The organism is Cupriavidus necator (genome assembly GCF_013141915.1).
GTDB lineage: Bacteria > Pseudomonadota > Gammaproteobacteria > Burkholderiales > Burkholderiaceae > Cupriavidus > Cupriavidus necator_B.
This window is the reverse complement of sequence record NZ_SROX01000009.1, coordinates 56,238-111,535: the sequence shown is the minus strand read 5'-3', so window position 1 is coordinate 111,535 and position 55,298 is coordinate 56,238. Positions and strand designations below refer to the sequence as shown.

54 protein-coding genes and 1 tRNA gene (2 of these 55 cut by a window edge) are annotated in these 55,298 nt (G+C 68.2%); 28 read left to right on the top strand and 27 right to left on the bottom strand.

Features of this window, described 5'->3' with window-relative positions:
- The 3 genes from rpsU to dnaG form a co-directional block, all read left to right on the top strand.
- On the top strand, positions 1-61 hold the 3' portion of the coding sequence (gene rpsU, locus E5S69_RS17990) for a 30S ribosomal protein S21 (protein ID WP_171516120.1). Its footprint begins 152 nt before the window's first position; only the last 61 of its 213 coding nucleotides appear in the window; its start codon lies beyond the left edge, outside the window; the stop codon is at positions 59-61.
- Positions 62-187: 126 nt separating this feature from the next.
- The gene (locus E5S69_RS17985; RefSeq protein ID WP_171516002.1) at positions 188-637 is read left to right on the top strand and encodes a GatB/YqeY domain-containing protein; all 450 of its coding nucleotides are present in this window, start codon (positions 188-190) and stop codon (positions 635-637) included.
- A gap of 200 nt (positions 638-837) precedes the next feature.
- A complete protein-coding gene (gene dnaG / locus E5S69_RS17980; RefSeq protein ID WP_171516001.1) occupies positions 838-2,649 on the top strand; it encodes a DNA primase in 1,812 nt (603 codons plus the stop codon).
- A 106-nt stretch (positions 2,650-2,755) separates the two neighbouring features.
- Here the strand turns inward: dnaG and E5S69_RS32435 are convergent, their stop codons facing one another.
- On the bottom strand, positions 2,756-3,163 hold the full coding sequence (locus E5S69_RS32435; protein WP_227313972.1) for a hypothetical protein: 408 nt from the start codon (positions 3,161-3,163) through the stop codon (positions 2,756-2,758).
- Between E5S69_RS32435 and rpoD the strand changes: the two genes are divergently transcribed.
- Positions 3,153-5,429 carry an RNA polymerase sigma factor RpoD gene (gene rpoD / locus E5S69_RS17970; protein ID WP_171516000.1) on the top strand — a complete coding sequence of 759 codons (2,277 nt, stop codon included), beginning with the start codon at positions 3,153-3,155 and terminating at the stop codon, positions 5,427-5,429. The two genes, E5S69_RS32435 and rpoD, sit on opposite strands and share 11 nt — an antisense overlap.
- Positions 5,430-5,439: 10 nt before the next feature.
- Positions 5,440-5,518 (top strand) — tRNA-Ile (locus E5S69_RS17965).
- Between the two features lie 119 nt (positions 5,519-5,637).
- Here E5S69_RS17965 and E5S69_RS17960 read toward each other — a convergent pair.
- The 6 genes from E5S69_RS17960 to E5S69_RS17935 all read right to left on the bottom strand — a co-directional run bounded on the left by E5S69_RS17960 (position 5,638) and on the right by E5S69_RS17935 (position 11,445).
- Positions 5,638-6,348 carry an endonuclease/exonuclease/phosphatase family protein gene (locus E5S69_RS17960; protein WP_171515999.1) on the bottom strand — a complete coding sequence of 237 codons (711 nt, stop codon included), beginning with the start codon at positions 6,346-6,348 and terminating at the stop codon, positions 5,638-5,640.
- Between the two features lie 117 nt (positions 6,349-6,465).
- Entirely contained in the window at positions 6,466-7,005 is a 540-nt protein-coding gene (locus E5S69_RS17955; protein WP_171516119.1) for a glycoside hydrolase family 19 protein, read from the bottom strand.
- 69 nt (positions 7,006-7,074) lie between these two features.
- Positions 7,075-7,869, bottom strand: coding sequence for a DUF4239 domain-containing protein (locus tag E5S69_RS17950; RefSeq protein WP_171515998.1), 795 nt, complete (start codon positions 7,867-7,869; stop codon positions 7,075-7,077).
- Between the two features lie 5 nt (positions 7,870-7,874).
- Positions 7,875-8,633 carry a hypothetical protein gene (locus tag E5S69_RS17945; protein WP_236901375.1) on the bottom strand — a complete coding sequence of 253 codons (759 nt, stop codon included), beginning with the start codon at positions 8,631-8,633 and terminating at the stop codon, positions 7,875-7,877.
- Positions 8,634-8,878: 245 nt separating this feature from the next.
- A complete protein-coding gene (locus E5S69_RS17940) occupies positions 8,879-10,564 on the bottom strand; it encodes a S8 family serine peptidase (RefSeq protein WP_171515996.1) in 1,686 nt (561 codons plus the stop codon).
- Positions 10,565-10,689: 125 nt separating this feature from the next.
- Positions 10,690-11,445, bottom strand: a complete 756-nt coding sequence (locus E5S69_RS17935) for a hypothetical protein (protein WP_171515995.1) — start codon at positions 11,443-11,445, stop codon at positions 10,690-10,692.
- Between the two features lie 82 nt (positions 11,446-11,527).
- On the opposite strand from E5S69_RS17935, the gene E5S69_RS17930 reads away from it, so the two are divergent.
- From E5S69_RS17930 to E5S69_RS17910, 5 genes are all read left to right on the top strand, one after another.
- On the top strand, positions 11,528-11,851 hold the full coding sequence (locus E5S69_RS17930; protein WP_171515994.1) for a hypothetical protein: 324 nt from the start codon (positions 11,528-11,530) through the stop codon (positions 11,849-11,851).
- A gap of 100 nt (positions 11,852-11,951) precedes the next feature.
- Positions 11,952-12,227, top strand: coding sequence for a response regulator transcription factor (locus tag E5S69_RS17925; RefSeq protein ID WP_171515993.1), 276 nt, complete (start codon positions 11,952-11,954; stop codon positions 12,225-12,227).
- Positions 12,203-12,403, top strand: a complete 201-nt coding sequence (locus tag E5S69_RS32965) for a LuxR C-terminal-related transcriptional regulator (RefSeq protein ID WP_171516118.1) — start codon at positions 12,203-12,205, stop codon at positions 12,401-12,403. Before E5S69_RS17925 ends, E5S69_RS32965 begins: the two co-directional genes overlap by 25 nt.
- A 158-nt stretch (positions 12,404-12,561) precedes the next feature.
- The gene (locus tag E5S69_RS17915; RefSeq protein ID WP_171515992.1) at positions 12,562-13,623 is read left to right on the top strand and encodes a poly(3-hydroxybutyrate) depolymerase; all 1,062 of its coding nucleotides are present in this window, start codon (positions 12,562-12,564) and stop codon (positions 13,621-13,623) included.
- A 56-nt stretch (positions 13,624-13,679) separates the two neighbouring features.
- Positions 13,680-14,258 carry a hypothetical protein gene (locus E5S69_RS17910; protein WP_171515991.1) on the top strand — a complete coding sequence of 193 codons (579 nt, stop codon included), beginning with the start codon at positions 13,680-13,682 and terminating at the stop codon, positions 14,256-14,258.
- Positions 14,259-14,268: 10 nt separating this feature from the next.
- Here the strand turns inward: E5S69_RS17910 and E5S69_RS17905 are convergent, their stop codons facing one another.
- A complete protein-coding gene (locus E5S69_RS17905; protein ID WP_171515990.1) occupies positions 14,269-16,515 on the bottom strand; it encodes a phosphocholine-specific phospholipase C in 2,247 nt (748 codons plus the stop codon).
- Positions 16,516-16,552: 37 nt separating this feature from the next.
- The gene (locus E5S69_RS17900; protein ID WP_171515989.1) at positions 16,553-16,759 is read right to left on the bottom strand and encodes a hypothetical protein; all 207 of its coding nucleotides are present in this window, start codon (positions 16,757-16,759) and stop codon (positions 16,553-16,555) included.
- Positions 16,760-16,941: 182 nt separating this feature from the next.
- Here E5S69_RS17900 and E5S69_RS17895 point away from each other — a divergent pair, with 182 nt between their 5' ends.
- On the top strand, positions 16,942-17,295 hold the full coding sequence (locus E5S69_RS17895; protein WP_171515988.1) for a DUF1428 domain-containing protein: 354 nt from the start codon (positions 16,942-16,944) through the stop codon (positions 17,293-17,295).
- A gap of 529 nt (positions 17,296-17,824) precedes the next feature.
- On the opposite strand, the gene E5S69_RS17890 is transcribed toward E5S69_RS17895, so the two are convergent.
- On the bottom strand, positions 17,825-18,601 hold the full coding sequence (locus E5S69_RS17890; protein WP_171515987.1) for an IclR family transcriptional regulator domain-containing protein: 777 nt from the start codon (positions 18,599-18,601) through the stop codon (positions 17,825-17,827).
- A gap of 188 nt (positions 18,602-18,789) precedes the next feature.
- Here E5S69_RS17890 and E5S69_RS17885 point away from each other — a divergent pair, with 188 nt between their 5' ends.
- Together E5S69_RS17885 and E5S69_RS17880 are read left to right on the top strand one after the other, a co-directional pair.
- A complete protein-coding gene (locus E5S69_RS17885) occupies positions 18,790-20,418 on the top strand; it encodes an acyl CoA:acetate/3-ketoacid CoA transferase (protein ID WP_171515986.1) in 1,629 nt (542 codons plus the stop codon).
- A gap of 173 nt (positions 20,419-20,591) precedes the next feature.
- Entirely contained in the window at positions 20,592-21,590 is a 999-nt protein-coding gene (locus E5S69_RS17880) for a Bug family tripartite tricarboxylate transporter substrate binding protein (protein WP_171515985.1), read from the top strand.
- Positions 21,591-21,626: 36 nt separating this feature from the next.
- On the opposite strand, the gene E5S69_RS17875 is transcribed toward E5S69_RS17880, so the two are convergent.
- Entirely contained in the window at positions 21,627-21,782 is a 156-nt protein-coding gene (locus tag E5S69_RS17875; protein ID WP_171515984.1) for a hypothetical protein, read from the bottom strand.
- A 311-nt stretch (positions 21,783-22,093) separates the two neighbouring features.
- Between E5S69_RS17875 and E5S69_RS17870 the strand changes: the two genes are divergently transcribed.
- A complete protein-coding gene (locus E5S69_RS17870) occupies positions 22,094-23,596 on the top strand; it encodes a DEAD/DEAH box helicase (protein ID WP_171515983.1) in 1,503 nt (500 codons plus the stop codon).
- Between the two features lie 63 nt (positions 23,597-23,659).
- Here the strand turns inward: E5S69_RS17870 and gluQRS are convergent, their stop codons facing one another.
- Complete coding sequence (gluQRS, locus tag E5S69_RS17865; protein ID WP_171515982.1) at positions 23,660-24,601, bottom strand: tRNA glutamyl-Q(34) synthetase GluQRS; 942 nt, start codon at positions 24,599-24,601, stop codon at positions 23,660-23,662.
- Positions 24,602-24,611: 10 nt separating this feature from the next.
- Positions 24,612-25,532 (bottom strand): LysR family transcriptional regulator, encoded by a 921-nt coding sequence (locus tag E5S69_RS17860; RefSeq protein ID WP_092307103.1) that lies wholly within the window; start codon positions 25,530-25,532, stop codon positions 24,612-24,614.
- A 152-nt stretch (positions 25,533-25,684) separates the two neighbouring features.
- On the opposite strand from E5S69_RS17860, the gene E5S69_RS17855 reads away from it, so the two are divergent.
- Together E5S69_RS17855 and E5S69_RS17850 are read left to right on the top strand one after the other, a co-directional pair.
- Positions 25,685-26,383: a pirin family protein gene (locus E5S69_RS17855; RefSeq protein WP_171515981.1), complete on the top strand. Its 699-nt coding sequence runs from the start codon at positions 25,685-25,687 to the stop codon at positions 26,381-26,383.
- A 180-nt stretch (positions 26,384-26,563) separates the two neighbouring features.
- The gene (locus E5S69_RS17850) at positions 26,564-27,568 is read left to right on the top strand and encodes a CobD/CbiB family protein (RefSeq protein ID WP_171515980.1); all 1,005 of its coding nucleotides are present in this window, start codon (positions 26,564-26,566) and stop codon (positions 27,566-27,568) included.
- A 52-nt stretch (positions 27,569-27,620) separates the two neighbouring features.
- Here E5S69_RS17850 and E5S69_RS17845 read toward each other — a convergent pair whose 3' ends face one another.
- Genes E5S69_RS17845 through E5S69_RS17835 form a run of 3 tightly spaced genes read right to left on the bottom strand, consistent with a single transcriptional unit; the run spans position 27,621 to position 30,185 of the window.
- Positions 27,621-27,926 (bottom strand): putative signal transducing protein, encoded by a 306-nt coding sequence (locus tag E5S69_RS17845; protein ID WP_018005364.1) that lies wholly within the window; start codon positions 27,924-27,926, stop codon positions 27,621-27,623.
- Positions 27,927-27,969: 43 nt separating this feature from the next.
- A complete protein-coding gene (gene rsgA, locus E5S69_RS17840; protein ID WP_171515979.1) occupies positions 27,970-28,941 on the bottom strand; it encodes a ribosome small subunit-dependent GTPase A in 972 nt (323 codons plus the stop codon).
- The gene (locus E5S69_RS17835) at positions 28,938-30,185 is read right to left on the bottom strand and encodes a M48 family metallopeptidase (RefSeq protein ID WP_171515978.1); all 1,248 of its coding nucleotides are present in this window, start codon (positions 30,183-30,185) and stop codon (positions 28,938-28,940) included. The genes rsgA and E5S69_RS17835 overlap by 4 nt, the downstream gene beginning before the upstream one ends.
- Positions 30,186-30,405: 220 nt before the next feature.
- Between E5S69_RS17835 and orn the strand changes: the two genes are divergently transcribed.
- Together orn and E5S69_RS17825 are read left to right on the top strand one after the other, a co-directional pair.
- On the top strand, positions 30,406-31,032 hold the full coding sequence (orn, locus tag E5S69_RS17830) for an oligoribonuclease (RefSeq protein ID WP_171515977.1): 627 nt from the start codon (positions 30,406-30,408) through the stop codon (positions 31,030-31,032).
- Between the two features lie 83 nt (positions 31,033-31,115).
- Positions 31,116-31,997: an AEC family transporter gene (locus E5S69_RS17825; RefSeq protein WP_171515976.1), complete on the top strand. Its 882-nt coding sequence runs from the start codon at positions 31,116-31,118 to the stop codon at positions 31,995-31,997.
- Between the two features lie 44 nt (positions 31,998-32,041).
- Here E5S69_RS17825 and mog read toward each other — a convergent pair whose 3' ends face one another.
- On the bottom strand, positions 32,042-32,680 hold the full coding sequence (gene mog / locus E5S69_RS17820) for a molybdopterin adenylyltransferase (RefSeq protein WP_171515975.1): 639 nt from the start codon (positions 32,678-32,680) through the stop codon (positions 32,042-32,044).
- Positions 32,677-33,297, bottom strand: coding sequence for a ribosome biogenesis factor YjgA (gene yjgA / locus E5S69_RS17815; protein ID WP_171515974.1), 621 nt, complete (start codon positions 33,295-33,297; stop codon positions 32,677-32,679). Before yjgA ends, mog begins: the two co-directional genes overlap by 4 nt.
- A gap of 50 nt (positions 33,298-33,347) precedes the next feature.
- On the opposite strand from yjgA, the gene pmbA reads away from it, so the two are divergent.
- A complete protein-coding gene (gene pmbA, locus E5S69_RS17810; RefSeq protein WP_171515973.1) occupies positions 33,348-34,715 on the top strand; it encodes a metalloprotease PmbA in 1,368 nt (455 codons plus the stop codon).
- A gap of 57 nt (positions 34,716-34,772) precedes the next feature.
- Here pmbA and E5S69_RS17805 read toward each other — a convergent pair whose 3' ends face one another.
- The 3 genes from E5S69_RS17805 to E5S69_RS17795 form a co-directional block, all read right to left on the bottom strand.
- A complete protein-coding gene (locus E5S69_RS17805; protein WP_171515972.1) occupies positions 34,773-35,273 on the bottom strand; it encodes a dihydrofolate reductase in 501 nt (166 codons plus the stop codon).
- Positions 35,270-36,064, bottom strand: a complete 795-nt coding sequence (locus tag E5S69_RS17800; protein ID WP_171515971.1) for a thymidylate synthase — start codon at positions 36,062-36,064, stop codon at positions 35,270-35,272. Before E5S69_RS17800 ends, E5S69_RS17805 begins: the two co-directional genes overlap by 4 nt.
- Positions 36,065-36,204: 140 nt before the next feature.
- Positions 36,205-36,912, bottom strand: a complete 708-nt coding sequence (locus E5S69_RS17795; RefSeq protein WP_171515970.1) for a TerC family protein — start codon at positions 36,910-36,912, stop codon at positions 36,205-36,207.
- Positions 36,913-37,434: 522 nt separating this feature from the next.
- Here E5S69_RS17795 and egtD point away from each other — a divergent pair.
- Complete coding sequence (egtD, locus tag E5S69_RS17790; RefSeq protein ID WP_171515969.1) at positions 37,435-38,529, top strand: L-histidine N(alpha)-methyltransferase; 1,095 nt, start codon at positions 37,435-37,437, stop codon at positions 38,527-38,529.
- A gap of 167 nt (positions 38,530-38,696) precedes the next feature.
- On the top strand, positions 38,697-39,953 hold the full coding sequence (locus tag E5S69_RS17785) for an SUMF1/EgtB/PvdO family nonheme iron enzyme (protein ID WP_171515968.1): 1,257 nt from the start codon (positions 38,697-38,699) through the stop codon (positions 39,951-39,953).
- 81 nt (positions 39,954-40,034) lie between these two features.
- Here E5S69_RS17785 and E5S69_RS17780 read toward each other — a convergent pair whose 3' ends face one another.
- The 5 genes from E5S69_RS17780 to E5S69_RS17760 form a co-directional block, all read right to left on the bottom strand.
- On the bottom strand, positions 40,035-41,951 hold the full coding sequence (locus tag E5S69_RS17780) for a DEAD/DEAH box helicase (protein WP_171515967.1): 1,917 nt from the start codon (positions 41,949-41,951) through the stop codon (positions 40,035-40,037).
- A gap of 811 nt (positions 41,952-42,762) precedes the next feature.
- Complete coding sequence (locus E5S69_RS17775) at positions 42,763-43,005, bottom strand: hypothetical protein (protein WP_171515966.1); 243 nt, start codon at positions 43,003-43,005, stop codon at positions 42,763-42,765.
- A gap of 103 nt (positions 43,006-43,108) precedes the next feature.
- On the bottom strand, positions 43,109-43,381 hold the full coding sequence (locus E5S69_RS17770) for a hypothetical protein (RefSeq protein ID WP_171515965.1): 273 nt from the start codon (positions 43,379-43,381) through the stop codon (positions 43,109-43,111).
- 90 nt (positions 43,382-43,471) lie between these two features.
- Positions 43,472-43,741, bottom strand: a complete 270-nt coding sequence (locus E5S69_RS17765; protein WP_171515964.1) for a hypothetical protein — start codon at positions 43,739-43,741, stop codon at positions 43,472-43,474.
- Positions 43,742-43,796: 55 nt separating this feature from the next.
- Positions 43,797-44,066, bottom strand: a complete 270-nt coding sequence (locus tag E5S69_RS17760; protein WP_171516117.1) for a hypothetical protein — start codon at positions 44,064-44,066, stop codon at positions 43,797-43,799.
- Positions 44,067-44,473: 407 nt separating this feature from the next.
- On the opposite strand from E5S69_RS17760, the gene E5S69_RS17755 reads away from it, so the two are divergent.
- Positions 44,474-46,570 carry a serine/threonine protein kinase gene (locus tag E5S69_RS17755; protein ID WP_171515963.1) on the top strand — a complete coding sequence of 699 codons (2,097 nt, stop codon included), beginning with the start codon at positions 44,474-44,476 and terminating at the stop codon, positions 46,568-46,570.
- A 44-nt stretch (positions 46,571-46,614) separates the two neighbouring features.
- Here E5S69_RS17755 and E5S69_RS17750 read toward each other — a convergent pair whose 3' ends face one another.
- The gene (locus E5S69_RS17750) at positions 46,615-47,808 is read right to left on the bottom strand and encodes a formylglycine-generating enzyme family protein (protein WP_423766650.1); all 1,194 of its coding nucleotides are present in this window, start codon (positions 47,806-47,808) and stop codon (positions 46,615-46,617) included.
- A 327-nt stretch (positions 47,809-48,135) separates the two neighbouring features.
- On the opposite strand from E5S69_RS17750, the gene E5S69_RS17745 reads away from it, so the two are divergent.
- The 6 genes from E5S69_RS17745 to E5S69_RS17720 form a co-directional block, all read left to right on the top strand.
- On the top strand, positions 48,136-48,561 hold the full coding sequence (locus tag E5S69_RS17745; RefSeq protein ID WP_171515961.1) for a DUF4399 domain-containing protein: 426 nt from the start codon (positions 48,136-48,138) through the stop codon (positions 48,559-48,561).
- A 66-nt stretch (positions 48,562-48,627) separates the two neighbouring features.
- Positions 48,628-49,056 (top strand): DUF4399 domain-containing protein, encoded by a 429-nt coding sequence (locus tag E5S69_RS17740; RefSeq protein ID WP_171515960.1) that lies wholly within the window; start codon positions 48,628-48,630, stop codon positions 49,054-49,056.
- 303 nt (positions 49,057-49,359) lie between these two features.
- Entirely contained in the window at positions 49,360-49,629 is a 270-nt protein-coding gene (locus tag E5S69_RS17735; RefSeq protein WP_171515959.1) for a hypothetical protein, read from the top strand.
- 182 nt (positions 49,630-49,811) lie between these two features.
- Positions 49,812-51,275 carry an efflux transporter outer membrane subunit gene (locus tag E5S69_RS17730; protein WP_171515958.1) on the top strand — a complete coding sequence of 488 codons (1,464 nt, stop codon included), beginning with the start codon at positions 49,812-49,814 and terminating at the stop codon, positions 51,273-51,275.
- A gap of 206 nt (positions 51,276-51,481) precedes the next feature.
- Positions 51,482-54,100 (top strand): FHA domain-containing protein, encoded by a 2,619-nt coding sequence (locus E5S69_RS17725; protein ID WP_171515957.1) that lies wholly within the window; start codon positions 51,482-51,484, stop codon positions 54,098-54,100.
- A protein-coding gene (locus tag E5S69_RS17720; RefSeq protein ID WP_171515956.1) for an HlyD family efflux transporter periplasmic adaptor subunit crosses the window boundary here: on the top strand, positions 54,097-55,298 show its 5' portion. Its footprint extends 181 nt past the window's final position; only the first 1,202 of its 1,383 coding nucleotides appear in the window; the start codon lies at positions 54,097-54,099; the stop codon falls past the right edge of the window. The genes E5S69_RS17725 and E5S69_RS17720 overlap by 4 nt, the downstream gene beginning before the upstream one ends.

Genomic DNA, 55,298 nt, shown 5'->3' with positions numbered 1-55,298 from the left:
CGCAGAGAAGCGCCATTACAAGCGCATCCGCAGCCAGATGCTGCCGAAGAAGCTGTACTGACGCTGGCTTCGCGCTTGTTCCTCACCCGCTGTGGCGTCGGCTCGGCGGGTTTTTGCGTTGTGGGCCTTGCAGAGCGCGGTATCCGTCGCCATGTGTAAGCGCCCGCCCACTTTCTGGAAGATCACGATGCCCCTCAAAGCCCGTATCAGCGAAGACATGAAGACCGCCATGCGCGCCCGCGAAACGGAGCGCCTTGGCACCATCCGCTTGCTGCTGGCAGCGATCAAGCAGCGCGAAGTCGATGAGCGCGTGGAACTGGACGACACCGCTGTGCTGGCCGTGGTAGAAAAGCTGATCAAGCAGCGCAAGGACTCGATCGCGCAGTTCCAGCAGGCAGGCCGCAACGACCTGGCCGATAAGGAGCTGGCCGAGGTCGAGGTGCTGAAGGTTTATATGCCCGCGGCGCTGTCCGATGCGGAAGTGGCCGCCGAGGTGGAGCAGGCGGTCGCCGCCACTGGCGCCGCGGGCCCGCAGGACATGGGCAAGGTGATGGGCGTGCTCAAGGGCAAGCTGGCTGGCCGGGCCGACATGACCGCCGTGTCGGCTCTGGTCAAGGCTGCGCTTGCACCAAAGTAAATACTGATTTAATCGGTTGTAAGCATAATGTGGGCAAAATTCTGAGTGATGGCGGGACTTGCGTGCAGATGTGAAGACATCCGGGCGGCCGTACCGCGCTGCACTACAATAATCCGATAGCAGCCGGGCGCCGCACCGGTCACGCATTCCAAAAAAGGCCGCCCGCCGTGGGACGGCCAAGCCTCAGGACGGTCAGTCGGGTGATTCCGCAATCCTTTATTCAGGACCTGCTCAACCGTGTCGACATTGTCGATGTGGTGGGCAAGTATGTGCAGCTGAAGAAGGGCGGCGCCAATTTCATGGGCCTGTGCCCGTTCCATAACGAAAAGTCCCCGTCGTTCACGGTGTCGCCGACCAAGCAGTTCTATCACTGCTTCGGCTGCGGCGCCCATGGCTCGGCCATCGGCTTCCTGATGGAGTTTTCGGGCCAGTCCTATCCGGAGGCGGTGCGGGAGCTGGCCCAGTCGGTCGGCATGACCGTGCCGGAAGAGCGCGACCGCCTGCCGCCCGGCCAGCGTGCCGAGCAGCAGGCGCGCTCGGTGGCACTATCCGACGCCATGACCCGCGCCACCGATTTCTATCGCCGCCAGCTGCGCGGCGCCCCGCAGGCTATCCAGTACCTGAAGGGGCGGGGGCTGACCGGCGAGATTGCCGGTCAGTTCGGCCTGGGCTATGCGCCGGATGACTGGCAGGGGCTGGAAGCGGTGTTCGGCAGTTACCGCGACGACAATGTGGCGGCGCCACTGGTCGAGGCGGGCCTGCTGATCGAAAGTGACAAGCGCGACGCGGACGGCAAGCCGCGGCGCTACGACCGCTTCCGCGACCGCATCATGTTCCCGATCCGCAACACCAAGGGCGCGGTGATCGGCTTTGGGGGTCGCGTCATGGGGCAGGGTGAGCCCAAGTACCTGAACTCGCCCGAGACCCCGTTGTTCAGCAAGGGCACGGAACTGTACGGGTTGTTCGAGGCCCGTCATGCAATCCGGGAAACTGGCTATGTCCTGGTGGTCGAAGGATATATGGACGTCGTGGCGCTGGCCCAGCTCGGTTTTGCCAATGCCGTCGCCACCCTGGGCACGGCGTGCACGCCCGTGCACGTGCAGAAGCTGCTGCGCCAGACCGATGCGGTGGTGTTCTCGTTCGACGGTGACTCGGCCGGCCGACGCGCCGCTAGGCGGGCGCTGGAAGCCTGCCTGCCGCACGTGGCCGACAATAAGACCATCCGTTTCCTGTTCCTGCCAGCCGAGCACGACCCCGACAGCTATGTGCGCGAAGAGGGCACCGAAGCCTTTGCCGCGCAGGTGCGCAACGCGATGCCGCTGTCACGCTTCCTGCTGCAATCGGTCACCGAGGAACTTGACCTGCGCCAGCCCGAGGGCCGTGCGCGCGCCCAGTACGAGGCCAAGCCGTTGCTGCAGGCCATGCCCGCGGGTGGGCTGCGGCTACAGATTGTGCGCGAACTTGCCGATGCCACGGGGACGACCCCGGCGGAGATCGAGGCGATCTGCGGCCTGCGCAGCGATCCGGCGCGGGTCGGCCGCTTCGCCCAGCCGCGTCCGCGCGCGCGCCGCCAGGCCCCGACTGGCTTGGAGCAGCGGGTGATCCAGCTGCTGATGTGCTATCCCGCGCTGTCGGCGCGGCTCGATGAAGATGCGCGCGCGCTGCTGCTGGAAGGGGAGGGCGCGGACAGCGAAGTGCTTGCCCACCTGGTCAGCGCGTGCGACGGCGTCGAGGGCGAGGTGAATTTTGCGGCCTTCAGCGAGCACCTGGCGCAGTCGCCATATGCCGAGGTATATGCCGCGGCGCGCACGGCGGTGCTGCGAGAAGAGATTGAAGAGGCGCCCGCCATACAGGATTTCGACGCGGCCATTACCAAGTTACTGGCAGAGCCGCTGCGGCGCGAACTCGACAGCCTGCAGGCCGAAGTGGTGGCCGGCACGGCCGATGAAGCGGCCAAGCAGCGCATGCGCTGGCTGGTGGGTGAAATCCACCGGCGGCGCCAACTTGGCTGAGGCGCCGGCGGGCGCCCTGACCTTCAACCGGGAGGCGGCAGCAAGCGTTGGATTAGCATTGGATCAGGGACCGGGCCCGGCTGTGCCGAGCTTAAGCCTTGATTTTTCAGGTGAAAACCTCACCTGACAGGGAGCCGGCTATGCGTGGCGTGCTACAATAGCCGGTTTGGATTGCGAAATCTTTCTCTCCAGTTCTGGTGAAAGTGAGCGTGCCAATGGCAAAGGCCAAAGCAACCGAAAGGGTTACCTCTAAAGCTCCCCAATCAGGGAGCGGCAAGGCGTCTGTGAAAACCACGGCGGCGAAGACATCGACCGCGACCGTCAAGACGCCAGCCCGGTCTGCGCCATCAAAGTCCGTGCGCCGCGCGCAAGCGCCCGCCGTGACGACTCCCACCAGAACCCGCACATCCGAAAAGACAAAGGCCTCGACTTCGGCACGCGAGAGCGGCAAGAGCGCCAGTACGAGCGGCAAGGTTGCCGCGTCTGCATCAGCATCTGCACCAGTGAAAGGCAAGAGTATCACCGTGGCGAAACAGCAGAATACCGAAGTCGAGAGCAAGCGAGCGGCAGCCGCCGGCGCCAAGAGCGGAGGCGCCAAGCAAGGCGCGGCCACTACGGCAACCAAGGCGCGTGCCGCGACCCCTGCATCCGTTGCATCCGAGCGTCCCGCTGCGCCGGCAATCAAGCCGGAGCCGAAAAAGCGTGGCCGCAAGCCCAAGGCCGAGATGCAGCACGACGACAGCACAACAGACGACGTGACTGAAGAGTTTTACGAGAACGATACGCGCCCGGCGGCAACACCGGCCGTGGCGCCGAAGACCGAAAAGCAGAAAGCCAAGGACCGCAAGGCCAAGGAAAAGGCCCTGCTCAAGGAGTTCGCCTCGACCCAGCAAGGCACCGAGGAAGAACTCGAGCTGCGTCGCCAGAAGCTCAAGGCGCTGATCAAGCTGGGCAAGTCGCGCGGCTACCTGACCTACGCGGAAATCAACGATCACCTGCCGGACGACATGGTCGATTCGGAAACGATCGACACGCTGGTCGCCACGCTGAACGACATCGGCATCGCCGTCTATGAACAGGCGCCCGATGCCGAGACGCTGCTGCTCAACGACAACGCCCCGTCTGCCACCAGCGAGGAAGAAGCCGAGGAAGAGGCCGAAGCGGCCCTGTCGACGGTCGATTCCGAGTTTGGCCGCACCACCGACCCGGTGCGCATGTACATGCGCGAGATGGGCACGGTCGAGCTGCTGACGCGCGAAGGCGAAATCGAGATTGCCAAGCGCATCGAGGCCGGCCTGAAGGACATGGTGATGGCGATTTCGGCTTGCCCGGTCACCATCTCCGAAATCCTGGCCCATGCCGAGCGCGTCGCCAACGACGAGATCAAGATCGACGAATTCGTTGACGGCCTGATCGACCCGAACGCCGAGGAAGTGGCCGAGTCCCCGGCCGCGGCCGCGGCGCCCGCCGCCGACGAAGAGCTCGATTCCGACGACGAAGAAGACGCCGACGAAGAAGACGACGAGGAAGGCGGTGCTGGCGCCGGTGCCTCAGCGCGCCAGCTGGAAGAACTGAAGCAGAACGCGCTGGAGAAATTCCGCGTGATCGCCGAGCAGTTCGACAAGATGCGCCGTGCGTTCGAGAAGGAAGGCTACAACTCCAAGCCCTACGTCAAGGCCCAGGAAGCGATCCAGGCCGAGTTGATGGGCATCCGCTTCACTGCCCGCAACGTCGAGCGCCTGTGCGACACGCTGCGCGGCCAGGTGGACGAAGTGCGCAAGCTCGAGCGCGCCATCCTGAATACCATCGTGGACAAGTGCGGCATGCCGCGCGCCGATTTCGTCGCCCGCTTCCCGGGCAACGAGACCAATCTCGAGTGGATCCACACCGTGGTTGCCGATGGCAAGCCGTACAGCACCATCGTCGAGCGCAACGTGCCGGCCGTGCACGAGCTGCAGCAGAAGCTGATCGACCTGCAGGCCCGCGTGGTGCTGCCGCTGAAGGAACTGAAGGGGGTCAACCGCAAGATGGCCGAAGGCGAGCGGCGTGCCCGCGAAGCCAAGCGCGAGATGACCGAGGCCAACCTGCGCCTGGTGATCTCGATCGCCAAGAAGTACACCAACCGCGGCCTGCAGTTCCTCGACCTGATCCAGGAAGGCAACATCGGCCTGATGAAGGCGGTGGACAAGTTCGAATACCGCCGCGGCTACAAGTTCTCGACCTACGCCACGTGGTGGATCCGCCAGGCCATCACGCGCTCGATCGCCGACCAGGCGCGCACCATCCGCATCCCGGTGCACATGATCGAGACCATCAACAAGATGAACCGCATCTCGCGTCAGATCCTGCAGGAAACCGGCAACGAGCCGGATCCGGCAACGCTGGCCGAGAAGATGGAGATGCCGGAAGACAAGATCCGCAAGATCATGAAGATCGCCAAGGAGCCGATCTCCATGGAAACGCCGATCGGTGACGACGACGACTCCCATCTGGGCGACTTCATCGAGGACACCAACACGCTGGCCCCGGCCGAGGCGGCGCTGCACGGCTCCATGCGCGACGTCGTCAAGGACGTGCTGGACTCGCTCACGCCGCGCGAAGCCAAGGTGCTGCGCATGCGCTTCGGCATCGAAATGAGCACCGACCATACGCTGGAAGAGGTCGGCAAGCAGTTCGACGTCACGCGTGAACGGATCCGCCAGATCGAGGCCAAGGCCCTGCGCAAGCTGCGCCACCCGAGCCGCTCGGACAAGCTGAAGAGTTTCCTGGAAGGCAACTAAACGCTTCCAAGGGCCTCTAGCTCATGCCTGGTTAGAGCAGCGGACTCATAATCCGTTGGTGCCGTGTTCGACTCACGGGAGGCCCACCAATGCAGTCAGAAAGGGGTTACGGTGAATGCCGTAGCCCCTTTTTTCATGGCGGCGCCCGCAGCCAGCATCCAGCGCTGGTCATGGCTGTGGAGAACGGCAAGTCATTGCGCCACCGCGGTCAATACTCCAGCACCATCCTGACCGCGTCGTGATCGCTCGGCATCGGTTCGATCAGTTCGACTGTCGCCGACACCTGCTGCTTCGCCAGCACGACGAAGAAGTCGAGCTCTCGTGTCTGGCGCCCGCGGTGGGTGGCCTTGCCGCAGTGGAAGACCTGGCGGTATGCATACCTCAGCCTGGCCTGGGTACGATCGTTCTCGCGCCCGAGCATCGCGCTGATGTCTTCCGGGCTGGCGTTGAAGTCGCCACCGATGACGATGAGGTCGTACTTCTCATAGCAACTGGCCTTGTCGAAAGCGCGCAGCAGCGCACGCGTGTCGCCGTTCTGCGGCGCCGCGATCGAATGCCATGAAATGAACAGCACCTTGTCGATGGCGACGCCGCTGGCGGTGCGGCCGGCGACGCCACCTGCAAGCACCACGCCGTCCCGCTCGTCGACAATGTCGACCTGCGTGGCGCGAACCTGCGCCGCGAAGGTTGTCTCCAGCAACACGTATGGAATGCAGCGCTCATCGAATGCCCCGACCGTGCATCCATCAAACACCTTCCAGTTGGCGGCAGCACCGCTGCTCACCAGCTTCTCGCTGCCGCCTTCCTGCAGCATGATGATGGTGGGGCCGGTCGCGGCCATGCGGTCGATGGCGCGCTGCTTGTCTGCGCGCGTGTGGTTGCCCTGGCTGTTCCACGAATAGACGATGATCTTCGACATGGTGTTCCCCTTGCTCGTCAGGCCTTGCCGCGGACTCCCGCTGAAACGGGCTGGCGCAGGCGCGGCGTCGGCGGATGATGGGTCATTGCGCCAGATGCGGGAGATGCGGTGACAGCGTCAGCACAGCGCGGCGGTGGCAACCTTCCAGCGACGCAGGCGGTCCTCCAGGCCGTTGGTGCCGCCGTTGATGCGCCGCGTCAGCGCGATGAAATCGCCGCTGTCGGCAAGCGCATTGCAGCCGTGCGCGCGCCACCACCATGCCGCCGAGCGCGCGGCCCAGGCGTCCTGTTCAAGCAGCTCGGGTGTGGCGGTCAGGTCGACGCCAAGCGCCGCGGCGCACGCCGCGTAGTTGGCGCGGCCGGTGATCTGGATCAGCCCCCGGCCGCGGAAGCGCTTGCCGTCGCCTGGCCGCACGTTGCCGAGCGCCATGGCCTTGCGCGAAGGCGGCTCGTACAGCGCCTGCGCCGGCGTCGGTCCCCACAGCTCATGGGTGAACTGGAAGCCGAGCGACTCGTGGCCGGTCTGTGCCAGAAACGCCGCGATGCGTGCCGCGCCCGCGATGTCGTAAGCCTGCATGGCGTCGCTCAAGCGGGGCAACCAGCGCGCGCACTGCGGCTCGCTCAGGCCGGTGGCGGCGCGGAACTGTTCTGGTGTCATCTGCATCGGCTGGTCTCCTTGTTGTGATGGCTGCGGTGGTAGTGGCGGCTCATGTCGGTGCGGGCACGGCTACTGCGCCGGCCAGGTGCCGTTGGCCACCAGGGTGTCGATGGTGTGCTGCAGCGGGTCGGCGCTGACGCTGAATTCGCCGGCGAACGGGCGATCGACCGCGAGCAGGAAGAAGAACGCCAGGCCGATGGTGACGGCCCAGGCGGTGATCAGCGCCAGGTTGAAGGGCGTGGCCGGCAGCACGTACAGCAGCGCGAACGACAGCGCGCTGACGATGACGATCACGCCCCACAAGGTGTTGGGCATCGCGGCGTGCAGCGTCAGGATCCGCTGCTGGCGGTACTTGACCATCTCGTTGACGCGCGTCAGCACCTCCGCCAGCAGCACGGTCTGGCGGCTGTCCAGCGGTCGGATCCGGTTGGCCAGGTCGAACATCGCGTCAAAGCGCTGTTCGGTGTGCGCATCGGGCTTGCCGTGGCGCTGCATCTGCGGCCATTCCTGGTGCACCACCATGACCAGGTACGTGCGCAAGGCCTGGCCGGCGGCATCGGCGGCGCTGCTGTCGAACGCGGCCAGGTCGCGCGCCAGTTCGCCCGCCGCGGCGGCTTCGGCGGCAACGGTGCGGTCGGCGGAGTTGTAGGTGTCCCAGACGTTGATGGCGGCAAAGGCCACCAGCAGCGAGTTGATGGTGGTGATGATCGAGACCATCGACACTGCCATCGCGCGCTGCTCGGCATCGAGTTCGATCAGCGTGAAGCGGCGCGCGATCGCATAGCCGGCCAGCACCAGCACAACGATGCCCGACACCACCAGCGCGGCCATGCCGGTGCTGGGCAGGCTGTAGAGGAACAGCATGGCGCTCACTCCTTGCGCGGTTCGCGCGGCGCATTGCCGCGCACCGCGGTTTCGACGATCTCGACGATGCGCTGCAGCAGCCGATGCACGGCGGTCGCTGAGAAGCCGCCCAGCATCGACAGCGCCGGCTTGCCGAAGCTGCGCATGCCGGCCGAGTCGAACAACTGCGGCGGCAGCATCTCTACCAGGATCAGGCCGGACATGACGCCAAGGATCAGTTGCGCGGCGTAGGCGGCGTCGTACTTGGGGTCATAGGTGCCCTTGGCGATATAGCCGTGGACCTGGAACAGCGAGGCGAACGAGGCCCCCAGCCCGGCGCAGAACAGCAGGAACAGCATGTTGAACAGCAGCGTGCGGCCCGACGAGGCCAGGATGCCCGCGCGCATGTTCTCCATCGACACCTCGGCGGGCAGGCCGGTCAGCACCACCGCCAGCAGGCAGCACACCGCGGTGCCGGTCAGGGTGCGCACCAGCGGCACCGGTCCGAGGCAGGCGAGCGGATGCGCGCGGCGGCGCTCGTCGTCGAGCAGCGCAATGCATTGCGGCGTGGCCGGCGCGAGGGCGCGGGCAAGGGCCTGGTGAAGCTGCGCGAGCTGCCGCATGGAAGCGGCCGGCACGTCTTGCGGTAGCGACGAAGGCGCTGGCGCCGCGGCGCCTGCCGGCAGCGACGTATCGCTGGCCGTGGCCGCCTCGCGCTCTTGCCCGAGCAGTACGATCCAGTCCGCAGGCATCGGGATGCCCAGCCGCAAGGCATGACTCGCCATGGCTTCGCATTCATGCCGGAGTTGCCCGTCAAGGGGCAGCAGGCTGGCGGGCGCATACGGAAGTCCGCGCGGCGCTGCCGGTGTCGGCGTTGCCGTCGCCGGGCTGGCTGCCCCTGCATTTGCCGCGGCGGCAGCGGCGCGCCGCAACGGCGCCGAGGTGAAGTCGAGAGTGCGCATGATGTCGGAAGACGGAAGCGGCGGCCCGGCATGCCGGGCCGCAATGCCCGCGAAGCGGGAGGTGCGTGCTACTGCGGGCGGCCCAGCAGGCGCTGCAGGTTGTGCAGCTGCGGCAGGCCGACGCCAAAGCGGTTCTCGGGGTCGTGCGCCACGATCGGCGAGCTGATGGCGCGGATCAGCTGGAACAGCGCCGCGACGCGGCGCGGTCCGCGCGGCCCCATCCACGCGGCCAGTTGCGGATCGGACAGCAGCAGCGCCGCCAGTCCCGCGATATGCGGCGCGGCCATCGAGGTGCCGGAATCGGGCATGAAGGCGGCGCCGGGCACGGTCGAGATGATCCCCACGCCAGGCCCGCACACGGCGATCTGCGGGCCGAAGCACGAGAACGTCGGCGCAAACAGCCCGGCGCGCGTGGCAGCGTGCTGTACCACCTGCGTACGCTCCCAGACGTCATGCGGCAACTCGCTCTGCAGGCCCAGCGCCGATACCGCCAGCACCGACGGCGACGCCGCCGGGTACTGCACCGGCCCGCCCGAGTTGCCCGCGGCGACGATACAGGCCACGCCGCTGTGCACGGCCTCGATCAGCTTCTGTTCCACCGCCTGCGACGGTTGGGGCGCGCCAAGGCTCAGGTTGACCACGTCGATGTCGTGGTCGACGCAGTAGTCGAGTGCCTGCAGCAGCGTGCTGAACTGCCCGCCCGGAAAGATCTTGAGCGCATGCATTTCTGCCTCGGGCGCGAAACCCAGCATCGTGGCCTGGGCCTCGGCAGCCGCGCGGCCCGGTTCGGCCGGCTGCGGCCGCGCGCCGATCACGCCGGCGCAGTGCGAGCCATGGCCGATGGTGTCGAGGCGCCAGGTGTCGTCGGTGCCGGTGCCGGTCAGGTCCCTGCCATGGCGGATATGCGCCAGCAGCGGGTGCGCGGCATCGGCGCCGGAATCGACCACCGCGATGCGCACGCCGCGCCCGCCGAAGCTGCGCGTGAGCCGGTCCAGCCCCATCAGCCGCTGGCCCCAGCCGAAGCGCGCCTGCGGCGGCACATCGGGATTCGGTTGCGACAACGGCGTCACGCGCACCACGTTGGGCTGGCCGGACACCACCTGGGGCGACAGCAGATACTTGTTCCAGTAGCCGCTGAGCGGCCGCACGAACAGCGAGCGCGCCGGCCCGGCTTGCTGCTGCACCAGCGCCAGCGTGGCTTCGCCGCTGGCGTCGGTGGTGGCGGTCGCGGGAAAGCCATCGCCCGCGAGCGTGATGGCCACGCCCGCCAGCGGCGCGTCGCCGGTGCCCAGCACGCGCACCAGCACCTGGCGCGACACCGGGCCGTCGAAGGCCGATTGCGGATGCAGCCGGTCGGAGGTCTCGATTTCGGACTTGCGGCCGTAGCCGAGCGGATGGTCCTCCTCGACGATCATGTGCGGCGGCGCCGTGGCCTGCAGCATCTGCGCGTGCGCGGCGTCGAGCTTGACCACATAGGTCTTGGCGGCCTCGTCGGGGCGCACCGAATGCAGGTGCGTGTTCTTGTGGCCTTCGACCACGTCCACGATTTCCACACCGGGCAGCTGCGTGACCGTGCTGTGCAGCTCGCCAGCCGACATCGGCGTCACGCCCGCCTGCTGCGCCAGCGCGTGGCGCCGCGGCGCGATCAGGTATTGCTTGCGGCCGGCGTCCAGCGCCACGGCCTCGCGGCCGGCGGAGCCGCCATGGCTAGCTGCGCCGGCGCGCGCGGCGTCAGCCTTCTTGTCTCGTTCCATTTGCTTTCTCCACCGCGGCGCCAGCAGGCGCGCGTATCGATGCGGGCGGGCCGGCGCGGTAGCGCGGGCCCGCGGCGAGGCGCCGTCGGGCGCCTGGGGTCATGCGCAGGGCATCCTGTGCGCGGTCATGCGTAGACCATTTGCGGCTGGGCCGAGAATGGCAGCAGCCCGCCGAGATGCCCGGCCACGGTGCCGATCTGCTGGCCTACGCCGGCATTGCCGAGCAGGCCGCCCACGGCATGGCCGAGGGTCGGCGCCACCGCGCCGATCAGCGAACCGAACACGCCCTGCGGGGCCAGCGCAACCTGCGGCTGGGCCGAGAACGGCAGCAGCCCGCCGAGATGCCCGGCCACGGTGCCGATCTGCTGGCCCACGCCGGCATTGCCCAGCAGGCCACCCACGGCATGGCCAAGGGTCGGCGCCACCGCGCCGATCAGTGAACCGAACACGCCCTGCGGTGCCAGCGTGACGGTGGGCAAGGCAGAGAACGGCAGGTAGCGTGCGCCTTCGCGGACGATGTTGGCGCCGTGAATGGCCACCGTGGGGTAGCCGGCGGCAGTGCCGGCCGCCTGGATGAACCCCGGCGCGTGGGTCGAGATGACGGTGCCGATCGGGCCGGTATGGCCGGGCTCGGGGAACGGAATATGCTGGGCCAGCGCGCCGGCCGCGGCGCCGGCGACATGGCCGATCACCGGGTTCACGTAGTGCGTGACCACGGTCTGCACGCCGTCACGCACGGCCGGGGCCACCGCGTCGTTCATCGCGCTCTGCGGCACCAGCATCGGCTGCGCGGAGAACGGCAGCAGGCTGCCGATGCCGCTGACAAGATTGCCGAGAACACCCTGCGGCGCCAGTACGGCAGTGTGGATGGGGTAGGTCATGACGACTCCTTTGAGCAACTGCATGGATTAAGTGAGTTGAGGTGGCGCCGCGCATAGCGGCGCCGATGCCGCGCCTGTCGCCTTGCAGCGCATTTGCGCGGCACTGGGGCAGGTGGACTCATTTTTGGTTTTTGGCCCGGGCCATCGCCATTGGGCAAATGCGGTATTGGCAGTGGATAATGCCGGGCAACAATCAGAATTAAAAATCGCGCAGCATGAATTGGCTTTTAAATACAAAAGCCAGCACCTAGAATTCGCCACTGCTGCCCGCATCCGGATATTCCGGATCGCACTGTCGGGAAGTGCGAACCACCATGCCGGCGCAACACCGCAAGACATCGAAAAAAAAGCAGTGATCTGGAGCCCGGCCGGGCCGCCCCCGGTTCCGCTCGTAGGTCCGAACTAGCCTTGCACTAAGGGTCCTGTGAATGCACTGACGCACAGTTAGACGCGCGGCTGCCGCTCCTGCGACGGAACCATTCGTTCCAACGCATGGAGTCCTCCGCATGAACCTCACCACTCGGGAAGAGACGGTGCTCGCCTGCATTGCCCGCGGCATGAGCGATCGCGAGATCGCCGCACGTCTTGCCTTCTCGGTATCGACGGCGCGCAAGCACCGCGAGCATCTGCTCGCGAAAATGCAATTGCGCAAATCCTCGCAATTGACGATGTACTATCTCGCGCGCCAGCGCGAGCTGTTTAAAAAAGCGGGCCCGCTCCCGCGGATAATCCATTCTCGCAACGCGAGCGCGAATATCTGGAATGGCTGGGGCGCGGCCTGAGCGACAAGGAAATCGCACGCGCGCTGGGCATCAGCGACCAGACCGCGCGCACCCATCGCGCGCGGCTGCTGCAGAAGACGGGCGCAGGCAATGTCTGCGCCCTGTTGTTTTTGTGCGTGCGCAGGGGGTGGCTGGCGCTGCCGCGCGACCAGACCTGCGGCGCCGCGCCGGCATAGCGCCGCCACGCACTGTTGCGCGGTACCGCATTTGCCCAATGGCCCGGCACAGTGGTGGCTTCCGACAATGGACCATGCAGCCGCCGCATGGCGACTGGCGTGCTGCGCGCCTGGACCTGTCCGGCCTTTCGATCCCAGTCGCCGTGCAAGGAACCATCATGATCCGATGCAAGCCAACCGCCCGCTACCGGGCCCTTGCCGCGGCCTGCGCGCTCGGCGCCAGCGCCGGCGCCGCGGCGCAGACGCTGCCCGCGCTGGGTGCGGACGTGGCGCAGACCTCGGTGTCCGGGCTGTCGTCAGGCGCGTTCATGGCCACGCAGTTCCACGTGGCCTATTCCGCCACCATGGTCGGCGCCGGCGTGGTCGCGGGCGGGCCGTTCTACTGCGCCGGCCTGTTCGCGCCCACGCCGCCCGCCACCGCGGCGGCGACCCAATGCATGCAGCCGGTCGGCGATACCGGTCCGGATGGGCAGGCGGCGCTGGACGCGGCGCGCACCTTCGCGCGCGACGGCCGCATCGACGCCGTGCAGAACCTGGCGCGCCAGCGCGTCTACGTGTTTGCCGGCACCCAGGACAAGACCGTGCTGCCGCGCGTGGTGGCGCAGGTGGGGCGCTTCTACACGCTCGCTGGCGTGCCGGCATCGCACCTGCAGTACGTCGCCGATGTCGCGGCCGGTCATGCCTTTATCACCAGCCAGGCCGGCGATGCCGCCTGCGCGGTGAGCGCGTCGCCATACCTCAACAATTGCGGGCTCGAGCAGGCACGGCAGATCCTGCAGTGGATCTATGGCGAGCTGAAGCCGGCGGCGCGGCCGGCGGGCGAACTGATGCGCTTTGACCAGCGCGCTTTCGATCCCGGCGGCAAGGCGCTGCTCGCCGACAGCGGCTATGTCTACGTGCCGGGCCAGTGCGGCGCGGGCGCTGCCGATGGCGGCGCGGGTTGCCGCGTCCACGTGGCCTTCCATGGCTGCCTGCAAGGCGCGCCCGCCATCGGCGAACGCTTTGTGCGGGGCGCGGGCTACCTGGAGAGTGCCGACGCCAACCGCATCGTGGTGCTGTTCCCGCAGGTCGGCGCATCGCGGCACAACCCGCTCGGCTGCTGGGATTTCTGGGGCTATACCAGCGCCGACCCGGCCCAGCCGGACTTCTTCTCGCGCGACGCGCCGCAGATGGCCGCGGTCATGCGCATGGTCCGCCAACTCGGCGCGGCGCGCCAGTGAGCACCGCCGCCACCGACCCGTCCGATCCATTGCTTCATCCCGCAAGGAGAACTGCCATGCTGTCGATCCTGCAAGCCCAATGGGAAAGCGCAAGCCGTACCGCGCTGGAGCTGGCTCAGTGCCATATGCAAGCCGCCGCCGCGCTCGCGCAGGCGCCGTTCAGTGCCGCCGACCCCAGGCTGGCGCGGACGCTGGCGCGCCAGACGCTGGCCGCGCTGAACCGGTATGGCGAGGAACGCACCGCGCACCAGTCGCAATGGTGGCGCGCGGAGCGCGACCGCCTCGACCTGCCCGCCGTCGCGCATGCCTGGCGCGGCCTGGATGCGATGGAGGCGGACCTCGCCGCGCGCGCGTCGCAGGCCAGGGCCGGCTACAACGACGCCGTGCGCGAAGCGATCGCGCGCTACCTGGAAGATGTCGGCGATGCGCGCGACGGCAACGACCTCGGCCTGGCCATGCTGCGCGCGCTGGGGGACTGGCAGGAGGCCGCCAAGGCCTGCGCGGCACAATCCGCCGCGCTCGGCGCCGCCCTGGTGCCGGCCTGGACCCGATGGCTGCAGTCGGCGCTGGCGGAGCCGGTGGCGCGCGCTGCGGTAGCCGACGTGGCGGGGCAGGGCGCAGCGGGAGACGCCTGAGCCGAGTGGCTCAGGCCGGTGCGGCCGGCGATCCCATCGCCGGATCGCTGACCGTATGCCGGCCGGTTTCCACCCGCCCGGCAAAGCGGCGATAGAAGGCTGGGTCGCTGTCGCACGTCACGGCGAAGTCGTACCACTGTCCGCTCTGCTCGAGCGACCAGTGCACCGCCTTGTCGCCGTTGGCGCCGACGGTGACCGGCCACGGGCCATCGCCGCGGTACGCCAGCGCCTGCACGTTGAAGCGGCATGCCCGGCGGCCGGCGTTGATCAGGTCGACGTAGACATCGCCATTGGCAATGTCGTAGCAAACGCGGATCTCGGGGGCGATGCCGGTGTCGCCGATGCGCCTGGTATCGCCGCGGAAATGCCGGTGAAAGCCGTTGGGCCCGAGCACCCACAGGTCGTATTGCCCGGCATTGTCCTGGAACGCGTTCCAGGTATCGCTCAGCGACTTGCCGGCTTCGACGACATAGCGGCGCGGAATGCGTCCCAGCTGGTGGCGGTCGTAGACGTGGAACACCGCGGCCTGGGTGCCGGTGTTGGCAAACACCAGCTCGACCTGGCCCACGGCGCTGCAGCGCGCGCTGGTGTGCAACTCATACGGCAGCGCGCGCGACGGGCGAGTGCCGGCGGCCTGCTGCGGCATCTGCATGTCGGCCGGCAGCGGCACCGCTGGCAGGGCCTGCTGCGCGCGGCGCAACTGGTCGGCGTCGCTGCGCGTGATGCGCCCGCCGAGCGTGGGCAGCGCCTCGGTGTTGGGCGTCTTGAAGTTGAAGGCGCTGGTCAGGTCGCCGCACACGGCACGGCGGAATGGGCTGATATGGGGTTCGGCCACGCCGAAGCGCGCTTCCAGGAAGCGCAGCACGGAAGTGTGGTCGAACACCTGCGAGTTGACCCAGCCGCCGCGGCTCCACGGCGAGATCACGTACAGTGGCACGCGCGGTCCCGGGCCGTAGACGCGGCCGTCCGGCGCGGGCTGGGTCCGGCTGCCCGGCGGCGCCGGCTGGTTGAAGTACTCGGCCTGCATCTCGGCGTCGCTCAGCGTCGACTTTCCGGCGAGCGTCTGGTCGGGATTCACTGACGGCGCCGAGGGCGAGGGGACGTGATCGAAATAGCCGTCGTTCTCGTCGAAGTTGACCAGCAGCACGGTCTTGCTCCAGACCTCGGGCACCGCGCTCAGGGCATCCAGTACCTCCTGCAGGAACCAGGCGCCCTGCACCGGGCTGGAGGGACCAGGATGTTCGCAATAGATCGATGGCGCGTTGATCCACGATACCTGCGGCAGCCTGCCTGCGCGGATATCGCGGCGGAAGGCATCGAGATACTCGTCGGGCCGGCTGCCGGGCAGGGTGTTGGCCACGCCCTTGTACAGCGGGTTGCCGGGGTTGTCGGTGGCGGCATCGTAGGCGTGGTAGGGCAGCGGCTGGCCGGTGTTGGCATAGGGCGCGCCCGGCCCGCCGCCGCTGGACACCGGATAGCCCGACGCGAGGTTGGCCTGGCGGAACTGCTGGAATGCGCCCAGCATGTTGTCGCCCCATTCGTCCGGCATGTTTTGGTAGCAGATCCAGCTGATGCCGGCGGCTTCCAGGCGCTCGGCGTAGGTCTTCCAGGTGTAGCCGGTGTTGGCCGAGGCCGGCAGGCCGTCGATCGCGTCCCACTCATTGTTGACGAAGGCAACGTTGGCGGCGGTCGGGCCATTGGTACCCGTCAGGTGGAAGGCACGGTTCGCGTCGGTGCCGGTATGCATCGCGCAGTGGTACGCGTCGCACAGGGTAAAGGCGTTGGCCAGTGCGAACTGGAACGGGATCTCCTGTTCCTTGAAGTAACCCATCGACGTGCTGGTCTTGTACGTGGGCCAGTTGGCCATGCGTCCGTGGTCCCAGGCCTGCTGGCTGTCCAGCCACGCATGCGGCGTGCCGGCGGCGCGCTGCGCGTTGTTGCTGGTGCCATCGAGGTGGTACGGCGTCAGCACAGCACCATTGGCGCGCTGCTGCTGCCATACGTTGCGCCCGCCGGGTAGCGGGATGGCAAGGCGGTCGCCGAAGCCGCGCACGCCGCGCAGGGTGCCGAAGTAGTGGTCGAAGGATCGGTTCTCCTGCATCAGGATCACCACGTGCTCGACATCGTTGATGGTGCCGGTGGCATTGTTGGCCGGGATGGCCAGGGCCTTGCGGATGCTGGGCGGGAACGCGGCCAGCGCGGCGGCGGCAAAGCCGGTGCCGGCTGCGGCCTGCAGGAAATTACGGCGAGAGACCATGGTTTTGTCGGATGGGCTTGCGAGCTTGCGGAGGGGTTCAGGGAGCGCAGCGGATGACCGGTTCTGGCCGCTGGTCCGGCTTGTTGCCGGGCTGTCCCGGCTTGCCCGGCAGGGCCGGGGTGAGCGCCGCCGCCGGCGACAGGGTGGCGCCGTCGCCGTCGCCGTCGCCGCCGCCGCAAGCGCAGAGCAATGTCGCCGCGATCAGCATCGCGGCCAGGGGAGTGGGCAGTCTGCGGGAGAGCATGGATTCACCTGAAGTTGTCGTGGCGGCCGCTGGAAGCCGGGGCCAGGCGAGTGTAGGTAGGGGCGGTGACGCGCCGATGACATGGCATCGTGCGCTGACGCCGCGGCAATGGACTATGGTAGTCAGACGCGTTTGCGTTCTAGCTAACGCAAGCCGATTCAACCTCACCAGGAGTGAAGTCCATGTCCTATATCGACGGATACGTGCTTGCCGTTCCCCAGGCCAATCGCGACCGATATCGCGAGGTGGCGCAAAAGGCCGCCGCGGTGATCAAGGAACACGGCGCGCTGAAAGTGGTGGAATGCTGGGGGGACGATGTGCCGGAAGGCAAGGTCACGTCCTTTACGATGGCGGTGCAGCGCAAGGACGATGAAGCGGTGGTGTTCTCGTGGATCCTGTGGCCGTCGCGCGAGCAGCGCGACACCGGCATGAAGGCGGCGATGGCGGACCCGCGCCTGAAGGAGGGCATGGACCCGATGCCATTCGACGGGCAGCGGATGATCTTTGGCGGCTTCGAGGTGATCGTCGAAGCGTGAGCGGGCCGGGCGCCGGCGCGGCAGCGCCGGCGCCCGGGTGGTGGCTCAGATCAGGTGGAAGACCATGCCCAGGGCGATCGCGCCGCCCAGGGTTTCCACTGCGGCAAGGGCGAGAAGGTTTTTCAGTACGAAAGCCTCTTCTTTCTTCGTCACCATGGTCTGTCTCCCGGTCATTGGACTAGTTCTGCAGCACCATCGGCGGTGGCAATCCGGGTTGCCGGTGCCAGGGGCGTCGATGTGAGACCAGTAGACCGCATCCGGGCGCCGGCCGAAAGCTGGCGAAAACCCGCTCGGCGAAAACCCGGATTCCTGCAAGCGCGTGACAAGGCCATGATTGACTGGCTTTGCAGCGTGCGCCTGCAGCCTGCCAGCCACGCGGCCCTGGCGATGGCCCGCATTTGGGGGATGCCCGCGGCGGCGCGATGCGCCAAGATCGACAGCGTGGGTGGTCGAACCGATTGCCCCGCTACCGTTTGCGCCCCGCTGCCTCCCCGGCACGCGGGGCTTTTCTACATGGGCCGGGCGCGGCTCAGCGCGCCTGCAGGATGGCTTCGATACGGGCGGCGGCCTCGCGCAGCGGCGCCAGGAAGCATGCTTCCAGGTGGGCCCGGTCGCGGCTGCCCAGCACCATGCTGAAGCCCAGCCCGGCCACCACCGTGCCGGCCTGGTCGCGCAGCGGCACCGAAATCCCGGCGTAGCCGTCTACCAGTTCGCTGACCAGCACGCAGTAGCCGTCGGCGCGCACCTGGCGCAGCGTGCGCGCCAGCGTCGCGCGCGAGCTGACCGTGAACGGCGTCAGCTTGCGCAGGTTCGCGCCCGCCAGGTAGGCTTCCAGCGCGCTGTCGTCCAGGCCGGCCAGCAGCACCCGGCCCAGCGAATGCGCATAGGCCGGCATCCGGCGCCCCAGCGCCATGTCCACGCGCAACAGCTGGCGCGGCTCCTCGCGCGCCACCAGCACCACCGATTCCGCATCGAGCACGCCCAGCGAACAGCTTTCGCCCAGGGTCTCGCACAACTGCTGCAGGTAGGGCCGCGCCATCTGCGGCAGGCTCATCGAGGCAAAGTAGGCGTAGCCCAGTTCCATCACCCGGGGCGTCAGCGCAAAGTGGCGGCCGTCCTGCGCCACGTAGCCGTTGTGCTCCAGCGTCAGCAGCAACCGGCGCGCGGCGGCGCGGGTCACGTCGAGCTGCTCGGCGACTTCCTGCATGGTCAGGCGCTCCGCGCCCGCGCCCAGCAAGCGCAGCAGCGCCAGGCCCTTGCTGAGCGACTCCAGCAGTTCATCCTTCTTGGCGGTGTCGGCTGGCATTGGAAGTTTGCAGGGAGTTCGTTAAATGGACGATCAGCCACGCGCTGACGAGGCTGCCCCGGGAGGGCTTGCGCCGACCGGCAGCATCTCCGTATGATAGCGTTTTCCGAACAAATGTTCGCAAAATGAATTACGGAAAGCGTGCCGCCAGCGATGCGGGACGGCACGACGAAAATCCGGAGACAGCGATGAAGGTAATCACCGCGCATGAAGCGGCGGCACTCGTGCAGGACGGCTGGACCGTGGCCAGCGCGGGCTTTGTCGGCGCCGGCCACGCCGAGGCCGTGACCGAGGCGCTGGAGCAGCGCTTCCTGCATAGCGGGCTGCCGCGCGACCTGACCCTGGTGTACTCGGCAGGGCAGGGCGACCGCGGCGCGCGCGGCGTCAACCATTTCGGCAATGCCGGCATGATCGCCACCGTGGTGGGCGGCCACTGGCGTTCGGCCACGCGTCTGGCCACGCTGGCCATGGCGGAGCAGTGCGAGGGCTACAACCTGCCGCAGGGCGTGCTGACGCACCTGTACCGCGCCATCGCTGGCGGCAAGCCCGGCGTGATGACCAAGATCGGGCTGCACACCTTCGTCGACCCACGCACCGCGCAGGACGCGCGCTATCACGGCGGCGCCGTCAACCAGCGGGCGCACCGCGCCATTGCGGAGGGCAAGGCGTGCTGGGTCGACGCGGTCGAGTTCCGCGGCGACGAATACCTGTTCTATCCCAGCTTCCCGATCGACTGCGCGCTGATCCGCTGCACCGCGGCCGATGCGCGCGGCAACCTCAGCACCCATCGCGAAGCCTTCCACCATGAGCTGCTCGCGCTTGCGCAGGCGGCGCACAACTCGGGCGGCATCGTGGTCGCGCAGGTCGAAAGCCTGGTCGACCACCACGAGATCCTGCAGGCCATCCACGTGCCCGGCATCCTGGTCGACTACGTGGTGGTCTGCGACAACCCCGCCAGCCACCAGATGACGTTTGCCGAAGCCTTCAACCCGGCCTACGTGACGCCTTGGCAGGGCACGGACGCCGCCGACGAGGCGGCTGCGCCGTCGCCCGAGGCGGGGCCGCTCGACGCGCGCACCATCGTGCAGCGCCGCGCGGTGATGGAGCTGGCGCGACGCGCGCCGCGCGTGGTCAACCTGGGGGTCGGCATGCCGGCGGCGGTGGGGATGCTGGCGCACCAGGCCGGGCTGCACGGCTTCACCCTGACCGTGGAAGCCGGCCCCATCGGCGGCACGCCTGCGGATGGCCTCAGTTTCGGTGCCTCGGCCTATCCGGAAGCGGTGGTGGACCAGCCCGCGCAGTTCGATTTCTACGAAGGCGGCGGCATCGACCTGGCCATCCTCGGCCTGGCCGAACTGGATGGCCAGGGCAACGTCAACGTCAGCAAGTTTGGCGAAGGCGAGGGCGCGCTGATTGCCGGCGTCGGCGGCTTTATCAACATCACGCAGAGCGCGCGCGCGGTGGTGTTCATGGGCACGCTGACGGCGGGCGGGCTGGAAGTGCGCGCGGGCGACGGCAGCTTGCAGATCGTGCGCGAAGGCCGCGTGAAGAAGATCGTGCCGGAGGTGTCGCACCTGAGCTTCAACGGCCCCTACGTGGCGTCGCTGGGCATCCCGGTGGTGTACATCACCGAACGCGCGGTGTTCGAGATGCGCGCCAGCGAGGGCGGCGAAGCCCGCCTCACGCTGGTCGAGATCGCCCCCGGCGTCGACTTGCAGCGCGATGTGCTGGACCAGTGCGCAACGCCGGTGGCGGTGGCACCGGACCTGCGCGAGATGGATGCACGGCTGTTCCAGGCCGGCACCATGCGCCTGTAACGGCCGCCGCGCCACAACACCATTCCATCGGACGGGCCGGCCATGACCGGCTCGCAAGGAGGCACGCCAGATCGGTCATGACGTTACGCACCCGCAGTCGCTTCATCCGGTGCGGCCCTGGGCCGCGCATCGATTCTGATTTATCGCGATTTACCGCAGGACATAGCCAGACCATGCAGAACAACAGCCGCCGTACCTTCCAGCGCCGCCTGGGCGCCGTCCTCCTGAGCGCCACGCTGCCGCTCGCCGCCGCGCCGGCCCTGGCCGAGACCTACCCCAGCAAGCCGATCCGCCTGGTGGTGCCGTTCCCGCCGGGCGGACCGACCGACACCGCCGCGCGCATCATCGGCCAGAAGCTGAGCGAAACGCTGAAGCAGCCGGTGGTGGTGGACAACCGCCCCGGCGCCTCGGGCACCATCGGCGCCGAAAACGTCGCCAAGAGTCCCGCCGATGGCTACACCCTGCTGGTGCTGGCCACGCCCACGCTGCTGGCGCCGCACCTGATCCACCGCAAGGGCTATGACATCTTCAAGGACTTCACCCCCATCGGCGCGGCCTACGACCTGCCGATCGTGATGGTGGTCAACCCGCAGGCGATGCCCGACGTGACCAGCCTGCAGCAGTACATCGCCAAGGCCAAGGCCAGGCCGGGCGCGCTCAACTACACCAGCGCCGGCAATGGCAGCTTCGGCCACCTGTCGACCGAGCTGCTGAAGAACCTGGGCCACTTCGACGTGCAGCACGTGCCCTACAAGGGCAGCGCTCCCGCCATCGCCGACCTGCTGGCCGGCCAGGTGCCAATGATGTTCTCGGACATGATCGCGGCGCTGCCGCATATCAAGGCCGGCAAGCTGCGCCCGATCGCAGTGGGCTCGAGCAAGCGGGTCAGCTTTACGCCGGAGGTCAAGACGGTGGCCGAACAGGGCTTCCCCGGCTTCGACGCCACCGCATGGGGCGGTCTGCTGGCGCCGGCCGGCACGCCCAAGGAGGTGGTGGCGACGCTGTCGGCCCAGCTGAAGCAGGCGCTGGCCGATCCGACCGTGCAGCAGAAGATGCTGGGGGCCGGCACCGTGGCCGCCTATATGCCTCCCGAGCAGCTGGCCGCGCGCATGAAAACCGATTACAGCAAGTGGGGCAAGGTGATCCAGGACAACGGCATCCGCGGCGACTAAGTGGTGCCCAGGGCCAGTATGCGGGCCGCCGCGGGGTCAGGCGGGCTGCCTGCCCTGGGGCGGGCTGGCCGGCAGGGCGGGCAGAGTCGGCATCGGCAGCGCCGCGTGACGGCCGGCAGCCGCCAGTCCCAGGAACTGGCTGGAGGTGCGCAGGAATTGCTGGCAGGTCTGGCGAAACAGCTCAAAGTCCATGTCAATCTCGATGTGGAAGGCGCCGCGCAGTCCGGCATGGCCGCCGCGCCGCCGGCATCTTGCTTGGCCGATATGACAATGTCTTGACAATGCGCGCGCCGGCCCGCCGCACGCGCCTGCGTACGGCGGCGCCAGAGCGCCCACTGCGCGGGCAGAGATGCTAAAATCTAAGTCTTTGATTCTCTTGGCCAAATGCTGCAGGCAGCAGGGCCGCGCCGGACCTTGCCGGCGCCAGGCGAGATTCAGGGCGAGATGAGTTCCAGACGCGTATCCGTTTGTGCCGGGTTCGCCTCCCGCCAATACCGATACCCATGACCACTACGAACGCACCAGAACCTACCACCGCGGTTCCGACCGCTGTGCAGACCTTCGACAGCTTCGGCCTGGACGCGCGCATCCTGCGTGCCTTGTCCGACCAGGGCTATACCTCTCCCACGCCGATCCAGGCACAGGCCATTCCGGTCGTGCTGCTGGGCAAGGACGTGATGGGCGCCGCGCAGACCGGCACCGGCAAGACCGCGGGCTTCGCGCTGCCAATCATCCAGCGCCTGCTGCCCATGGCCAATGCCAGCGCCTCGCCGGCGCGCCATCCGGTGCGCGCGCTGATGCTGACCCCGACGCGCGAGCTGGCCGACCAGGTCTACGACAACGTCGCCCGCTATGCCAAGCACACCGATCTGCGCAGCACGGTGGTGTTCGGCGGCGTCGACATGAACCCGCAGACCGACGCACTGCGCCGCGGGGTCGAGATCCTGGTGGCCACGCCCGGCCGCCTGCTGGACCACGTGCAACAGAAAGCGGTGAACCTGTCGCAGGTGCAGATGCTGGTGCTGGATGAAGCCGACCGCATGCTCGACATGGGCTTCCTGCCGGACCTGCAGCGCATCATCAACCTGCTGCCGGCGCAGCGCCAGACGCTGCTGTTCTCGGCGACGTTCTCGCCGGAAATCAAGCGGCTGGCGTCCAGCTACCTGAAGCAGCCGGTCACCATCGAAGTGGCGCGCAGCAATTCGACCAACGAGAACGTGCGCCAGGCGGTGTACCAGGTCGAGGACGGCCACAAGCAGGCCGCCGTGGTGCACCTGCTCAAGCAGCGCGCCGAGCAAGGGCTCTCGCGCCAGTGCATCGTCTTCGTCAACAGCAAGATCGGCTGTTCGCGGCTGGCACGGCACCTCGAGCGCGAGGGCATCAACGCCGCCGCGATCCACGGCGACAAGACCCAGACCGAGCGCATGCAGACGCTCGACGGCTTCAAGAGCGGCACCATCGATGCGCTGGTTGCCACCGACGTGGCGGCGCGCGGGCTCGATATCCCCGACATGCCGTGCGTGATCAACTTCGACGTGCCGTACAGCGCCGAGGACTATGTGCACCGCATCGGCCGTACCGGCCGTGCCGGCGCCAGCGGCGATGCGCTGTCGATCTACGTGCCCGGCAACGATGAGCGCCTGCTGTCCGATATCGAAAAACTGATCAAGCGCAGCATTCCGCGGGCCAAGCTGGAGGGCTTCGACCCCACCGGCGAACGCTCCCGCCAGGTTGACAGCGAGCGCCGCCGCGAGCGCGGCGAAATGCGCCGCGCGCGCGGCAGCACCGACAGCGAAGACCGACCGCGCCGCCAAGACCATGGTGCCAACCGCCAGACGTTCCGCGCTTCGGACGACCCGTTCTTCTCGCGCCCATATGAGCCGAGTCCCGCCAGCGTGGCCCAGGCCAAGGCCGCCGACGAAGTCGCCGCTGCGCTCACGCGCGGCCGCCAGGCGCCCAAGCGTCCGGTGGCGGCCTTGCTGGGCGGCGTGCCGCGCAAGTCCTGACCGAGTTGCTGCTGTCGTCCTGAAGATGGCCCGCCTGCGCGGGCCATTTGTTTTTTGGCGCGGCTAGGCTGGGGCCGGTTGCGGCAAGGTGGAAAGCCGCGTGCGCCAGCCGTCGGTGGCCTGCGCCAGCCAGTCCTTGATATTTCCTGCGTGGTTCGATAGCCCAAGGTGAGCACCGGCCTCGCGCAGCGCGTCCAGCGGCGCGCGCGTATTGATCGCCTGCGCGCCGCTCTGCTTGCTGAGCTTTTCACCGGCCTGGTTCACCACTACCGGTACGTGCAGGTAGGCCGGCGTGGGCAACCCCAGCAGGTGCTGCAGGTGGATCTGCCGCGGCGTGGAGTCGAGCAGGTCGGCGCCGCGCACGATATGCGTGATGCCCTGCAGGCCGTCGTCGACCACCACCGCCAGCTGGTAGGCCCACAGCCCGTCGGCGCGGCGCAGCACGAAGTCGCCCAGCTCGGTTTCCAGGTCCTGGCACTGGCGTCCCTGCCAGCGGTCTTCGAAGCACACGGTGGCGTCCGGCCCGTCCGGCACGCGCACACGCCAGGCGCGCGGCAGCTTGCCATTCAAGCCGTGGCGGCAGGTGCCCGGGTAGCCCAGGGTCTGGTGCCGTTCACGCACATGCACCAGCGAATCGGCGATCTCCTTGCGCGAGCAGCCGCACGGGTAAAGCTGCCCCTCGGCATCGAGCCGGCGCAGCGCTGCGGCATAGTACGGCTCGCGCTGGCTCTGCCACACCGGCGGCTCGTCGGGCGTCATGCCGACGCGCTCCAGCGTGTGCAGGATGTGGTGGTCGGCGCCGCGCACGCAGCGCGGGGTGTCGATGTCTTCGATGCGCACCAGCCATTGCCCGCCATGCGCGCGCGCGTCCAGCCAGCTGGCCAGCGCGGTGACCAGGGAGCCCATGTGCAGCGGCCCGGTGGGCGAGGGCGCGAAGCGGCCGCGATAAGCGGCCGCGGCAAGCGCCGGCACTGCCGTTGCCGAAGGGGCTGCCGTGACTGCCATGAGGCTGCCCTCAGCCCGCAAAATCGGGTTGCTGCAGCAGCGCCTGGGCCAGGCGCGGGTCTTCCAGCTTGCCGGCCCACCACTGCAGCGCCTTGCCGCGGTTGCTGGTGCGCCACGCGACCTTGAAGTTGCCCGGGGCGCGCACCTCGACGGTCTCGCGTGCCTGCAGCACGCCGCTCTCGATATGCGGCTGCGCCATCGGCGCCGGCAGCCAGCCGCAGCCCAGGCCGCGGATCTGCGCTTCGAGCTTGTCGCGCATGGTCGGCACCACCAGCACGTCCTGCCCGGCCAGCACGCCATGGGTGCGGGCCGGCAGGTTGCGCGAGGTATCGCCCACCGCGACGATGCGGTGCCTGGCGATCTGGATGGTTGTGAGCGGGCCTTCCTCGGTGGCCAGCGGATGGTGCGCGGCCACGGCGAACACGAACGGCATCGACCCCAGCGGCCGGATCTGGAAGCCCTGCGTGCTGGGCGCGTCGTAGGCGCCGCCGATCACCAGGTCGGCGCGGTTGCTGACCAGCGCGTCCCATGCGCCGCCCAGCACCTCCTTGGAAAAGCGCAGCCGGGTGGCGGTGTTTTCGGCATAGAAGTCGTGGATCACCGGCAGCAGCGCGCGGAAGTTGATCAGGTCGTCGACCACGATGGTGAGGGTGGCCTCCCAGCCGGTGGCCAGCCGCTTGACGCGGCGGGCCAGGTCGTCGGCGGCGTGCAGCAGGTGGCGCCCTTCATCGAGCAGCGCGCGCCCCGCCGGCGTCAGTTCGGCCCGATGGCGGCGCCGGTCGAACAGCAGCACGTCGAGGTCTTCTTCGAGCTTGCGCACCACGTAGGTCAGCGCGGACGGGACCTTGCCCATCTCGTGGGCAGCGGCGGCAAAGCTGCCCTTGCGTTCGATGGCGTCCAGGACTTCGAGGGATTCTAGCGAGAGGGCCATGTTCAGAAATTCTGAATAACTGCTTCTAAGTCGATCTCCGTAAATATACGCCTGAAGGCCTAAACTGCCTAGCATCCAAAGCGACAACGTATGCCACAGCGCGGTTCGCAAGACAGTGCTGTCGCTGAAACGGCTCAAGGAGGGCCATCAAAATGATTGAAATCAGAAAGTCCGCAGAGCGTGGATACGCCGATCACGGCTGGCTGAAGTCCTATCATTCGTTCTCGTTCGCCGACTACTATGACCCGCAGCATGTGCAGTTCGGGCCGCTGCGCGTCATCAATGAAGACCGCGTCGCGCCGGGCATGGGGTTTGGCACCCATGGCCACCGCGACATGGAGATCATCAGCTACGTGCTGGAAGGCGAACTGGCGCACAAGGACAGCATGGGCAACGGCAGCGTGATCCGTCCGGGCGACGTGCAACGCATGAGCGCCGGCACCGGCGTGCGCCATTCGGAGTACAACCATGCCCAGCACGACACCACCCATTTCCTGCAGATCTGGATCATCCCGGCCGAAAACGGCATCGACCCGGGCTACGAGGAAAAGCACTTCGACGCGGCCGACAAGCGCGGCAAGCTGCGCCTGGTGGCCAGCGCCGACGGCGCCGAGGGCTCGGTGGTGGTGCACCAGGACATCCGCCTCTACGCCGGCCTGTTCGACGCCGACGAAGCCGCCGCGCTGGCGCTGGCGCCGGGCCGCCGCGCCTATGTGCACGTGGCGCGCGGCCGGGTGGCGGTCAACGGCAAGGCGCTCGAGGCCGGCGACGCGGCGCGGCTGGAGGACGTCGCCGAAGTCGCGCTGTCTGGCGGCGATGGCGCCGAGGTGCTGGTGTTCGACCTGCCCTGACATCGTTCTCCGGTCCCACGCGGGAGCCCGCCCGATGGCGGGCTTTTTGCCGTTTGCGCGGCGCGCCGGGGTGCCGGCGGGTAGCCCTGTGCTATCTTCTCGCTATGCATTGCGCCTGCGCCGGCACATCGCCGGCCAGCCCGAACGGGCCGGCGTGCCCTTGGAACACCCCGTACCAAGATGACCTTTGTTTCCATTCTCCTGGCGCTGATTGCCGAGCAATTCCGCGCCCTGGGCCGCAACAATCCGATCTACGAGATCGTGCGCGCGCTCGGCGACCGCGCCGAACACGCCTTCGACACCGGCCGGCCGCGCGACGCCGCGCTCGCCTGGCTGACCGTGGTGCTGCCGTTGACGCTGGCGGTGATCGTGGTGCACTACTTGCTGGCCTCGATCAGCGTGGCGCTGACGCTCGCGTGGAATGTGCTGGTGCTGTACATGACGCTGGGCTTCCGCCAGTTCAGCCATTACTTCACCGACATCCACGAGGCCCTGAACCGCGACGATATCCATACCGCGCGCACGCTGCTGCACGAGTGGACCGGGCTGGACGCGATCGAGATGCCGGTGTCCGAGATCGTGCGGCATACGCTGGAAGCGGCGATCATCGCCGTGCACCGGCACGTATTCGGCGTGTTCTTCTGGTTCCTGGTGCCGGTCGGCCCCGGTGGCGTGGTGCTGTACCGCACCGCCGAATACCTGGGCCGCCACTGGAACCTGCCGTCGACCGAGCGCAGCCCGGCGCTGGGCCGCTTCGCCGCGCGCGCCTTCTACGTGCTGGACTGGATCCCGTCGCGGCTGACTTCGATCGGCTTTGCCATCGTCGGCAACTTTGAGGACGCGGTTTACGCCTGGCGCAACCATGCGCGCAAGTGGAACGATGCCGTCAACGGCATCCTGCTGGCGAGCGGGGGCGGCGCGCTGGGCGTGCGGCTGGGCACGCCGCTGGCCGAGGATGACTCTACCGTGGTGCTGCGCACCAGCGTGGCCGGCCCGGCGGTGGACTATGCCCCCGGCATGGAACACGCCGATGGCGTCAACGGCGGCCCGGAGCCGGTCCCACCCGAGTTCGGCTCCGAGCCCGGCGTGCGCACGCTGCAGTCGGCCGTGGGGCTGGTCTGGCGCGCGGTGGTGTTGTGGATGCTGCTGCTGGCGATGCTGTCGCTGGCGCTGTGGGTGGGCTGAGCAGCGTGTTGAAAGCCGGGCCGGCCGGTTGCGGCCGGCTGCCTGGCACCCGCTAGTCGCGGGCCGCCCCGCACCGCCAGCACGCGCCAAACTGCGCCTCATGCCATTCCCCGCAATGGCCGCATTGCCAGCTGGGACCCGGCACCGGATTGGCCGCGGCATTGAGCACCGCCCACGCCTGGGCTTCCATCTCGTCATCCACCAGCCACACCTGCGGCGCGCTCTCGCGGAAGGGGATCTCGCCGGTCGCGCCGGCCAGCCAGGTATTGCGCAGTTCGGCCCGGATGCCGGCCGCGCGCAGGACGTTGCGGCAATGGGCCGCATGGACGAGGGACGTGGCGGACAGCAGCAGTTTCATGGCAGCACACCGGGAACCCAGGTGCGCTTACCTTACCACGGCTTCACCACGGTTTCTGCTGGCTGGATTCGTGCAGCAGCTGCGCGTAGAGCTGGTGCCGGCGCTCGGAAATGGCGCCGGATGCCACCGCGGCCAGCACGCCGCAGCCGGGCTCGTTCACGTGGTGGCAGTTGTAGAAGCGGCACTCGGTCAGTAGCGGCCGGAATTCCGGGAAGGCGCGTTCCAGCATGCCCTCGCTGAGGTGGTAGAGGCCGAATTCCTGGAAGCCCGGCGAATCGATCAGCGCGCCCTGGCGGCCATCCACGGTACCCCAGTCGTCCGGCAGGTGGTAGAGCCGGGTGAAGGTGGTGGTGTGCTTGCCGGAATCCAGCTTGGCCGAGATCTCTCGGGTCTGCGCATCCACGCCGGGGATCAGCAGGTTCAGCAGCGACGACTTGCCCATGCCCGATTGCCCGATCAGGATGCTGGCCAGCCCCGCCAGTCGCGGCTTGAGCACCGCCAGCGCATGCGCCGGATCGGCACGCACCGACAGTTCGAGCGTGTCGTAGCCGAGCCCGCGGTACAGCGCCAGGCGGCCGCGGGCTTCTTCCAGGCGCTCCGGCAGGTCGGTCTTGTTGAGCACGACCAGCGGCCGGATCTCCAGCGCCTCCGCCGATACCAGCGCGCGCCCGAGCAGGTCTTCGGAGAATCCCGGTTCGGTCGCCAGCACGATGATGACCTGGTCGATATTGGCCGCCAGCAGCTTGGACTTGAACTGGTCCGAGCGGTGCAGCAGGTTCTTGCGCGACGCGACCCGGGTGATCACGCACTGGTCGGCGGCGGCACGCTCGACGCTGACCTGGTCGCCCACCGCGCAGTCGCTCTTCTTGCCGCGCGGGAAGGCATGCATGCGGCTGCCGTCGGCCAGCTCGACCACATAGTGGCGGCCGTGTGCGGCGATGATCAGCGCGGTTTCGGTCGAGGTGCCGGCGTTGGTGCCGCCGCCGGCGTTGCGGTGACGCGTGGCGCGGCTCATGCGTGCGCCAGCAGGCGGTCGATCCGCTGCGCCGCGGGCGGATGCGAGTAGTAGAAGGCGCTGTAGAGCGGGTCGGGCGTCAGCGTCGAGGCGTTGTCCTTGTACAGCTTCACCAGTGCCGATACGAGATGGCCGGCGTCGGTCTGGTCGGCGGCGAAGGCATCGGCCTCGAATTCATGGCGGCGCGACGACTGGCTCGCCAGCGGCCCCAGCAGGAAGGTGAAGACCGGCAGCGTCAGGAAGAACAGCACCAGCGCCAGCGCGCTGTTGGACACGCCCAGGTTGGGCACCACGCCCAGCCCGGTGTAGAACCAGCTGCGCGTGGCCAGCCAGCCCAGCAGCGCCAGGAACAGCAGGCTCAGCGCGAAGGTGACGGCGATGCGCTTGGCCACGTGGCGGCGCTTGAAGTGGCCCAGCTCGTGCGCCAGCACCGCCTCGATCTCGTCGCCCGACAGGCGCGACAGCAGCGTGTCGAAGAAGACAATGCGCTTGGCCGCGCCGAAGCCGGTGAAGTACGCATTGCCGTGCGCGCTGCGCTTGCTGCCGTCCATCACGAACAGCCCCTTGCTGGCAAAGCCGCAGCGTTGCATCAGGCTCTCGATGCGCTGGCGCAGCGATGCGTCGGTGAGCGGCTCGAACTTGTTGAACAGCGGCGCGATAAAGGTGGGAAACACCACCAGCAGGAACAGGTTGAACGCCATCCACACCAGCCAGGTCCAGACCCACCACAGCGAGCCGGCGCGCTCCATCAGCCACAGCACCGCCAGCAGCAGCGGCAGCCCTAGCGCGCTGGCCACCAGCAGCATCTTGACCACATCGGCCAGCCACAGGCCGAAGGTCATCTTGTTGAAGCCGAAGCGCTGCTCGATGCCGAACTGGCCATACAGCGAGAACGGCAGGTCGACCAGGCCGCCGATCAGCGCCACGCTGGCCACTAGCGCCACGCCATAGGCATAGCCCGGACCGAAGGCTTCCAGCCAGAACTGGTTGAGCCACTGCAGCCCGCCCAGCATGGTGAAGCCGACCAGCACCGCGGCGCCGGCCAGCACTTCGAGCATCGACAGCCGGGTGCGGGCGATGGTGTAGTCCGCGGCCTTCTGGTGCGAGGCCAGGCTGATGGTGTCGGCAAAGCGCGCCGGCACGGCCTGGCGGTGCTGCGCGACATGGCGCACCTGGCGCGCGGCCAGCCACAGCTTGGTCAGCACCATCAGCACCAGGGCGGCGAGAAAGACAATCGTGAACATCGGCAAGCGCCTTGTGGGTGCGGGCGCCCGGCGTTGCAGGCGACGGGTGCCCGTGGGGACCGCGCCGCGGGGTGGGGCAGGCGGCGGTCCGGGACTTCCGAAAACGGTGCCGCGCTGGTGCGCAGGCAGCCGTCCCGGACGGATATGCGAGAATTATAAATTGTTCGCGCCCGGCCCCGCCGCTCGCGCTTCCCCCAAATCCCTATCTCCCGCAGTCCCGATGACAAGCCAAGCCGCCGCCAAATCCGTCAAAAGCGAAAACAACCTGATCTGGCTGGACATGGAAATGACCGGCTTGCAGCCGGATACCGACCGCATCATCGAAATTGCGATCGTGATCACCGACTCCGAACTCAATATCCTGGCTGAAGGCCCGGTGCTGGTGATCCACCAGAGCGACGCTGTGCTGAACGGCATGGATAACTGGAACAAGGGCACCCATGGCCGCTCCGGCCTGATCGACAAGGTCAAGGCGTCCACGCTGACCGAAGAGCAGGCCGAGGCCGAGCTGCTGGCCTTCCTCAAGCGCTGGGTACCGGCGGGCAAGTCGCCGATGTGCGGCAACTCGATCTGCCAGGACCGCCGCTTCATGGCACGCTACATGCCCAAGCTGGAGGCGTTCTTCCACTACCGCAACCTGGACGTGTCGACGCTGAAAGAGCTGTGCAAGCGCTGGGAGCCGGCCATCCACAAGGGCTTTATCAAGCGCCAGCTGCATACGGCGCTGGCCGATATCCTGGAGTCGGTCGAAGAGCTGCGCTACTACCGCACGCACTTTATCCGCCACGCCACGCCGGCTGCGGCGCCGTCCGCCGAGGCACCGGCCGCCGGCACGCCAGCGCAGTAACCGGAGCGCGGCTCCGCCAGCACACCACCACTACCGGCGCGCCGTCCCATGCAGGCGGCGCGCTGCCCGCCCGCCTGCCGCCCATGTTCGAGCGCATCGTCTCCATCATCACGCCAGTCATCCTGATCATCCTGGTCGGGTGGCTGTACGGGCGCAAGGCCCATCCGGACATGGCGGGCATCAACCGCGCCACGCTGGACGTGATTGCGCCGCTGCTGGTGGTCTCGGCCTTCGTCAGCAAGGACTTCGTGCTGGCCGACCAGCTGGTGCTGCTGGGCTGCGCGGTGGCGGTGGTGCTGGGCTCGGGCGTGCTGGCGTGGGGGCTGGCGCGGTGGATGAAGGTCGATCCGCGTACCTTCGTGCCGCCGATGATGTTCAACAACTGCGGCAACATGGGGCTGCCGTTGTCGGTGTTCGCGTTTGGCCCGGCCGGGCTGGCGCCCGCGGTGGCGCTGTTCGCGGCGTCGAACCTGATGCACTTCACCATCGGCATGAAGATCGTCAACCGGCATGCGTCGCTGGCGCAGATCGCGCGCAACCCCATGGTGCTGGCCACCGTGGCGGGGGTCGCGCTGGCGCTGGCGCGGCCGTGGTTCACGCTGCCGGACCCGGTCTACCAGTCGGTCAAGCTGCTGGGCGATGCCACCGTGCCGCTGATGCTGTTTGCGCTGGGTGTGCGCATGAAGGACGTAAGCCTGCGCAACTGGGGCATGGGGCTGGTCGGCGCGGCGGCATGCCCGCTGACGGGCATCGCGGTGGCGCTGGCACTGGCGCAATGGGTGCCGCTGAGCGAACTGCAGCGCGGGCTGCTGTTCGTGTTTGCGGCGCTGCCCCCGGCGGTGCTGAACTTCCTGGTGGCGGACCACTTCCGGCAGGAGCCGGACCAGGTGGCGTCGATCGTCCTGCTCGGTAATATCGCCGCGGTGGTGTTCGTGCCGGTGGGGCTGTACCTGGGCCTGCGCTAAGGCAGGAAGCCCGCGCGGCGCATGCCGGCGGGCGATCGGGGCTGTCAGGCCGACGGTTTGGCCCGCACGGCGTTCTTGGGGCGCCAGGCCTTGACGATGGTCTCGTTGGTTTCCATGTAGGGCCCGCCGATCAGGTCGATGCAATACGGCACCGCGGCGAAGATACCTTGCACCACCGGCTTGCCGTCGGCGTCGCGCAGGCCTTCCAGGGTCTCGCGGATCGCGCGCGGCTGGCCGGGCAGGTTGATGATCAGCGCGGCGCGGCTGGCGGTTTCGCGCACTACCGCCACCTGGCGCGAGAGGATCGCGGTCGGCACGAAATGCAGGCTGACCTGGCGCATCTGCTCGCCAAAGCCCGGCATTTCCTTGGTGCCCACGGCCAGCGTGGCCTCGGGCGTCACGTCGCGGCGCGCCGGGCCGGTACCGCCGGTGGTCAGCACCAGGTCGCAGCCGGCGACGTCGACCAGCTCGATCAGCGTGCGCGAGATCTGCGCCTGTTCGTCGGGGATCAGGCGCTCCACCGCCTGCCAGGGCGAGGTCAGCGTGCGCCCGAACCACTCGCGCAGCGCCGGGATGCCTTCGTCCTGGTAGGTGCCGGCCGAGGCGCGGTCCGAGATCGAAACAAAGCCGACAACGAGTTCGTCGGGATGGTGGCGGACAACCGGCTGCGTAGTCTGGGTCATGCGTCGGGCTCCGGGGTAGGGGAGGGTTCCTCGGCGGCGCCGGCCTTGCCGTCCTTCAGGTCCAGCGCCGTCTTGATCGCCTGGAACAGCTCGCGGAAATAGCGCGGCGGCTTGCTCAGCTCTTTTTCCTTGCGCGCATTGCGGATGGTGTTGCGCAGCGCCTGCACGTCGATGCCGGGATGCTCGGCCAGGAACCGCGTCAGCGCCGCGTCGTCGGCCAGCAGCAGCTCGCGCCAGCGCTCGATCAGATGCATGCGGGCGGTTTCGGCCTTGCTGGTGCCCTTGAAGCCCTCCAGCGCTTGCCGGATCACCTCGACCTCTTCGTCCTCGAGGCCGCGCATGATCTTGCCCACGAACTGCATCTGGCGGCGCTTGCCTTCGTGGCTGTTGATGCGGCGCGCCTGGTGGATGGCGTCGGCCAGAGCTTCGGGCATGGGCACGCGCGCCAGGCGGTCCTTGGGCAGCGCTTCAAGTTCGGCGCCAAGGTCCTGCAGGGCGGTCATGTCGCGCTTGCGCTGCGATTTGCTTTTCGGCTCGTCGTCTTCCGGTTCGGGCGCAAAGCCTCCGGGAAAGCGCGAGCCTTGGGGGTTACGGGAATTTCGCGTCATGCCCGGCATTTTATCTTGCTATGATTGCCGCTTGGACTTTTGATGACACCCCGCCCAGCATGGACCAGATCGCCGAACAGACCGCGCATTTCACCTACACCCAGGCCCAGCTCAGCGAGATGGCCGCCGATGTGCTGCGGGTGGCACGCGAACTGGGGGCGACCGATGCCGCCACCGAGATCTCGGAAGGCAGCGGCCTGTCCGTGTCGGTGCGCAAGGGGCAGGTGGAAACCATCGAGCAGAACCGCGACAAGGTGGTCGGGGTCACGGTGATGATCGGCAAGCGCCGCGGCAACGCCAGCACCTCGGATTTCTCTCCGGCCGCGCTGCGCGCCACCGCCGAGGCGGCCTACAACATCGCCCGCTTCACCGCCGAGGATGACTGCGCCGGCCTCGCCGAAGAAGAACTGCTGGAGCGCGCGCCGCAGGACCTGGACCTGTTCCACCCGTGGGCGCTGGACGCCGAAGCCGCCATCGACATCGCCACCCGCGCCGAGGCCGCCGCCTTCGCGGTCTCGCCGCGCATCCGCAACAGCGACGGCGCCAGCGTCTCGGCCCAGCATTCGCAGTTTGTGCTGGCGACCACGCGCGGTTTCAGCGGCGGCTATCCGTATTCGCGCCATTTCATCTCGTGCGCGCCGATCGCCGGCAGCGGCAGCGGCATGCAGCGCGATGACTGGTATTCGTCCAAGCGCTCGCCGCTGGCGCTGGCCGCGCCCGAGGACATCGGCCGCTACGCCGCCGAGCGCGCGCTGGCGCGGCTGCAGGCGCGCAAGCTGTCCACGCGCCGCTGCCCGGTGCTGTTCGAGGCGCCGCTGGCCGCGGGGCTGCTGGGCGCGTTCGTGCAGGCGGTGTCGGGCGGCGCGCTGTACCGCAAGTCCACCTTCCTGTGCGATTCGCTGGGCCAGGCCGTGTTCGCGCCGCATATCCAGATCCATGAGCAGCCGCACACGCCCGGGGCCATGGGCAGCGCCCCGTTCGATGAGGAAGGCGTGCGTACCCGCGAGCGCGACGTGGTCAAGGATGGGGTGGTGCAGGGCTATTTCCTGTCGACCTACTCGGCGCGCAAGCTCGGCATGCAGACCACCGGCAATGCCGGCGGCTCGCACAACCTGACGCTGTCAAGCAACCTGACCCGGCCCGGCGATGACTTCCCGGCGATGCTGCGCAAGCTAGGCACCGGCCTGCTGGTGACCGAGCTGATGGGCCAGGGCGTCAACTACGTCACCGGCGATTATTCGCGCGGCGCGTCGGGCTACTGGGTCGAGAACGGCGTGATCCAGTACCCGGTCGAGGAAATCACCATTGCCGGCAACATGGCCGAGATGTTCCGCCAGATCGTCGCCATCGGCGCGGATGCGCTGGTGCGCGGCACCAAGGAAACCGGCTCGATCCTGCTTGAGCAGATGACGATTGCCGGCAACTGAGCAGTGCGTCAGTCAAATAAAAAAGCAGGCATCGCCTGCTTTTTTTTTTATTTCCGGTCAGGATTCCTCCGACGGCGGCCGCTCATACGTGACGAAGGCATAGTCGAAGCCGTTCGCCGCCGAATGATGGGTCTCGCGGGCGGTTTCAAGCCATTGCGTGCGATCGATCTCGGGGAAGAAGGCGTCGCCTTCCACATCGGCGTCGATCTCGGTCACCACCAGCCGGTCCGCGCTCGGCATGGCCTCGGCATACAGCTGCGCGCCGCCGATCAGGAAAATTTGCTCCACGCCCACGCAGAGGCGCTGCGCGTCTTCCAGCGACGACGCGACCTCGGCGCCCTCGATGCGCAGGTCGGGATTGCGGCTGACCACGATATTGCGGCGCCCCGGCAGCGGGCGGCCGATCGAATCCCAGGTCTTGCGCCCCATGATCACGGGCGCGCCCATGGTGGTGCGCTTGAAGTGCGCCAGGTCTTCCGGCAGGCGCCACGGCAGGGTGTTGTCGCGGCCGATGGTGCCGTTGCGGGCGCGCGCTACAACCAAAGTCAGCAGCGTCATACGGCCACCGGTGCCTTGATGGCGGGATGCGACTGGTAGCCGGCCAGTTCAAAGTCTTCGTAGCGGTAGTCGAAGATGCTGTCGGGCTGGCGCAGGATCTTCAGGTGCGGCAGCGGCAGCGGCGCGCGCGCCAGCTGGGTCTGCACCTGCTCGAAGTGGTTGTTGTACAGGTGGCAGTCGCCGCCGGTCCAGACAAAGTCGCCCACTTCCAGCCCGGTCTGCTGCGCCATCATGTGGGTCAGCAGCGCGTAGCTGGCGATATTGAACGGCACGCCCAGGAAAATGTCGGCGCTGCGCTGGTACAGCTGGCACGAAAGCCGGCCGTCGGCCACGTAGAACTGGAAGAACGCATGGCAGGGCGGCAGCTTCATGCGCGGGATGTCGGCCACGTTCCAGGCCGACACGATTAGCCGGCGCGAATCCGGGTTGGCGCGGATCTGCGCCACCAGCTCGGTGATCTGGTCGATATGGCGGCCGTCCGGCGCCGGCCACGAACGCCATTGCGAGCCGTAGACCGGGCCCAGTTCGCCGTTCTGGTCGGCCCACTCGTCCCAGATGGTGACGCCATGCTCCTGCAGCCAGCCCACATTGGTCGAGCCCTGCAGGAACCACAGCAGTTCATAGATGATCGACTTCAAATGCAGCTTCTTGGTGGTGACCACCGGGAAGCCTTCGCGCAGGTCGAAGCGCATCTGGTAGCCGAACACCGAGCGCGTGCCGGTGCCGGTGCGGTCGGCCTTGTCGGTGCCATGCTCGTAAACATGGCGCATGAAGTCGAGGTACTGTTTCATCGGCGCGGGGCGGGATGGAAGAGGTGGCGCGGGCGCCTGCGCCCGCGAAGCTGGCATTTTAAAGCAAGACGGGCCGCCCTTCCGGGCAGCCCGTCTTTTACGGCAAGGCCAGGGCCCAGGGCCCTGGCGCCGGGGCAGGCTTAGTGGCTGCCGGCCGGCTCCTGCTGCTGCCCGCGGCGCTTCTGCACCAGGTAGCCGGCGCCCAGCACGCCGCCGACGATCAGCACGTACAGGCCCCAGTTGACCACCGGGTTGGCTTCGAAGAACGCCTTGATCATCGGCTCGTGCACGATCATCTTGACCGCCGTGAACGCCAGCACGCCGGCACCCAGGTAGATGATGACCGGGAAGCGGGCCATCAGCTTGAGCACCAGGCTCGAGCCCCACACCACGATGGGGATGCTGATCAGCAGGCCCAGCACCACCAGCAGGAAGCTGCCGTGCGCGGCGCCGGCCACGGCCAGCACGTTGTCAACGCCCATCACCGCGTCGGCGATGATGATGGTCTTCATCGCGCCCCACAGGGTCGACGCCCCGGAGCCGTGATCGTCGCCATCGCCTTCGTCGGACAGCAGCTTGTAGGCAATCCACACCAGCGCCAGGCCGCCCACCAGCATCAGCCCCGGAATCTTCAGCAGCCAGACCACGCCGATCGTCATGGCCGAGCGCACCACCACGGCACCCACGGTACCCCAGACGATGGCCTTTTTCTGCAGGTGGGCGGGCAGGTTGCGCGCCGCCAGGGCGATCACGATGGCATTGTCGCCGGCCAGCACCAGGTCAATGACGACGATGGACAGCAGTGCCGTCAGGAACTGCATCGTGAACAGATCGGTAAACCACTCCATGAACTCTCCTCAGGGTACGAAACAGCGCGGGGCGCATTGGGTTCGCCTGGATTCCTGGAGCACGGAGGGTTGGGGCCGCCTTTGCAAACCATGGAAACCAGGTTGCAAAGGTCTTGCTCGACCACTGGCGCGGTATGCGCACCGGTGGTCAGCACAACCGGGGACATCGGTCCCGGAATGACGATTGTGCTAAGGGCTTGCGCCCCGGAGCTACTCCCCTTTGAGGGACGCGACCCCTTCGGGGGACGCGCTGGGCGGGATTATAAACGAACTGCAACGGACATGCCCCATTAGGAAAGATACTGACTCAAGTTCGTCGAGGTGCCGTAATCGGCTCGCTGTGGCGGCCATGGGGCTGCGCGATCCGCCGGATCGGCCTATCCTTGAGGTTCGGCTCCGACCGATGCGTCGCGGACAGCACAGGCGGGCATTGCGGAGACCGGCGCGCCTGACTTGCACAGCGCGGCCTTGGGGAATACGCAGTGAAGCAGTGCCCATTTGCGACCACACAAGGAAAACGACATGCCGGCTGTCCCGAACCCGCCGAACCCGCCCTCACACCACAAAGCCCCGCAGACACCCCTCCCGCCCCTGAACCACCATAACGGCCACGCTGCGGCGCCGCCCGCGCTGGTGGCGCTGGCCAATGGCCGCGCGCAGCGCCCGCCGCAGCCGGAGTTCGTGCAGCAATACCGTGAAGACAGTGGCGCATTGCGCGAGCAGGTGCTGTCCGGCCTGCGCGCGGCGCAGGCGGCGATCAGTCCCAAGTTCTTCTACGATGTGCTGGGCTCGCGCCTGTTCGAAGCCATCACCGACCTGCCCGAGTACTACCCGACCCGCACCGAGGCCGCGATCTTTGCCAGCGCCGCGCCCGCCATCGCGGCGCGCGCGGGGAGCGCCTGCGTGCTGGTGGACCTGGGCGCGGGCAACTGCGAGAAGGCGGCGCGGCTGTTCGGCAGCCTGCGCCCGGCGCAGTACGTGGCCGTGGATATCTCAGTAGACTTTCTGCGCGCCACGTTGTCGTCGCTGCAGCAGCAGCATCCTGACATCCCGATGCTGGGGCTGGGCGCCGACCTGTGCGCGCCGTTCGACCTGCCGGCCAAGGTCAGGCGTGGCAGGCGCCTGTTCTTCTATCCGGGCTCGAGCATCGGCAATTTCGCCCCGGTGGAGGCTCTGGCGCTGCTGCAGCGCCTGCGCGGCGCGGCCGGGCGCGGCGACGGCGTGCTGATCGGCGTGGACCTGCACAAGGACGAAGCCACGCTGGTTTCGGCCTATGACGATGCGCTGGGCGTCACCGCGGCCTTCAACCGCAACGTGCTGCGCAATGTGAACCGCATCGTCGGCACCGATTTCGCGCTGGACGACTGGCGCCACCTCGCCAGCTTTGACCGCGAGGCCTCGCGCATCCAGATGCACCTGCAGGCGTGCCGCGACGTGCGCGTGCAGTGGGACGGCGGCGCGCGCGAGTTTGCCGCCGGGGAGCGCATCCATACCGAGGATTCGTACAAGTACCGCGCGGAGGACTTCGCGTTGCTGCTCGAAGCCGCCGGCTTTGACGACCCGGTGTACTGGTCAGACCCGCGCGGCTGGTTCGCGGTGTTCCACGCGCGCGGCTGACCAGCAGCCTGCCGGGGCGGGCCGGGTCCGGGTCCGACCGGCGGGTAGTGTCATAATGGCCGCAGCCGGGCGTGGTGCGCCAAGTCCGCGGTGGTCCAGCGGCAGCTGGCTGCCGCGCGCCCGGAACGCTGCCGGTCCACCCTCCATTCCCTGCGCGGATTTCCCCGATGAGCGGCTTCCCCATGCTTCCCGATCTCTACTTCACCGGCGGCAAGGCGACGTGGTCGGACCCGCGCCGGCTGCCGCGCGAAGGGCTGGCGCAGGCCTTGGTCGACGCGCGCAGCCGCACGCTCGCGTGGCTGGCGCCGTTCGGGCAGACGCGCCGCGCCTGGGACGTACCGCGCCAGTACGATGCCGAGCCGCCGCTGTGGACGCTGGGTCACGTCGCCTGGCATGCGGAGTGGTGGTGCCTGCGCGGCGTGCGCCAGGTCGACCGCGGCGGCGTGCCGGTGCCGGTGGCGTCGGAACCGTCGCTGCTGGACGGCGCCGATGAATGGTTCGACCCCGATCGCATCGGGCCAGACGAGCGCTGGGAGATCGCGCTGCCTGATGTCGCGGTGGTCAAGCGCTATGCCGCCGAGGTGCTCGACGGCGTGCTGCGCCGGATCGCGCTGCTGCCCGACGACACCGACCTGACCCTGTACCCGTACCGCCGCGCGCTGCTGCATGAAGACGCGCAGGGCGAGAGCGTGGCCGCGCTGCTGCAGGCGCTGGGCATGGCGCCAGCGGAGGCCATCGGCGCCGCTGCGGCGCAGCCAGCCGGGCACGGCGGCACGCTGCATTTCCCGGGTGGACGCTTCACGCTGGGCTGGAGCGATGCCGACGGCTTTGCCTGGCCCGACGAACTGCCGCCGCAGCCGACCTACGTGCCCGCGTTCGAGATGGACATGGCGCTGGTCAGCAACGCGCAGTTCCTGGAGTTCGTCGAGGACGGCGGCTACGAGCATCCGGCGTGGTGGTCGTCGGCGGGACGCCAGTGGCTGATGACGCAGGAACGCTCCGCGCCGCGCTACTGGTCGCGCCATCCGGAATCGCGCGCGTGGATGCTGGAGCGCTTCGGCACGCTGCGCACGCTCAATCCCGACGAAGCCGTGCGCCATGTCACGCTGTACGAGGCGCAGGCGTGGTGCATCTGGGCCGGGCGGCGCCTGCCGGCGGAATCCGAATGGGAACTTGCCGCGACCCAGAACCGGGGCCTGCAGTGGGGCGCGCTGCGCGAGTGGACGGCCACGCCCTACGAGCCGTATGCGGGCTTTGTTGCTGCGCCGTCCGAAGGCGGGATAGTGGGGCGCTTCGGCACGCACCAGGCGGTGCGCGGCGTCTCGTTTGCCAGCCCGGCGCGGCTGCGGCACGTGCGCGCGCGCTGGGCGCGGCTGCCCGAGGACGACCTGTCCTTTATCGGCTTCCGCACCTGCGCGCTGTAGCACGGCGCGCACGGCAAAAAAACAGGGCACCCGAGGGTGCCCTGTCTGCTGTCTGGCAGGTGCGCTCAGCGCACCGCGCGATCAGCGCTCGTAGCGCGAGCGGCTGTTGCGGTTGCCGTTGCCATTGCCGCCGCCGTTGCCGCCGTAGCCACCGCCAAAGCTGCGGTTGCCGTCACGGTTGCCGTCGCGGTTGCCGAAGCTGCGGCCTTCGCCGTTGCCGCGATAGCCGCCGCCGGTGCCGCGGTTGGCGTCGCCGAAGCTGCGGGTGGCGCCGTCGCGGTTGCCGAAGCCGCCGCGGTTATCGTCGCCGAACGGGCGGCCGCCTTCACGGTTGCCGAAGCCACGGGCGCCGTCGCTGGCGCCGCGGTAGCCGGTGCCCTGGCCACCCTGGCCACGGTAGCCGCCTTCACGGTTGCCGAAGCCGCCGCGGTTGTCGTCGCCAAACGGGCGCGCGCCTTCCACACGGTTGCCGAAGCCACGGCTGTCGCCGCTGAACTTGCGCTCGCCGAAGCCGGTGCGGCTCTCGCCGCCGCCGAACTTGCGGTCGCCGAAGCTGCGCTCGCCGCCCCGGTAGCCGCCATTGCCGCCGCCGTTACCGCGGAAGTCACCACGGCCGCCCGGCTTGCCGCCGAAGTTCGAACGCGGCTTGGGCGAACGGCGCGGCTCCAGGCCCTCGATCACCGAAGCGTCGATGCGCTGGTTGGTGAAGCGTTCGATGCGCTTCCACTGGAACATGTCGTTGTGGTTCACCAGGTTGATGGCGGTGCCCGAGCGGCCCGCGCGGCCGGTACGGCCGATGCGGTGCACGTAGTCCTCGGCCTGCTTGGGCAGGTCGAAGTTGACCACGTGGGTGATGTCGGGCACGTCGATGCCGCGCGCGGCCACGTCGGTGGCCACCAGCACGCGCAGGTTGCCGCGGCGCAGCGCGGTCAGGGTGCGGTTGCGCGCGCCCTGGGTCATGTCGCCATGCAGCGCGCCGGCCGAGAAGCCGGTGTCGGACAGGCGCTCGGCCAGCGAATCGGCATCGCGCTTGGTCGCGGTGAAGACGATGGCCTGCTTGAGCGACGCGTCGCGCAGCAGGTGGTCGAGCAGGCGCTCCTTGTGCGACATGTCGTCGGTGAAGTGCAGGCGCTGCTCGATATGGCTCTGGTCGGCGCGGGCCGCGGCGATCTCGATGCGTTGCGGATCCTTCAGCTGGCGCGAGGCCAGCTGGGCGATGCGCTGGTCGAGCGTGGCCGAGAACATCAGCGTCTGGCGGGTCGTCGGCGTGGCGGCCACGATGGCGTCGATGTCGTCGGCAAAGCCCATGTCGAGCATGCGGTCGGCTTCGTCGAACACCAGCATGTCCAGCGCGGACAGGTCGATGCGGCCGGCGTCGATATGGTCGAGCAGGCGGCCCGGCGTGGCCACGAGGATGTCAGGCATCTTGGACAGCGCGGCCAGCTGCTTGGGGTAGGGCATGCCGCCCAGGATGCTGGCGCAGACGATGCGGCGCAGGTTACGGCCGTACTTGGCGGCAGCTTCGGTCACCTGCAAGGCGAGTTCGCGGGTCGGCGTCAGCACCAGCAGCGCGGGCTGCGCGGGCGACGGACGGGGGCGCTTGCCCTTCATGCGCTTGACCGGCTCGTCCGGGCGCGGACGGTTCGGGGCAGCCTTTTCGCTGATGCGCTGGATCGCGGGCAGCATGAACGCGGCGGTCTTGCCCGAGCCGGTCTGGCTCGAGACCAGCAGGTCGCGGCCGGCCAGGAAGGCCGGGATGGCCTGGGCCTGCACCGGCGTGGGCGTGTTGTAGTTCAGTTCGGAGAGGGCGCGCAGGATGGCCGCATCGAGGCCAAGCTTGGCGAAACCGCTTTCCACGGCCGGGGCTTCTTCCACTGCCGGGCTGGGGTTGAGCAGCGCGTCGAGCTTGTCGAGCGGGCTCTGGGCAGCGTCGGAAGTGATCGAAGCGTCGGTCGCGGAGGCAATAGCTTGCTCCGCACGAATGTCGTGCTGGGTCATGTCGGAATGGTCAAATAAATGCATGGCACCCCGGCAAAGCAAAAGGGGGTGGGCGCAGTGCAAAGTCTTAAAAAGGCTTCGGCGCCAATCGGTGAGGCCGTTACGACAGACACAGCTGGCAGTACGGCGGCAGGCAGGGCGGTGGCTGGTCCCGCTGGGCGGTCCGGCCGTATCCCTGGCAGGCAAACAGCTCAGGTTTCAGGCTGTTCAACAGGATCGGAGACGAGGCGACGTCAGGTGAGCGGTGCGTTCTGCTGGGCGGCTGGGGCCAAATTGTGATGACTAGGCGTCCGGCAGCGAGGAAACAGAGCTTGGGAGGGCAGCGGATTCGCCGCGGCAGGAAGCCGGGCGTTTGGCGGATCTCACAGTTGCGAAACTCACGGCGCGGATTATAGCAGAGTGCCAGAATTTTGTTGCACTGCGAAAACGTAACCGGATATGTCAGCCGCCGGTCACCTGCCGTATCGGCTGGCCGGTCGCTGGTTGAAACCGGAAAAGCCCCGCCTATACTGGAGGCGCGAGCACACAGGATGCCCGCACGGGGCGGACGAACACGTTCCCGCTTGACCTCCTCCAGCGGCATGGCGCTGCTGTTCGCGGCAAGCATTGCGGTCATTGAATCCACGCGCCAGTCTTCCTGCGACTCTCCGGGTGGTCCGGATGGGCGTCCGCGTCATGGGCGGAATCATGGGAAGCCTGCAGGGAAACAGCATGACCGAACTGCTGACCGCGTGACCCGGGCGGTCCGGGCCCGTCCGCATCCAAAGCCCGCCAGCGATGGCGGGCTTTTCATTGGCGCGGGCCGGTCCGTTCAGCCCTCGGCGTCTTTGCCGGCGGCCTTGCGCGGCAGGCGGCCGCGTGGTGCCTCGCGCGGCATCACATGGCGCTTGCCGGGCAAGCCCCCCGGGTAGTCGACGATGCGCGCGGCGCCCTGGTGGCGCAAGCCATGCCACGGCTGGCCAGCCGCGGTGCGCCCGCCACCGAGGATGGTGGTCATGGCCTGCCGGTCGAGATCCATGCTGTCGGGCAAATCCTTGATGACGATCACTGCCATGGCGGTCTCCGGTCAAGCGGGGCCGCGGCCCTGCGGCCGCGGGACCGCTTCAGTATAGGCGAGGCGGTCCCGCGTTCCTGCGCGGGCGCGCCTCGGGTTGTGCTCAGACTGCGGCAAAGTTGCCGGCCCATTGCGACGGGTTGACGTTGACCCGCACCGGGCCGACGCCGGGGCCGACGAAGCTGTTGTTGAGCGTGTTGACGTTGATGCTCTGCAGTTGGGCGATGTTCTGGTTGACGTTGACGGTAACGTTGGCGAGGGGGCCGACATCGCCGACGCCGCGGGCGAGCCACGAATTGCCGCCGCGTACGGTGCACAGCGAGGCACGGTCGAGTTCCTTGCTCAGGGCCAGGTCGCGGACGAGGATGGTTGACATGATCATGCTCCTTTGATGGGGGTGCCGGGGCGGCTGGCGCGGAGGTTGCTGCGTTCAGGCAGGCTCTCCGCGCGCGCTGCGCATCCGGTATCAGCCGAAGATGTTGTTGGTCGCGTTCTGGTTGGTGTGCACGTCAGACTTGACGTGGTCCAGGAAGGCCGAGCCGTTGCCGTTCAGGTTGGTCACGGACTGCATCTGCGCGATGTTCTGCACGGCGTTGATGCTGTGGTCGACCGACACCTTGATCGGCGTGTAGACGGCGGCGAAGGGCAGGTACGACATACCGCCGCGCACGGCTTGCATGCGCTTGCTGTCGAGGGTTGCGGCGGCGGACAGGTCCTGGATGGTCAGCGTGGTCATGATGGTCTCCGGTATCGATGGTCAGTGCTTCGGTTCAGTCTGCTGGCGCGAGGGCTCAGCCGTAGATGTTGTTGGTGGCGTTCTGGTTGGTGCGCACGTCGGACTTGACGTGGTCCAGGAAGGCCGAGCCGTTGCCGTTCAGGTTGGTGACGGACTGCATCTGCGCGATCTCCTGCACGGCGGTGATGCTCTTGTCGAACGACAGGTTCACCGGGCTGTAGACCGCGGCAAACGGCAGATAGGCGAGGCCGCCGCGCACGGCGTGCATGCCCTTGCGGTCCAGGGTTTCGGTGGAGGACAGGTCCTTGATGGTCAGCGTGGTCATGATGGTCTCCTGGTAGAGGAAGGTGTTGCGTTTGGGTTGGGGTTCGAGCATCGGGTTGGTGTCGCGCTCGAAGGTACTAACGCAGGGACTGTGCCAAGGCCTGCGGAGCGCCCGATGGTTGCGCATAACTGCCTGAAAACATGGGGGATTCAGTCTCGATGTTGGCCTGGGCGCACGGCCATCCGGCGCGCATGCGGGCCGCGAATGACGGGCCGCGGCCAACAGGCGCGGCGCCGGTGTTGGCGCCGCCGCGACAGGCGCGCACCGCAGTGGCAGCGGCGCGGCCGGGCCGCACGGGCGCGGCGCTGCACGGTGGCCGCGCGCGGTTTGCGCATGCCTTGGGTGCGCACTAGTATCCATCGAAGAGAGGGCATATCCGCAGGGTGGGACGCGTCCTGCCAGCAACCATGTCGGGGCATCCCGTGGCCAGTCTCAAAGACCTGATCCGCAAGTTCCAGAACGGCGGTCTCTCCGACGACGAGTTTGTCGCGTCGTTCGAAACGGCCCTGGCGCAAGACCCCACCACGCCCAGCCAGGCTGCACGTGTCGTGATCGAGGAAAATACGCGCTTTCCGTTTCCGCCCGCGGTCTATGCCGAAGTCATGCGCCGCATCGAGCGCCGCGGCGCCACGCAATACGATAGCGTTGGTGAAGGCGCCCCCGACGCCACGCGCCTGGCCGGGACCGAAACCGGCTCGATGTATGCCGCCTCGCCCGAAGCCGGCACGCTGCCGCAGACGCCGGCCACCAAGGGCGTGGGCGATACGCTGAATGGGCGCTTCGTGCTGGAGGAATGCCTGGGCGTGGGCGGCATGGGCACGGTCTACAAGGCGCTCGACCTGCGCAAGCTGGAGGCCTCGGACCGCAGGCCGTATATCGCCATCAAGGTGCTGAACCTGCAGTTCAGCGGCCATCCCAAGTCGCTGATGGCGCTGCAGCGCGAGGCGCGCAAGGCGCAGACGCTGGCCCACCGCAACATCGTCACGGTCTATGACTTCGACCGCGACGGGCCGGTAGTCTTTCTCACCATGGAGTACCTGTCGGGCTCGTCGCTCAACCATGTGCTCAAGGCCCCGGGCTTCGCCGGCATGCCGATGGCGCGCGCCATGCCCATCATCCACGGCATGGGCAATGCGCTGGCGTATGCGCACGAGCGCGGCTTCGTGCATTGCGATTTCAAGCCCGCCAATGTCTTCCTGACCGACAACGGCGAGGTCAAGGTGATCGACTTCGGCATCGCGCGCGGCTTCCTGCCGCCGGCCGACGAATCCGACCGCACGGTATTCGATCCCGGTTCGCTGGGCGGCATGACGCCGGCGTATGCGAGCCCGGAGATGTTCGAGCATCGCGAGCCCGACCCCCGCGACGACATCTATGCGCTGGCCTGCGTGACCTACGAGCTGCTGAGCGGCAAGCATCCCTACCAGCGGCTCTCGGCCAACCAGGCGCGCGAAGCCGGGCTCAAGCCGGCGCCGCTGGCGCAGCTGGGCCGCACGCAATGGAAGACCCTGCGCGAGGCACTTTCGCTTGACCGCGAGACGCGCACGCCGACGGTCGCGCGCTTCCTGCAGGGCATGAGCGCGGCGCCGGCCGCGCCCGCGCGCCGCGCCGAGCCGCTGATGGCGGGCGGCGCGCTGGCCGTGCTGGCAGGCGTGGCCGCACTCGGCTACTACGCCTGGCATTCGCAGCGCCAGGCCGAAGCCCCCGCCGCGGCTTCCCGCGCGACCCCGCCGGTGAGCGCCGCCGCGCCGGCGCCCGCGGCGCCAGCCGAGCCCGTGCCTGCCCCCGCAGCGCCTCCCGCGCCTGCAGCAGCCGCTGCGGCGGAGTTATCGATGGCCGAGGTCGGCAAGCTGCTGGCGGCGGTGCCTTGCTCGCTCCTTGCGGCCGCGCGACAGGGGCAGACGCTGCACGTGCACGGCTACCTGGCCGAGAGCGTGGGTGCCGCGCGCCTGCGCGAACAGCTCGGCGGCTTGCCGGGGGCCAAGGCGCTGCGGGAGGTAGTGGTGGAGGCCCAGCCGCTGGCTGCCGACAAATGCGAGGTGGCCGCGCTGATCGCGCCGTACTGGTCGGGCCTGCGGCAGGGCGCGACGGCGTCATCGCTGCAGTTGCGCGGCAAGGGCACGCAATTGACCGAGGGCGCGCCAATGGTGCTCGAGCTGCGCACGCCGGCGCAGGATTCCTACGTTTACGTCGACTATTTCGCGGCAGACGGCAAGGTGGCGCATATGGTGCCGAGCCAGCGCATTCCGGCGCACCAGGCGCCGCCTGCGTATAACGCCTCGATCGGCGACAGTGGCGACTGGATCGTCTCGGCGCCCTTTGGCAACGAACTGGTGGTGCTGCTGACCACGCCGGCGCCGCTGTTCGCGTCGCGCCGTGCCGAGGTGGAGTCGCGGCAGGCGTACCTGCGCGCGCTGGAAAAACCGCTGGCGCAGATGGCGCGCACTTATGGCCGGGACCGCATCAGCGCGGACCTGGTGCAGATTTCCACGCGCGCGCGCTGAGGGCGGTCCGGACCGGCTTGCGCTTTACGCCGCCAGCCGCCGGTTCACTTCATGTCGCGCGCCACGCGAAAGCCGTTCTGTGATTGCCGCACACTGGGGCTGTACTTGAAGCGCGTCGACGACACCATGTAGCTGGCTCCTTCGCGCCACGAGCCGCCACGGATCACGCGCGCACCGCAGGCGTTCTCGTTCCATGCGCGCCCGTCGGGGGGCGCGCCCTTGTAGGAGCTGTGCCAGCAATCGGCCACCCATTCCCACACGCTGCCGTTGACGTCATGCAGGCCGTAGGGATTGGGTGCGAACGAGCCCACCGGCGCCGGCGCGTCCTGGTTCCACGGATCGCCGCAGTCCTTGCAGTTGGCATTGCCCTTGCGCATCTGGTCGCCCCACCAGTAAGCGGTGGCGCTGCCGCCGCGCGCCGCGTACTCCCATTCCGCCTCGGTGGGCAGCCGGTAGCTCTTGCCGGTGGTCTTGCTGAGCCAGGCCACATACTGCTGCGCGTCGTCCCAGCTGACGTCGCGCACCGGCGCGTTCTTTGCGCTGTCGGCGGCAGTGGGAATGCGCTGGCAGCCGCCGGCGTCGGCGCAGGCGTTCCATTGTTCTACCGTGACTTCATAACGGCCAATGGCAAAGGGCTGGGCGATGGCGACGTGATGCGGCGGCTTTTCGGCCGGATCACTGGCGCTGCTGCCCATGGTGAAGCTGCCGGCCGGCACCGTGACCAGCGCCGGGCAAGCCGGACAATCGCGGATCTCGGCGGTGCGCAGCGTGGTGCCGGCCACGCCTTCGCCTGCAGTGCCGGTGCGAGGCGCTGCGGCCGCTGGCGCGGACGGCCGCGCAGCCGCGGCCGGGGCCGGTGGCGCCGGGGCCGCTGCAGGCGGCGGGGAACGCGAGACTTGCCCGCTGGCGGTCGCGCCGGCGCGTGGCGGCGGCGCTGGCGCTGGCGCCGGCGCTGGCGGCTGCGCCTTCGGGGCAGGGGCGCTGGCCGCCAGGCGCTCCAGCCTCGCCTTGGCCAGCCCGGCGAAACGTCCGTTGGGGTACTGCTTCAGGTAGGCCTCGTAGTCGGCGGCGTAATTGCTGTTCTTGATCGATTCCCAGAAGCTCAGCTCATACTGCTCGTCGGTGTTCTTGGGCAGGATGCCGGCCAGCAGCAGCGGCCAGGCTTGCGGCGATTCACCAGCCGCGGCCACGGGTATCGCAGTGGCGAGGAGCGCTGCCGTGGCGGCTATCGGGATCATCGCAGCCACGCGTACGACTGGTAGGTTGCGCCACATCTTCACACCTCGCTGGAGCCGCCGCGCTTGCGCTGCATGCCGGTACGCGATGGCATGCGTCGGGCGCATTGTGGTGTTGCCGGGACGTCGACCGGCTTGCTTCAAGATAGCACAGCGCGTGTGTCCGCGGCGGGGCATCGCCACGCGGTTGCGGCACGCCGGGGTCGCATTTTCCGGGCTTGCGTCCTAACCTGAATGACGAATCGCCGAGCGCTGACCAACAAGCAACAAGAAGGGGCTTTCGGGACAACGTGATCGGGTTTCGGGATAGATCTCCGGGAGGCGACGCGTATGTCCAGACGATTCCTGCTCCGCCTGGTGGCGGCTGCCACGCTGGCCGCCGCGCCTTCGCTGTCGTTGTCGACGGCAGCGCCGCCCAATGCCGAGGTCTATATCATCTGGCCGTACGACGGCGCTGTCATTGGTGGCGGCAAGTTCTGGGTGCGCATGGGCCTGCGCAATATGGGCGTCTGCCCCAAGGGCGTCGAATCGCCGCGCTGCGGGCACCATCACCTGCTGATCGATACCGAGCTGCCGCCGCTCGACAAGGAAATCCCTTCGGACAAGAACCACCTGCACTTCGGCGCGGGCGAGACCGACGCGCGCATCGAGCTGCCGCCCGGCAAGCACACGCTGCAATTGCTGATAGGCGACGCCAGGCATGTGCCGTTCGAGCCGCCGATTTATTCGAAGAAGATCACGGTGACGGTGAAATAGCGGCAAATCGCGGCGCCGCGTGCGCCGCGCACGCCGGCCGAGGCCGATCAACCAGGGGAGAGCGCCATGTCCCGACTACTTGCCGCGGCTGTCTTCGCCGTCAGCCTGTTGCTGTCCGCATGGGTGCAGGGCGGATCCACGCCCGCGCCAGCCAATGCCTATCTGTACATCGGCTGGCCCAATGACGGGCAGACCTTGCCGGCCGGCAAGCCGTTCAAGGTGTGGTTCGGGCTGCGCAACATGGGGGTGGCGCCCAAGGACGTGAAGTTTCCCAATACCGGTCACCATCATTTGCTGATCGACGTGGACTTGCCGCCGATGGACAAGGAGATTCCCAACGACCGCAACCACCTGCATTTCGGCGCGGGAGAGACCGAGACCGCGATCGAACTGGCGCCGGGCAAGCATACGCTGCAGCTGCTGATGGGAGACGACAAGCACATACCGACCAACCCGCCGGTGTATTCGAAGCGAATCACGATCTACGTGAAGTAGATATCCGGGGCGCCGGCTCAGCGACCGCACAGGGATCGCGCCCGGTTGTTGGCCGGGTCCCAACAACACCCCTGCGATCTGTTGGCGGTCTCCCGCCACCTCGCACTGCCTTCATCCTGGCGCAGCTGTCTCCGGCCACGCGCCGACAGCGAAAAACCCCCGTGTTTACAGGCACTTCCACCATCGCGACCCGTCTTGCAGGCGCCCTGGCACAGTCCCTGCGTTTGTCCCTCCGGAGCGCGACATCTACCCGATGCTCGAACCCGAAACCCCAGGCAATACCTTCCTCTACCGGAGACCATCATGACCACGCTGACCCTCACCGACCTGACCACCGCCGAAACCCTGGACCGCAAGGGCATGCAAGCCGTTCGCGGCGGCCGCGCGCTGCTGCCGTTCGTGACTGTGTTCCAGCCGCTGAACCTGTCGTTCGACAAGAGCATCACCGCCGTGCAGGAGATCGCGCAGATGCAGTCCGTGACCAACCTGAACGGCAATGGCTCGGCCTTCCTCGACCAGGTCCGTTCGCATGTGGATACCAACCAGAACGCCAGCAACAATATCTCTCGTTGAGAGGATGCTTGAGATGGCGCTGCGCCGCGGGGGCGTCCCCGCGGCGTTTTGACTGACCCCGTTCTTGTCGGGGTTGGAGCGAGCGCCCGCGCGCACCACAATACAGACAGACGCGGCGGCCACGCGGCAACGGCAAGACGCAAAGCCATGCCGGCCACCGCCGTCGCACGCAGGAAATCACCGTGCCCGAGTGCCCCCATCCCCCGTCCGTGCTTGCGGTGACCCGCGTGCCGCGCCGTGCCGCCTGGTTTGCCGCGCTGGCGGCAGGCCTGGCCATGCTGGCGGGCTGTGCCGACTTCCGCCCGCCGGTGTACCAGCGTCCCGAGACGCCGGCCAAGGCCGAATGGTCGCGCCAGGAATCGATCACGGTATCGCCAGCCGAAGCGGTGCAGCCCAACTGGTGGCTGGGCTTCAAGGACCCGTACCTGAACCAGCTGGTCGAACGCGCGCTGGCCGGCAACTACGACATCAAGGTGCTGGCGGCGCGCATTCGCGTGGCCAACGCACAGATCAGCGAGGCCCGCGCCGGCGGGCTGCCGGTGATCGATGTCGGCGCCGGCGCGAGCTTCGAGAAAAGCACCGGGCAGAAGTCCACCTGGACCTATAACGCCGGGGCCCAGCTGAACTGGGACATCGATATCTGGGGCAAGGTCGAGAAGGGCGTGCAGGCGCAGGCCGCCGAGTTCCGTGCCACCGAGGCGGACTGGCGCGCCGGCTACCTGACGCTGGTGGCCAATGTCTCCACCACTTACTTCCAGATCCTGCAGTTTGACGAGCAGATCGAGCAGCAGTCGCGCACCGTGGCCAAGAACGGGCAGATCCTGTCCACCTACCAGGCGATGTACCAGAACGGGCTCGTGCCGAAGATCCGCGTGATGCAGCAGCAGGCGGAAATCAATCGGCTGAACAAGGACCTGCTCGAGCTGCGCCGTTCGCGCGACGTGGCGGAGAACGCGCTGGCGACGCTGGTGGGCGTGCCCGCCGGCAATCTCAAGGTACCGGCAGGACGCCTGCAGGACCGCGTGCAGCCGCCCGCGGTGCCGGCGGGGCTGCCGTCGCAGTTGCTGGCGCGGCGCCCGGATGTGGTGGCGGCGGAGTACCGCGTGCTCGCCGCCTACAACATCGTCGGCCAGGCCCGCCTGGCGCAATTGCCCAGCATCAGCCTGACCGCGCGCGGCGGCACCGCCAGCTTTGCCTTGAGCGACCTGCTCAAGTCCTTCACCTTCGGCTTCATGCCAAGCATCAACCTGCCGATGCTGGACCCGGGGGTGCGGGCGCGGGTGAAGACTACCGAAGCGCAGGTGGGCGTGGCGGAAAACGAATATGGACGCACGGTAATGACCGCGTTTGAAGAAGTCGAGACCGCGCTGGTCAACGTCGACGCCCACAAGAAGCAGCGCATCGAATTGCAGCAGCAGGTGGAGCAGCTGCGCGTCGTGTCCGCGCAGATCGAGGCGCAACTGAAGGAAGGCGTGGTCTCGCAGCTCGAAGTGTTCGAAACCGAGCGCTCGCTGCTGGCGGCGCAGCTGCAGTTGTTGGCGGTCCACCAACAGATCCTGGGCGACACCATCACGCTCTACAAGGCGCTGGGCGGAGGCTGGCCCGCGGCGGATGTGCGCAACACCGCCCTGAATCCGCCCCAATAAGTGGTGCCAGCGATGCCGCGCCTCGGGCGACTTTGCGCGGCGTGCCGCCCCGCGCGAGGCGCTTGCCTCGCGACAATGACGCTGCGAGCCCAACCCCGCGTGCCGCGCTCGATTGACTAGCCTAAGCCGTCGCCTACTATGTTCTTAGTCGCTTCATCCCCCCTGGCCCGCCGCCGCGGCAGCCGCGCTGTTGGCTCGCTGGAAACATGGCTCCTGACGAAGCACTGATCATGGAAATGCCGGTGAAAATGGCCCAGGGATTCGCACGGGAACTCGCGCAGGACGCGGCGCAGGAATTCGATGTATTCCTGGCGTCCGTGGCACGCCCCGAGCTTGGCGAGATCCGCATCGACGAAGCGCTCTTCGCCGTCGGCCGCAGCGAGCTGCCGTTCGCCGCCTATCCGGAAGCGCTGGCTGCGCCGCTGTCGCGGCGCCATGCGCGCATTTTTACCGAGCATGGCGCGGTCTATGTGGCCGACCTCGGCAGCAAGAACGGCACGCGTGTCAACGGCGCCACGGTAGCGCGCCAGCCCGCGCGGCTCCGCGATGGCGATGAAGTGGCCTTCGGGCCGGCGCTGTCCTTCCGGGTGCGGCTGTCGCCGCGCGCGCCGCAGCCGGAGCCGCCACGCGTGGCGCTGACGCTGGTGCCGGAGCGCCATGACGTCGGCCTGCAACCGCTGCACGTGGATCAGTTCCCATACCTGATCAGCAAGGGCGACGATGCCTTCGCGCGCTTTCGCGACAGCTATCCGCAACAGGTCAACTACCTGTCACGGCGCCATGCGCATGTGTATCTCAAGGGGGGCATCCCCTTCGTCGAGGATCTCGGCAGCACCAATGGCACCTTCGTCAACGGCAAGCGGCTGGCCGACCACGGCGTGCCGCTGGACGATGGCGACCGGATCGCGTTTGGCGGCAACCACTTTGTCTACCAGGCGCAGCTCCGCTACGCCGGCGATGGCGATGCCACCGCGACGCGCTCGCTGCTGGAGCCCGTCGCCGCGGCGGACACGCCGGCCGCGTCCGACCCCGCCACGCCAGGCGCCCGCGATGACGGTGACCGCACCACCTTTGTCGGCGCGCCCGATTCCTTCCTCGACATCTTCTGCGTCGACTACGCCGCCCGTCAGGAGGATGAGGTCAACGCCGAGGCCGAAGCCCTGGCCGCCGCTGCCACCGCTGCGCAAGACGGCACGCAGGGGCGCCGGCGCGGCCGCGGCGCGCTGCTGGTGGCGGAAGGCGCGCGTCTGTTCGGGCTCGACGACACGGCGCGCACACGGCGCGCGGCGCGCTGGGGAGGAGCGTTGCTGCTGCTCGCGGTGGTCGCGGGCGCGGCGCTCTACTGGCGTGGCGCGCCTGAGCGCGCGGTGCAGTCACGGTTCGCCGCCGGCGACCACGCGGGCGCGGCGCAGGCGGCCGACAGCTATCTGGCGCGACATCCCGACGATATCCGGGTCCAGGCGCTTGGCACCGAAGCCTTGTTGCGGGCGTATGTGCCCGATTTCGCCGCCAGGCTGAAGGCCGGCGACATGGCTGCAGCCGCTGCCGTGCTTGCGCGGATGCGCACGCTGGGCGCGCACAACGCGGAGGCGCGGCCGCTGGTGGCCGAACTCGACTGGATCGGCAGGCTGGAACGCTTCACCGCGCCGCGCGGCGCCGATGCGCCGATCCGTCTCTACACCGACGAGGCGCCGATCCGCGCGCTGCTGGCGTACTGGAACCAGGACACCGCGGCACACCAGCGCGCACTCGGGCGCATTGCGGGCGAGGTGCCGGCGTTCCGCGACCTGTATGCCGATGCGCTCAGCGATGTGCGCCGGCTGCAGAACGACGCCTCGGTCTATCTGGCGGCAATCGACCGGCTCAATGCCACCATCACTGCCGAACTGGGCCGCGATCGCCCCGAGGCCTTGCAGCCGGTACTGGCCGAATACCGCGACAAGTATCCACGCCTGGCGGGTTTGGAGCGCGTGCAGTCGGACCTGGATCGCTATACCAGCCTGATGCAGGCATTGCGTGCGCGCCGGCCGGGGCAGCTGGTGGCCCGGCTGGCCGACAGCCGTCTGGCCACGCCGCCGTTCCAGGCGCAGCTTGCCAGCCTGGCCGCGCGCCTGCCGCCGCCGGAGCTGGCGCGCCAGTATGCCGGTGCGGCCCGCGCCTGGCAGCAGGGCGACAGCAGCGCCGCGCTTGCCGCGCTCGGGCAGATTCGTGGCGGGCCGTGGGCCGACGACCTGGCACGCGACATGGCGCACAAGCAGAAGGTCGCGGCGCAGTACGCGGCGTTGCAGTCCGCGCGCGGCAGCCGTGGCTACGAGGACCGGCTGCTGGATTTCTACGCGATGCTCGATGCGGACGAAGACGGCTATTTTGCCAAGGCGGTCGAGGCCGATGTCAACGGCGTGCGCGACAGTGCCCTGCGTCGCGCGCGCGAGCTGATGGCGAGCGCGGTCGCGGCGTGGAAGCAGTATCGCGCCAACGGCGTGATCGGCGGCGAGCAGCGGCTCGAGCCCGGCATCTCGCCCAGGTTCCGCGCGCAGGCGCGGCTGCTGTCGCAGGCACAGGACGACGCGCGCCAGGGCATGCGGATCTTCACGCAACTGCGTGCCGGCGAGAGCGCCGACCTGGCGCAGCTGGCCAAGGTCGAGCAAGAGATACGCGCCGAGGCCGACCAGCAGCGGCACGCGCTGCGCGAACTGGGCACGGTGCTCGATCCCGCCGTGCTCAAGGCCAAGCTCGAGTTGATCGGCGGTGAAGACACCGGCAAGGCGCCGGCATCGTCCGCGGCGGCCGCGGCCACGCCACCAGGTCCGGCGGGGAAACCATGAAGGACGATGCCCGCCACGCCGGCCTGAAGCCACTGTCCGAGGCCCTGGAAGACCACGGCGCCGAAGGCATCGGCCTGCTCAGCGCCGAGCCGTCGCGCCTGGGCCTGCTGACCATCGTCACCACCTTCGCGCTGGTGCTGTGCGGGCTGGTCTGGTCGTTTGTCGGGCATGCCGATGTCATCGTGACGGCGCAGGGCACGCTCGCGCCGGAATCCGAGGTGCGGCGCTTCTATGCCCCGGTGGACGGCGAGCTTGCCGACCTTTACGTGGCCGAAGGGCAGCCCGTGTCGAAGGACGATGTGCTGGCGCGCCTGAATGCACGTGGCGCGATCGAGGCCGCCGCCAACGCGCTGGAGGCGCAGCTCAAGCTGGAAGACTCCGAACGCGAGTGGAAGCAGTTCCCGGACAAGAAGGCGCTGATGGAACGCCGCGCGGCGGCGCTCAAGCAGCAGATTGACGTGGCCACGCGCCAGCATGAGACCCGCATCGCCGAAGGCACCACGCGGCTTGCCGAGCAGCAGCGCGCCCAGCTGCAGGAAGCGCGCAGCAACCTCGAGAACGCGCGGCGCGCGCGCGAGTTCGCGCGCCAGGAACAGGACCGCTATGCGCGCTTGCTGGCGCTGCCCGGCGGCGGCGGTGTGTCGCAATCGCAGGTCGACGCCAAGCGCGCGGCGGCGCAGGACGCGGAGAACACCCTGCGCGTGGCGCAGTCACGGCTGACCGAACTGGAGGCGCGCCTGGGCCGCGAACTGACCCAGGCCAGTTCCGAGCTGGAAAGCAGTGGCCAGGACCTGGCGGGCCTGCGCGTGCAGTATGACGCGGCGCTGCGCGAGATCGCCAATACCGAGGACAAGCTGCGCCTGCAAGTGCAGACCGCGCGCCTGGTGGCGGACGCCGCCGCGCGCATCCGCTTCGAGAATATCGACAAGGACAACTTCCTGCTGATCCTGGCGCCGGTGTCCGGCGTGATCACCGATGTCACCTCGACCCAGCGCGGCGACAAGGTGCAGGCCAATACGCCGCTGGGCGGCATTGCGCCCAAGGATGCGCGCCCGGTGGTGAAGATCGTGATTGCCGAGCGCGACCGTGCCTTCCTGCGCGAGGGCTTGCCGGTCAAGCTGAAATTCAACGCGTTCCCGTACCAGCGCTACGGGATCATCGACGGCACGCTCGAGTTCATCTCGCCCGCGACCAAGCC

Bases quoted from the DNA above. Each gene is read 5' to 3' on its own strand.
- E5S69_RS17985 (WP_171516002.1), top strand. From the start codon at position 188: ATGCCCCTCAAAGCCCGTATCAGCGAAGACATGAAGACCGCCATGCGC.
- E5S69_RS17905 (WP_171515990.1), bottom strand. From the start codon at position 16,515: ATGGTCTCTCGCCGTAATTTCCTGCAGGCCGCAGCCGGCACCGGCTTT.
- mog (WP_171515975.1), bottom strand. From the start codon at position 32,680: ATGACCCAGACTACGCAGCCGGTTGTCCGCCACCATCCCGACGAACTC.
- E5S69_RS17875 (WP_171515984.1), bottom strand. From the start codon at position 21,782: ATGGACTTTGAGCTGTTTCGCCAGACCTGCCAGCAATTCCTGCGCACC.
- E5S69_RS17945 (WP_236901375.1), bottom strand. From the start codon at position 8,633: ATGGCGAGTCATGCCTTGCGGCTGGGCATCCCGATGCCTGCGGACTGG.
- E5S69_RS17890 (WP_171515987.1), bottom strand. From the start codon at position 18,601: ATGCCAGCCGACACCGCCAAGAAGGATGAACTGCTGGAGTCGCTCAGC.
- E5S69_RS17780 (WP_171515967.1), bottom strand. From the start codon at position 41,951: ATGACCCAGCACGACATTCGTGCGGAGCAAGCTATTGCCTCCGCGACC.
- E5S69_RS17955 (WP_171516119.1), bottom strand. From the start codon at position 7,005: ATGACACCAGAACAGTTCCGCGCCGCCACCGGCCTGAGCGAGCCGCAG.
- E5S69_RS17785 (WP_171515968.1), top strand. From the start codon at position 38,697: ATGAGCGGCTTCCCCATGCTTCCCGATCTCTACTTCACCGGCGGCAAG.
- E5S69_RS17925 (WP_171515993.1), top strand. From the start codon at position 11,952: ATGAACCTCACCACTCGGGAAGAGACGGTGCTCGCCTGCATTGCCCGC.
- E5S69_RS17725 (WP_171515957.1), top strand. From the start codon at position 51,482: ATGGCTCCTGACGAAGCACTGATCATGGAAATGCCGGTGAAAATGGCC.
- E5S69_RS17850 (WP_171515980.1), top strand. From the start codon at position 26,564: ATGACCTTTGTTTCCATTCTCCTGGCGCTGATTGCCGAGCAATTCCGC.
- E5S69_RS17835 (WP_171515978.1), bottom strand. From the start codon at position 30,185: ATGTTCACGATTGTCTTTCTCGCCGCCCTGGTGCTGATGGTGCTGACC.
- E5S69_RS17950 (WP_171515998.1), bottom strand. From the start codon at position 7,869: ATGCTGTTCCTCTACAGCCTGCCCAGCACCGGCATGGCCGCGCTGGTG.
- E5S69_RS17775 (WP_171515966.1), bottom strand. From the start codon at position 43,005: ATGGCAGTGATCGTCATCAAGGATTTGCCCGACAGCATGGATCTCGAC.
- E5S69_RS17750 (WP_423766650.1), bottom strand. From the start codon at position 47,808: ATGATCCCGATAGCCGCCACGGCAGCGCTCCTCGCCACTGCGATACCC.
- E5S69_RS17935 (WP_171515995.1), bottom strand. From the start codon at position 11,445: ATGACCTACCCCATCCACACTGCCGTACTGGCGCCGCAGGGTGTTCTC.
- E5S69_RS17960 (WP_171515999.1), bottom strand. From the start codon at position 6,348: ATGTCGAAGATCATCGTCTATTCGTGGAACAGCCAGGGCAACCACACG.
- egtD (WP_171515969.1), top strand. From the start codon at position 37,435: ATGCCGGCTGTCCCGAACCCGCCGAACCCGCCCTCACACCACAAAGCC.
- E5S69_RS17940 (WP_171515996.1), bottom strand. From the start codon at position 10,564: ATGGAACGAGACAAGAAGGCTGACGCCGCGCGCGCCGGCGCAGCTAGC.
- E5S69_RS17895 (WP_171515988.1), top strand. From the start codon at position 16,942: ATGTCCTATATCGACGGATACGTGCTTGCCGTTCCCCAGGCCAATCGC.
- yjgA (WP_171515974.1), bottom strand. From the start codon at position 33,297: ATGCCGGGCATGACGCGAAATTCCCGTAACCCCCAAGGCTCGCGCTTT.
- gluQRS (WP_171515982.1), bottom strand. From the start codon at position 24,601: ATGGCAGTCACGGCAGCCCCTTCGGCAACGGCAGTGCCGGCGCTTGCC.
- E5S69_RS17755 (WP_171515963.1), top strand. From the start codon at position 44,474: ATGTCGGGGCATCCCGTGGCCAGTCTCAAAGACCTGATCCGCAAGTTC.
- E5S69_RS17870 (WP_171515983.1), top strand. From the start codon at position 22,094: ATGACCACTACGAACGCACCAGAACCTACCACCGCGGTTCCGACCGCT.
- E5S69_RS17760 (WP_171516117.1), bottom strand. From the start codon at position 44,066: ATGACCACGCTGACCATCAAGGACCTGTCCTCCACCGAAACCCTGGAC.
- E5S69_RS17825 (WP_171515976.1), top strand. From the start codon at position 31,116: ATGTTCGAGCGCATCGTCTCCATCATCACGCCAGTCATCCTGATCATC.
- E5S69_RS17855 (WP_171515981.1), top strand. From the start codon at position 25,685: ATGATTGAAATCAGAAAGTCCGCAGAGCGTGGATACGCCGATCACGGC.
- E5S69_RS17885 (WP_171515986.1), top strand. From the start codon at position 18,790: ATGAAGGTAATCACCGCGCATGAAGCGGCGGCACTCGTGCAGGACGGC.
- E5S69_RS17735 (WP_171515959.1), top strand. From the start codon at position 49,360: ATGACCACGCTGACCCTCACCGACCTGACCACCGCCGAAACCCTGGAC.
- orn (WP_171515977.1), top strand. From the start codon at position 30,406: ATGACAAGCCAAGCCGCCGCCAAATCCGTCAAAAGCGAAAACAACCTG.
- E5S69_RS17765 (WP_171515964.1), bottom strand. From the start codon at position 43,741: ATGACCACGCTGACCATCCAGGACCTGTCCGCCGCCGCAACCCTCGAC.
- pmbA (WP_171515973.1), top strand. From the start codon at position 33,348: ATGGACCAGATCGCCGAACAGACCGCGCATTTCACCTACACCCAGGCC.
- E5S69_RS17915 (WP_171515992.1), top strand. From the start codon at position 12,562: ATGATCCGATGCAAGCCAACCGCCCGCTACCGGGCCCTTGCCGCGGCC.
- E5S69_RS17745 (WP_171515961.1), top strand. From the start codon at position 48,136: ATGTCCAGACGATTCCTGCTCCGCCTGGTGGCGGCTGCCACGCTGGCC.
- rsgA (WP_171515979.1), bottom strand. From the start codon at position 28,941: ATGAGCCGCGCCACGCGTCACCGCAACGCCGGCGGCGGCACCAACGCC.
- E5S69_RS17880 (WP_171515985.1), top strand. From the start codon at position 20,592: ATGCAGAACAACAGCCGCCGTACCTTCCAGCGCCGCCTGGGCGCCGTC.
- E5S69_RS17845 (WP_018005364.1), bottom strand. From the start codon at position 27,926: ATGAAACTGCTGCTGTCCGCCACGTCCCTCGTCCATGCGGCCCATTGC.
- E5S69_RS17860 (WP_092307103.1), bottom strand. From the start codon at position 25,532: ATGGCCCTCTCGCTAGAATCCCTCGAAGTCCTGGACGCCATCGAACGC.
- E5S69_RS17910 (WP_171515991.1), top strand. From the start codon at position 13,680: ATGCTGTCGATCCTGCAAGCCCAATGGGAAAGCGCAAGCCGTACCGCG.
- E5S69_RS17900 (WP_171515989.1), bottom strand. From the start codon at position 16,759: ATGCTCTCCCGCAGACTGCCCACTCCCCTGGCCGCGATGCTGATCGCG.
- E5S69_RS17805 (WP_171515972.1), bottom strand. From the start codon at position 35,273: ATGACGCTGCTGACTTTGGTTGTAGCGCGCGCCCGCAACGGCACCATC.
- E5S69_RS17740 (WP_171515960.1), top strand. From the start codon at position 48,628: ATGTCCCGACTACTTGCCGCGGCTGTCTTCGCCGTCAGCCTGTTGCTG.
- E5S69_RS17795 (WP_171515970.1), bottom strand. From the start codon at position 36,912: ATGGAGTGGTTTACCGATCTGTTCACGATGCAGTTCCTGACGGCACTG.
- E5S69_RS17770 (WP_171515965.1), bottom strand. From the start codon at position 43,381: ATGTCAACCATCCTCGTCCGCGACCTGGCCCTGAGCAAGGAACTCGAC.
- E5S69_RS17800 (WP_171515971.1), bottom strand. From the start codon at position 36,064: ATGAAACAGTACCTCGACTTCATGCGCCATGTTTACGAGCATGGCACC.